The sequence below is a fragment of the Photobacterium leiognathi genome (assembly GCF_030685535.1).
GTDB classification, from domain to species: domain Bacteria; phylum Pseudomonadota; class Gammaproteobacteria; order Enterobacterales; family Vibrionaceae; genus Photobacterium; species Photobacterium leiognathi.
Genome location: NZ_CP131601.1, coordinates 1,153,429 through 1,211,099 on the forward strand (window position 1 = coordinate 1,153,429; position 57,671 = coordinate 1,211,099).

General features: G+C 40.8%; 42 protein-coding genes, 5 pseudogenes and 1 other annotated feature (2 of these 48 only partly in view). Of the genes and pseudogenes, 23 read left to right on the top strand and 24 right to left on the bottom strand.

Features of this window, described 5'->3' with window-relative positions; translation table 11 throughout:
* Positions 1-773, bottom strand: the beginning of a protein-coding gene (locus tag Q7674_RS12495; protein WP_045062970.1) for an anthranilate synthase component 1. The gene continues 823 nt to the left of window position 1, outside the view; the window shows 773 of its 1,596 coding nt (coding positions 1-773); it begins with the start codon at positions 771-773; its stop codon lies beyond the left edge, outside the window.
* Positions 770-1,783, bottom strand: coding sequence for a bifunctional 3-deoxy-7-phosphoheptulonate synthase/chorismate mutase (locus Q7674_RS12500; RefSeq protein ID WP_045062971.1), 1,014 nt, complete (start codon positions 1,781-1,783; stop codon positions 770-772). Before Q7674_RS12500 ends, Q7674_RS12495 begins: the two co-directional genes overlap by 4 nt.
* A 67-nt stretch (positions 1,784-1,850) precedes the next feature.
* Positions 1,851-1,946 (bottom strand) — a sequence feature (Trp leader region).
* Positions 1,947-2,124: 178 nt separating this feature from the next.
* Between Q7674_RS12500 and rnm the strand changes: the two genes are divergently transcribed.
* A complete protein-coding gene (rnm, locus tag Q7674_RS12505; RefSeq protein WP_305423890.1) occupies positions 2,125-3,015 on the top strand; it encodes an RNase RNM in 891 nt (296 codons plus the stop codon).
* Positions 3,015-3,635 carry an L-threonylcarbamoyladenylate synthase gene (locus Q7674_RS12510; RefSeq protein WP_045062973.1) on the top strand — a complete coding sequence of 207 codons (621 nt, stop codon included), beginning with the start codon at positions 3,015-3,017 and terminating at the stop codon, positions 3,633-3,635. The genes rnm and Q7674_RS12510 overlap by 1 nt, the downstream gene beginning before the upstream one ends.
* A 47-nt stretch (positions 3,636-3,682) precedes the next feature.
* On the opposite strand, the gene Q7674_RS12515 is transcribed toward Q7674_RS12510, so the two are convergent.
* Positions 3,683-4,693 (bottom strand): Solitary outer membrane autotransporter beta-barrel domain, encoded by a 1,011-nt coding sequence (locus Q7674_RS12515; RefSeq protein WP_162184322.1) that lies wholly within the window; start codon positions 4,691-4,693, stop codon positions 3,683-3,685.
* A 351-nt stretch (positions 4,694-5,044) separates the two neighbouring features.
* Here Q7674_RS12515 and rluB point away from each other — a divergent pair, with 351 nt between their 5' ends.
* Positions 5,045-6,139: a 23S rRNA pseudouridine(2605) synthase RluB gene (rluB, locus tag Q7674_RS12520; RefSeq protein ID WP_107229570.1), complete on the top strand. Its 1,095-nt coding sequence runs from the start codon at positions 5,045-5,047 to the stop codon at positions 6,137-6,139.
* Between the two features lie 248 nt (positions 6,140-6,387).
* On the top strand, positions 6,388-7,269 hold the full coding sequence (locus Q7674_RS12525; RefSeq protein ID WP_045062975.1) for a DMT family transporter: 882 nt from the start codon (positions 6,388-6,390) through the stop codon (positions 7,267-7,269).
* Between the two features lie 103 nt (positions 7,270-7,372).
* Here the strand turns inward: Q7674_RS12525 and Q7674_RS12530 are convergent, their stop codons facing one another.
* Positions 7,373-8,146 carry a YciK family oxidoreductase gene (locus Q7674_RS12530; protein ID WP_045062976.1) on the bottom strand — a complete coding sequence of 258 codons (774 nt, stop codon included), beginning with the start codon at positions 8,144-8,146 and terminating at the stop codon, positions 7,373-7,375.
* A gap of 266 nt (positions 8,147-8,412) precedes the next feature.
* Here Q7674_RS12530 and sohB point away from each other — a divergent pair, with 266 nt between their 5' ends.
* Entirely contained in the window at positions 8,413-9,474 is a 1,062-nt protein-coding gene (sohB, locus tag Q7674_RS12535; protein WP_045062977.1) for a protease SohB, read from the top strand.
* 59 nt (positions 9,475-9,533) lie between these two features.
* On the opposite strand, the gene Q7674_RS12540 is transcribed toward sohB, so the two are convergent.
* Positions 9,534-9,782: a YciN family protein gene (locus tag Q7674_RS12540; RefSeq protein WP_008986674.1), complete on the bottom strand. Its 249-nt coding sequence runs from the start codon at positions 9,780-9,782 to the stop codon at positions 9,534-9,536.
* 621 nt (positions 9,783-10,403) lie between these two features.
* Here Q7674_RS12540 and topA point away from each other — a divergent pair.
* Positions 10,404-13,055, top strand: a complete 2,652-nt coding sequence (gene topA / locus Q7674_RS12545) for a type I DNA topoisomerase (RefSeq protein ID WP_305423892.1) — start codon at positions 10,404-10,406, stop codon at positions 13,053-13,055.
* Positions 13,056-13,140: 85 nt separating this feature from the next.
* On the opposite strand, the gene miaE is transcribed toward topA, so the two are convergent.
* Both miaE and Q7674_RS12555 read right to left on the bottom strand, forming a co-directional pair.
* A complete protein-coding gene (gene miaE, locus Q7674_RS12550; RefSeq protein ID WP_045062978.1) occupies positions 13,141-13,932 on the bottom strand; it encodes a tRNA isopentenyl-2-thiomethyl-A-37 hydroxylase MiaE in 792 nt (263 codons plus the stop codon).
* A gap of 90 nt (positions 13,933-14,022) precedes the next feature.
* The gene (locus tag Q7674_RS12555; RefSeq protein WP_023932834.1) at positions 14,023-14,784 is read right to left on the bottom strand and encodes a hypothetical protein; all 762 of its coding nucleotides are present in this window, start codon (positions 14,782-14,784) and stop codon (positions 14,023-14,025) included.
* 411 nt (positions 14,785-15,195) lie between these two features.
* Between Q7674_RS12555 and cysB the strand changes: the two genes are divergently transcribed.
* Together cysB and Q7674_RS12565 are read left to right on the top strand one after the other, a co-directional pair.
* A complete protein-coding gene (gene cysB / locus Q7674_RS12560; RefSeq protein ID WP_008986690.1) occupies positions 15,196-16,170 on the top strand; it encodes an HTH-type transcriptional regulator CysB in 975 nt (324 codons plus the stop codon).
* A gap of 145 nt (positions 16,171-16,315) precedes the next feature.
* Positions 16,316-17,506 carry a methyltransferase gene (locus tag Q7674_RS12565; protein ID WP_045062979.1) on the top strand — a complete coding sequence of 397 codons (1,191 nt, stop codon included), beginning with the start codon at positions 16,316-16,318 and terminating at the stop codon, positions 17,504-17,506.
* A gap of 51 nt (positions 17,507-17,557) precedes the next feature.
* On the opposite strand, the gene Q7674_RS12570 is transcribed toward Q7674_RS12565, so the two are convergent.
* Both Q7674_RS12570 and tyrP read right to left on the bottom strand, forming a co-directional pair.
* Complete coding sequence (locus tag Q7674_RS12570; RefSeq protein ID WP_045062980.1) at positions 17,558-19,534, bottom strand: putative bifunctional diguanylate cyclase/phosphodiesterase; 1,977 nt, start codon at positions 19,532-19,534, stop codon at positions 17,558-17,560.
* 264 nt (positions 19,535-19,798) lie between these two features.
* Positions 19,799-21,013 (bottom strand): tyrosine transporter TyrP, encoded by a 1,215-nt coding sequence (gene tyrP / locus Q7674_RS12575; RefSeq protein ID WP_305423896.1) that lies wholly within the window; start codon positions 21,011-21,013, stop codon positions 19,799-19,801.
* A gap of 428 nt (positions 21,014-21,441) precedes the next feature.
* Between tyrP and Q7674_RS12580 the strand changes: the two genes are divergently transcribed.
* The 4 genes from Q7674_RS12580 to adiA all read left to right on the top strand — a co-directional run bounded on the left by Q7674_RS12580 (position 21,442) and on the right by adiA (position 27,709).
* Positions 21,442-22,686 carry a CinA family nicotinamide mononucleotide deamidase-related protein gene (locus Q7674_RS12580; protein ID WP_023932826.1) on the top strand — a complete coding sequence of 415 codons (1,245 nt, stop codon included), beginning with the start codon at positions 21,442-21,444 and terminating at the stop codon, positions 22,684-22,686.
* Positions 22,687-22,897: 211 nt separating this feature from the next.
* Positions 22,898-23,737 (top strand): META domain-containing protein, encoded by an 840-nt coding sequence (locus Q7674_RS12585; RefSeq protein WP_045062982.1) that lies wholly within the window; start codon positions 22,898-22,900, stop codon positions 23,735-23,737.
* A 293-nt stretch (positions 23,738-24,030) separates the two neighbouring features.
* Positions 24,031-25,347, top strand: coding sequence for a putrescine-ornithine antiporter (potE, locus tag Q7674_RS12590; RefSeq protein WP_023932822.1), 1,317 nt, complete (start codon positions 24,031-24,033; stop codon positions 25,345-25,347).
* Positions 25,348-25,414: 67 nt separating this feature from the next.
* Complete coding sequence (adiA, locus tag Q7674_RS12595) at positions 25,415-27,709, top strand: arginine decarboxylase (RefSeq protein ID WP_305423899.1); 2,295 nt, start codon at positions 25,415-25,417, stop codon at positions 27,707-27,709.
* A gap of 38 nt (positions 27,710-27,747) precedes the next feature.
* Here adiA and yfaE read toward each other — a convergent pair whose 3' ends face one another.
* The 5 genes from yfaE to Q7674_RS12620 all read right to left on the bottom strand — a co-directional run bounded on the left by yfaE (position 27,748) and on the right by Q7674_RS12620 (position 33,049).
* On the bottom strand, positions 27,748-28,044 hold the full coding sequence (yfaE, locus tag Q7674_RS12600) for a class I ribonucleotide reductase maintenance protein YfaE (protein WP_045062984.1): 297 nt from the start codon (positions 28,042-28,044) through the stop codon (positions 27,748-27,750).
* Positions 28,041-29,174: a class Ia ribonucleoside-diphosphate reductase subunit beta gene (gene nrdB / locus Q7674_RS12605; protein ID WP_023932816.1), complete on the bottom strand. Its 1,134-nt coding sequence runs from the start codon at positions 29,172-29,174 to the stop codon at positions 28,041-28,043. Before nrdB ends, yfaE begins: the two co-directional genes overlap by 4 nt.
* A 45-nt stretch (positions 29,175-29,219) precedes the next feature.
* Entirely contained in the window at positions 29,220-31,487 is a 2,268-nt protein-coding gene (gene nrdA, locus Q7674_RS12610) for a class 1a ribonucleoside-diphosphate reductase subunit alpha (RefSeq protein ID WP_023932814.1), read from the bottom strand.
* A gap of 551 nt (positions 31,488-32,038) precedes the next feature.
* A complete protein-coding gene (ubiG, locus tag Q7674_RS12615) occupies positions 32,039-32,749 on the bottom strand; it encodes a bifunctional 2-polyprenyl-6-hydroxyphenol methylase/3-demethylubiquinol 3-O-methyltransferase UbiG (protein ID WP_045062985.1) in 711 nt (236 codons plus the stop codon).
* Positions 32,750-32,905: 156 nt separating this feature from the next.
* Positions 32,906-33,049, bottom strand: a complete 144-nt coding sequence (locus Q7674_RS12620) for a hypothetical protein (RefSeq protein ID WP_008986702.1) — start codon at positions 33,047-33,049, stop codon at positions 32,906-32,908.
* 462 nt (positions 33,050-33,511) lie between these two features.
* Here Q7674_RS12620 and gyrA point away from each other — a divergent pair, with 462 nt between their 5' ends.
* From gyrA to Q7674_RS12635, 3 genes and pseudogenes are all read left to right on the top strand, one after another.
* A complete protein-coding gene (gene gyrA / locus Q7674_RS12625) occupies positions 33,512-36,109 on the top strand; it encodes a DNA topoisomerase (ATP-hydrolyzing) subunit A (protein ID WP_305423901.1) in 2,598 nt (865 codons plus the stop codon).
* Positions 36,110-36,652: 543 nt separating this feature from the next.
* Positions 36,653-37,736 (top strand): annotated as a pseudogene (gene serC, locus Q7674_RS12630) (3-phosphoserine/phosphohydroxythreonine transaminase).
* A 206-nt stretch (positions 37,737-37,942) separates the two neighbouring features.
* Entirely contained in the window at positions 37,943-39,949 is a 2,007-nt protein-coding gene (locus Q7674_RS12635) for an EAL domain-containing protein (RefSeq protein ID WP_425260241.1), read from the top strand.
* A 34-nt stretch (positions 39,950-39,983) separates the two neighbouring features.
* Here Q7674_RS12635 and Q7674_RS12640 read toward each other — a convergent pair.
* From Q7674_RS12640 to Q7674_RS12650, 3 genes and pseudogenes are all read right to left on the bottom strand, one after another.
* Positions 39,984-40,503 (bottom strand): annotated as a pseudogene (locus tag Q7674_RS12640) (lipocalin family protein).
* 10 nt (positions 40,504-40,513) lie between these two features.
* On the bottom strand, positions 40,514-41,764 hold the full coding sequence (locus Q7674_RS12645; RefSeq protein WP_045062990.1) for a sensor histidine kinase: 1,251 nt from the start codon (positions 41,762-41,764) through the stop codon (positions 40,514-40,516).
* Entirely contained in the window at positions 41,736-42,404 is a 669-nt protein-coding gene (locus Q7674_RS12650) for a response regulator transcription factor (RefSeq protein ID WP_305423902.1), read from the bottom strand. The genes Q7674_RS12645 and Q7674_RS12650 overlap by 29 nt, the downstream gene beginning before the upstream one ends.
* A gap of 91 nt (positions 42,405-42,495) precedes the next feature.
* Between Q7674_RS12650 and Q7674_RS12655 the strand changes: the two genes are divergently transcribed.
* The gene (locus tag Q7674_RS12655) at positions 42,496-43,656 is read left to right on the top strand and encodes a DUF5666 domain-containing protein (RefSeq protein WP_045062991.1); all 1,161 of its coding nucleotides are present in this window, start codon (positions 42,496-42,498) and stop codon (positions 43,654-43,656) included.
* A gap of 42 nt (positions 43,657-43,698) precedes the next feature.
* On the opposite strand, the gene Q7674_RS12660 is transcribed toward Q7674_RS12655, so the two are convergent.
* Positions 43,699-44,124, bottom strand: coding sequence for a nucleotide triphosphate diphosphatase NUDT15 (locus Q7674_RS12660; RefSeq protein WP_045062992.1), 426 nt, complete (start codon positions 44,122-44,124; stop codon positions 43,699-43,701).
* Between the two features lie 161 nt (positions 44,125-44,285).
* On the opposite strand from Q7674_RS12660, the gene aroA reads away from it, so the two are divergent.
* The 7 genes from aroA to pyrF all read left to right on the top strand — a co-directional run bounded on the left by aroA (position 44,286) and on the right by pyrF (position 51,066).
* The gene (aroA, locus tag Q7674_RS12665) at positions 44,286-45,566 is read left to right on the top strand and encodes a 3-phosphoshikimate 1-carboxyvinyltransferase (protein WP_045062993.1); all 1,281 of its coding nucleotides are present in this window, start codon (positions 44,286-44,288) and stop codon (positions 45,564-45,566) included.
* Positions 45,567-45,770: 204 nt separating this feature from the next.
* Complete coding sequence (gene cmk, locus Q7674_RS12670) at positions 45,771-46,448, top strand: (d)CMP kinase (protein ID WP_045062994.1); 678 nt, start codon at positions 45,771-45,773, stop codon at positions 46,446-46,448.
* 123 nt (positions 46,449-46,571) lie between these two features.
* Positions 46,572-48,242, top strand: a complete 1,671-nt coding sequence (rpsA, locus tag Q7674_RS12675) for a 30S ribosomal protein S1 (protein WP_008986713.1) — start codon at positions 46,572-46,574, stop codon at positions 48,240-48,242.
* A gap of 79 nt (positions 48,243-48,321) precedes the next feature.
* A complete protein-coding gene (gene ihfB / locus Q7674_RS12680; protein ID WP_008986714.1) occupies positions 48,322-48,612 on the top strand; it encodes an integration host factor subunit beta in 291 nt (96 codons plus the stop codon).
* Positions 48,613-48,740: 128 nt separating this feature from the next.
* Positions 48,741-49,025: a LapA family protein gene (locus tag Q7674_RS12685; protein WP_008986715.1), complete on the top strand. Its 285-nt coding sequence runs from the start codon at positions 48,741-48,743 to the stop codon at positions 49,023-49,025.
* A gap of 6 nt (positions 49,026-49,031) precedes the next feature.
* The gene (gene lapB / locus Q7674_RS12690) at positions 49,032-50,201 is read left to right on the top strand and encodes a lipopolysaccharide assembly protein LapB (RefSeq protein ID WP_305423905.1); all 1,170 of its coding nucleotides are present in this window, start codon (positions 49,032-49,034) and stop codon (positions 50,199-50,201) included.
* A gap of 154 nt (positions 50,202-50,355) precedes the next feature.
* Positions 50,356-51,066, top strand: coding sequence for an orotidine-5'-phosphate decarboxylase (gene pyrF, locus Q7674_RS12695; RefSeq protein WP_045062996.1), 711 nt, complete (start codon positions 50,356-50,358; stop codon positions 51,064-51,066).
* A 47-nt stretch (positions 51,067-51,113) separates the two neighbouring features.
* Here pyrF and Q7674_RS12700 read toward each other — a convergent pair.
* The 6 genes and pseudogenes from Q7674_RS12700 to sapA form a co-directional block, all read right to left on the bottom strand.
* Positions 51,114-52,450, bottom strand: a pseudogene (locus Q7674_RS12700) (IS4 family transposase).
* Between the two features lie 102 nt (positions 52,451-52,552).
* Positions 52,553-53,377 (bottom strand): peptide ABC transporter ATP-binding protein, encoded by an 825-nt coding sequence (locus Q7674_RS12705; RefSeq protein ID WP_045062997.1) that lies wholly within the window; start codon positions 53,375-53,377, stop codon positions 52,553-52,555.
* Positions 53,374-54,375, bottom strand: coding sequence for a peptide ABC transporter ATP-binding protein (locus Q7674_RS12710; RefSeq protein ID WP_305423908.1), 1,002 nt, complete (start codon positions 54,373-54,375; stop codon positions 53,374-53,376). The genes Q7674_RS12705 and Q7674_RS12710 overlap by 4 nt, the downstream gene beginning before the upstream one ends.
* Before the next feature lies 1 nt (position 54,376).
* Positions 54,377-55,265: pseudogene (gene sapC, locus Q7674_RS12715) on the bottom strand (putrescine export ABC transporter permease SapC).
* A pseudogene (locus Q7674_RS12720) lies at positions 55,252-56,215 on the bottom strand (ABC transporter permease). The pseudogenes sapC and Q7674_RS12720 overlap by 14 nt, the downstream one beginning before the upstream one ends.
* 3 nt (positions 56,216-56,218) lie before the next feature.
* Positions 56,219-57,671 carry the 3' portion of an ABC transporter substrate-binding protein SapA gene (gene sapA / locus Q7674_RS12725; RefSeq protein WP_305423910.1) on the bottom strand. 167 nt of this gene lie beyond the right edge of the window, so the window shows 1,453 of its 1,620 coding nt (coding positions 168-1,620); its start codon lies beyond the right edge, outside the window; its stop codon occupies positions 56,219-56,221.

Sequence of the window (57,671 nt, forward strand, 5' to 3'; positions counted from 1 at the left end):
TCGTCATTGATAGAAGCGACAGGTTCACATTGAGCAAGTACTTGTGCTGGTGGCACTGGCTGTGGATTTAAACAGATCTCTTTAATCGCTTGCAGGCGACGACTTAAATCGTGATAGCTATTGGTGTAATGCTCGCCACCAAACAAGGTCGCTTGTAGTGTGCCTTTGCGGCGTTGGTGATCGACAATCAACAAAGTTTCAGCAATATAGAAGATATAGTCAGGACAGTTATTGTCTTGTTTCACTTCCGGTAACGGTTCAAAGTCTGCCACTAAGTCGTATGCAAAAAGCCCACCTAAGAATAAGGCTTCTTTCGGGTGATGCTTGGTATCAAATGCGTTTTGGATCAAACGCAACGCATCAAATGATGATGTTTGTCGTAAGCGGCTATCTTCATCAATATCATGGGCATTAGATGGAAATACCAGCGTTAAGGTCTTTTCATCCAAGATTGCTTTAATATCGCTCAGTAGTTGGTTTTGTAAATGGGTAATAACATTCACACCATTACCGGTTAAGGCTTCTAGCGTCACTTCCTTACCACGGCAAACAATACGCACTGCCGCATCGACGAGCATTAAGCTTTTTAGATCTTGCTTAGAATCAACTTCTGCTGATTCTAATAAAAGGTTGTGCGGGCGATCGCCACAAACTGAAAAGTACAGTTCAGTGGGATCGGCAACATAAGGTACATCAAGGCTGAGAAGATCGATCTCATTAGCAGCTAATGTGTTTTGCCCTAGTGGATGATTTCCTATTGAGTGAGTATTCACAGCGTTCTCCCTGCCGCTTCCACAAACGGTTTTAATTCCTGCATTAATTGTTCAAACATTGGTGCAGTGAGTGCTTGATGACCATCAGATAAGGCTTCACATGGATTTAAATGTGATTCGACAATGATGCCATCCGCCCCAACTGCGGCAGCCGCTCGTGAAAGTGGGATCACTAACTCACGAATTCCCGTTCCATGGCTTGGGTCGACCAGCACTGGTAAGTGGGTATGTTGCTTAAGGTAAGCGACTGCATTGAGATCCAATGTATTTCTTGTTGCTGTCTCAAAGGTGCGAATGCCACGCTCACAAAGAATGATATTCGGGTTACCCGCGTCGTAAATGTACTCCGCAGCGAGTAGCAATTCCTCGATAGTGGCTGAAAGTCCGCGTTTGAGCAAGATCGGTTTTTTACTTTCACCGACAATTTTTAACAATCCATAGTTTTGCATATTTCGCGCACCAATTTGAAAACAATCAACATATTGAGTCATTTTTTCAACTTGGCTCACATCCATTACTTCAGAAACGGTTGGAATATCGAGCATGTCATTGGCTTGTTTTAACAATTTTAACCCTTCGACACCGAGACCTTGGAAATCATAAGGGCTGGTACGTGGTTTATAAGCGCCGCCACGCAGTGCCATAGCACCATGGGATTTGACCATTTCAGCAACAGAGAGAAGTTGTTGCTCTGATTCGACAGAGCAGGGGCCTGCAATAACGGCAAAACGATCACCACCAACAGCTGCTGAGCCAAAACGTACAACAGTATTGTGGGCTTGTACTTCTCGGCTAACCAATTTGTATTTAGTCAGAATGGGTTTGACTGATTCAACTAGAGGATCGGCATGAATATTTAGGCTTTGTAGTACACGTTCATCACCTAATGCACCAAGTACGATACGTTCGCTACCTGGCATATAAAGCGGTTTAAGACCAAGGCTCGCAATTTTCGTTAGGAGAATATTGGCATAAGCTTCTGTTGCTTGTGGTTTTAAGACAATAATCATAGGGCATCCTTGTTTAAATTCGCTTTGGTGACTGAATGTGTGTGATGTACCGCTAAAGTGTTGAGTTATAAAAAAGCCCGCGAAGGCTGCGGGCTTGTTGTTCTTTTGCTCTAAATACAGCAATTCACACAGCCCGTTAATGGGAGTGCCACCACCAATTATTGAAGAAAACGCATTGTTGCTGGTGAATTTGCTGTACCATGTAAGAGTCCTATTAGGCATTAGTTACATTTTTGCTATCAGGTTAATTAACCCAATCAGCAGAACAATCAAGTATTTGGTTACTTGGTATTTATGTACTAGTAAACTAGTTCACGATTATAAAGTCAAGAATAAAACTTATGTTGTTTGATTTACACAGCCATACTACAGCGTCAGACGGTCGCTTAACGCCGCAAGAGTTGGTTCGACGTGCCGTAGATATGCGGGTCGATATCCTTGCTATTACTGATCACGATACAGTTGCTGGCTTACATGAAGCCCATAGCGTGATTGAGCAAGAAGACTTGCCGATCACATTAATCAACGGTATTGAGATATCTACCGTATGGCAAAACTTTGATATTCATATAGTTGGGCTTAATATAGATCCAAATAATCCCGCATTACTTTCATTTATAGGGGAACAGGCGGAACGTCGTCTTGCTCGTGCAAAAGAAATCGGTGCGCGATTAGAAAAAAATAGAATGCCAGGCGCTTATGAAGGGGCAGCAGCATTAGCTAGTGATGCATCGGTTACTCGTGCTCATTTTGCACGATGGATTGTCGATCAAGGCTATGCTAAGACAATGCAGGCTGTTTTTAAGAAATTCTTAACCCGTGGTAACCCTGGTTACGTGCCGCCTAATTGGGGCACGATTGCCGAGGCGATTGAGATTATCCATCAAGCAGGTGGTAAAGCCGTTATTGCGCATCCTGGTCGTTACAACATGACGGCAAAATGGCTAAAACGCTTGATCCAACACTTTATTGAAGTGGGTGGTGATGGAATGGAAGTTGCCCAGCCTCAACAAGCGCAACAAGAACGACGTACCTTAGGGGATTACGCCATACAATATAATTTACTTGCTTCACAAGGTTCTGATTTCCACTATCAATCACCGTGGACGGAATTAGGACGTAACTTGTGGCTACCAAAAGATGTGCCAGCAATTTGGCATGACTGGGAAGTGGAGAAAAAGCGAGTAGAGGTAGAGATTCAAGTTGAAGCTGCTGCCTCAAAGGAGGAATAATGAGTCAATTTTTTTACGTGCATCCCGAAACCCCACAAGCACGCTTAATTAAGCAAGCGGTAGAAATTATTAAAAATGGCGGTGTGGTGGTGTACCCAACAGATTCTGGTTATGCACTAGGGTGTCAGCTTGAAAATAAAGCGGCACTAGAGCGTATTTGCCAAATTCGTCGCTTAAACGAAAAGCATAATTTCACGTTGTTGTGTCGTGACTTATCAGAGCTATCTTTGTACACCCGTGTTGATAACGTTGCGTTCCGTTTACTACGTAATAATACGCCGGGTGCTTATACTTTTATTTTTAAAGGTACTAAAGAAGTTCCACGTCGTTTAATGAACGCTAAGCGTAAAACAATCGGTATTCGTGTGCCTGATAATGTGATTGCTTTAGCGTTACTTGAAGCGTTAGGTGAGCCGTTAATGTCAACGTCTTTGATTCTGCCGGGTAATGATACGACGGAATCTGATCCAGATGAAATCCGCGACAAACTAGAACATGCCGTTGATTTGATCATGCATGGTGGTTACTTAGGTGAGCAACCAACCACAGTGATTGATTTCAGTGATGGTGAAATTGATGTTGTTCGTGTTGGCGCTGGTGATGTGACACCGTTTGAGTAAATATTGATAATACAAAAAAGCGTGTCTTAGATAAACTAAGGTACGCTTTAATAATTAAAATACAGAACGAAACTAGCTCCACGATAGTGACTGTGGCTATTAATATTTAAACCCAAACCAAGATTATCAATCCAGTCTGTTTTAAATGGCTTATCTACTAGCCATCCAACTGCCCACTCATAATAATGAGATGTATCCATTGCGATTTGTGCTCTACTACCTAAATCAATGCGATTTAATTGAGTAAAAAACTTGTGTTTTTTAGTTAGGAAATTGCGTGATGGTATCCAATATAACTCTATACCATTTGTGAAATACCAACCTTCAGGATTACCGGCGTCGCCGAAATTGGCATCTCCCCAACTATGACCCAAAAAATATTGCCATTGTGTAATTAGGTTATAGCCACCCCATTGATAAGGCTGTCTAAACGTGATTGAGAGTTCTGGTTCAGCCAGTAAAGACCAGAACGAGGTAGATGGAAAAGTATCACCAAAAACAAAATCAAAAAAAGCTCGAACTTCAGGGTCATTAATCGTAACGTTACTTTCATAGTAGAGGAGATGAAAATGGACACCTCCACTAAATAGCCAATTATCCTTTAACTCTCGTTTGTAGCGATACCCTACCATTGCTTTGTAATGAGACTCTTGCGAATTAATAAAAGCATTAGGATCGCTTTCTTCATTATCTTCTTTAATGATTAATGCACTTAGACCAGATAGCAATTGATGCTGCGTTGTGTCAGTTTTTTTGAGTGTATAATTAAAAGGAATAGAAAGAGATCGAAGGGTTTCTCTTTGTTTGAGTGAGTTGATGTCACCTAATATGTTGTTGTCAGTACCAAATATGGAGTTGGGATTAAATTGAAATAAACCAACAGTGAAAATATCACTATTGGCTAACACCATTGCTCTTGCTACTTTTTTTTCATAAAACTGTTCTAATGAGGGGTAGCTCTGTGCTTTGACTAAGACAGAATAAAAAGAAATACTAATAATTAGAATTAAAATAAGTCTACGTATTAAATAATATAATATGTATTGAATATTTAACATGACGTTTCTCATCACCTTTCTTAAGAAAAATATAGGGAAAATCTGATTGTGCAATATGTTAAATTTGCGATAACAATGGATAAAGCTTGTTAATAGAAGAAGTGGGTAGTGATGCCAATATTGTTGATAGAGTCTATATTTTTTCATAGCTAATTAAGCCTTGCTTTGGCATAATGCGCGCCCATATTCTGATTTATGTTGAGTGTTAAAACCTCACACAGAATCCAAATTATTGCTATTCGCATAAATCATTTTGGTGTTCTAATTTACTGATTATAAAAGTGAATTAAAGTCCGAGATGTTTTGATGAGTATTTCGACGCCTGTGAAGGCGACAAAGGTTTGTCTAAAAATGAGTGAAAAATTACAGAAGGTATTGGCACGAGCTGGTCAAGGTTCACGTCGTGAAATCGAACTAATGATCCAAAACGGCCGCGTAAGTGTTGATGGTGTTGTAGCAAAACTTGGCGATCGTCTTGAAGATATGACTGCAAACGTACGTGTGGATGGTCACCGTATTGAGCTTATCTCTTCAGATGAAGAAATCTGCCGTATTTTGGCGTACAACAAGCCAGAAGGTGAGTTATGTACTCGTCACGATCCTGAAGGTCGCCGTACTGTATTTGATCGTCTTCCTCGCTTAAATACTGGTCGCTGGGTATCGGTAGGTCGTCTTGATGCGAACACATCAGGTCTACTGTTATTCACTACTGATGGTGAGCTTGCAAACCGTCTAATGCACCCAAGCCGTACGGTTGAGCGTGAATACATGGTGCGTGTATTCGGTGACGTGACTGAGCAAATGGTGAAGAACCTTGTAAAAGGTGTTGAACTAGAAGATGGTTTAGCACGTTTTGAAGATGTGGTTTACGCTGGTGGTGAAGGTATGAACCATACTTTCTACGTTGTGATCACTGAAGGTCGTAACCGTGAGGTACGTCGTTTATGGGATTCACAAGGCGTAACCGTAAGCCGTCTTAAGCGTGTTCGTTACGGTGATGTTTACCTAACGAAAGACATGCCTCGTGGTGGTTGGAGCGAGCTAGAGCTAAAAGAAGTAAACGAACTTCGCGCAACAGTAGAGCTACCACCTGAGACTGAAACGGCACTGACTGTTGAAGGTCAAAAGCGTAAGAAAGGTATTCGCCAAATTCGTCGTGCTGTTCGTCGTCACGAAGAGCGTATTGAAACAGGTAATGGTAACGCCCGTGGTCGTCGTGGTCGTAACAACGATCGTCGTAACCCAGGTGCTAGCCGTAACGCAGAAGTTGAGTCACAGCAAAACGAACGTCGTGGTAGCGGTCGTTCACAACCTGCAAAGGGTCGTGACAACCGAAATGACAGTGGTAAGCCACAGTCATCAGGTAAGCGTAAGCCTTCAGGCAATGCAGCTAACCGCCGTAATCCGTTAGCGAACAAGCCTGCAAAACAACGTACTCGTAAGTAATCTTAGATTTAATACGAGACTGATTAATAAAAAACCGACCTCGCGTCGGTTTTTTTGTATCCTGAAAATGACGTGGTATAACCAAGTGATACTTTTCAAAAGTACTAAATAATTGCTGTGATGCATTTTATATCTAGTAAGCTTCAAGGTGTATAGATCTAAGCCAATAGGCTGAGGTCTAACTATGATGTTGCAGGTATATAGTGAAGGGATTCGGAACGAATAACGAATAATATGTGAGTGTAACAATGTTAGAGGCATTAAAAGGGCAACAACGGGGCCGATTGATCACCCTGTTGGGTGTGATTGTCTTAAGTTTTGATACGTTACTCGTCCGTTTAATAGACAGTAGTGAGTGGACATTGATCTTCTGGCGAGGATTTTTGCCTGCAGTTATGTTGTTTACGGTGCAGTGGTTCACTGATAGAAAAGTGATCACTCAGCATTTGCTGCGTCCATCGTTGTTAACCTTGATCACTGCAGGTTTGTTTAGTGCATCGACTATCTGCTTTGTGCTCTCACTGGATAATACTCAAGTCGCGAGTACCTTGGTGATCACTAATACAGCGCCATTATTTACCGCTGTTATTGGCTTCTTTTTCTTAAAAGAAAAGCTAGATAAGGCAACGGTACTGGCAATTATTATTGCTGTTGGTGGGATTGGTCTTGTCTTTGGTTATCACCCAACGGTAGATGAGCTTCGTGGCGACTCTCTAGCGCTTGTCTCAGCGATTGCTATTGCGGTGTACCTTGTTGCGTTGCGTAAAACTCAAGGGCAGCTAGGCTCTGTTTACATCATCCTTGCAGGGGTATTTACCTCGATTATTTCACTGTCTGTCGGTGCGAAACCTTTCGCACTCGATATGCGTCAAGCGATAGAGATGTTTTTATTGGGCGGCGTTGTGATCCCATTGTCTTTCTATTTGATTGCTTATGGGCCTCGCTATTTACCCGCAGCGGAAACAAGCTTGATCTTATTGCTTGAAGTGTTATTTGGTCCATTATTAGTGTGGCTGATTGTTGGTGAAACACCGACTTCTAATGTGTTATTAGGCTCTGCTGTTGTAGTGCTAACCTTGTCAGGATTATTTGCTTGGCAATGGAGAAAACAACTCAAAAGTAGCCAATAGAAAATAAGATATTTAGATATAGAAAAGCCGACGTTTGTGTCGGCTTTTTCGTTTAAATAACAATGAATAAGTTCGTTTAAATAACAATGAATAAGCTTAGTTGTTACTCTTCTTCTTCGTTGCTAAACGCTGGTTTTAGCTTTGGTTGCGCGTCAATACATTTACCTGAAACGTGTTGGCTTTCTGGCCCCATTAAGTAAAGGTATAACGGCATAATATCTTTGGGTGTTTTTAGTTGTGTAACATCTTCTGCTGGAAACGCTTGCGCGCGCATACCTGTACGTGTGCCGCCAGGATTAATGGCGTTCACTTTCACATTGGTATTGCTGAGCTCGTCGGCTAACACTTGCATCATGCCTTCAGTCGCAAATTTAGAAATTGCGTAGCTGCCCCAGAATGCACGACCACTGTGACCAACGGTGGATGATGTAAATACAATACGACCATCAGGGGCTTTCTTAATCAACGGAATAATCGCTTGTGTGAGCAAGAACTGCGCTTTCACGTTTACTTGCATCACATCATCAAATGTTGATTCTTCAATTTGCTCTAATGGGCTTAAAACGCCAAGGAGGCCAGCATTGTGTAGCACGCCATCTAAACGTCCAAATTGTTGTTCGATGGTATCGACCATATCCAAGTAATGTTGCTTGGTTGCGCCCATTAAATCTAATGGAATGATAGCGGGCTGGATGTAGCCTAAGGCTTCAATTTCATCATAAACAGCTTCTAATTTTGCGACTGTTCTTCCCAATAAAATGACAGTTGCACCATGAGCTGCGTATTGAATAGCGGCTTCGCGTCCAATGCCGTCACCTGCACCAGTAACTAAAATAACGCGATCTTTGAGAGAGTCTGCAGCGATCTGGTATTCCACATTAGCTTCCTTCTTATGTTGTTTTTATTGTTATTCGGTTGAAATTTAGTCTAAAACTGCACCAAGTATTGAGCTTGGTAAAAATATAGATTACTACTAACGAAACATATCAGAATTTACTAGCTGAGAGAATTTCCTTTCATCTTAAGTCGTGATCTATGGTCGGATTCATTTTCTTTTTCTGAAAGAGAAGATAGCGATGAAAGTGATATCCCAGTTACAATACGTTATGGCGCTTTTGTATTGCCAACAAAGAGGATTGGATATTGGAATTTTTATTTGATTATGGATTATTTTTCGCCAAAATCGCGACAGTTGTGGTTGCCATTGTTGGTGTCTTGGTATTAGTAAAAGCATTGAATGGTCGCCATGGTTCACAAAAGGGTGAACTAGAAGTGACTGACTTAACAGAGCAGTACAAAGACACAGTAAACCAGTTGGAGTCGCACTTATTTGATAAAGCACTGCTTAAAGCGCGCGACAAAGCAGAGAAGAAATCAGAGAAAGAAAAAGATAAAGCACGCCAACAAGAAGTGAAGCAAGCGGCTAAAAATGGCAGTTTAGATACCTCACGTGAACCACGTTTATTTGTGGTTGATTTCCACGGTAGTTTAGATGCGCGCGAAGTCTCTTCATTACGTGAAGAAATCACTGCAATTCTTGCTGTTGCTATTGAAGGTGATGAAGTGTTACTTCGCTTAGAAACTGGCGGCGGTATGGTTCACGGTTACGGCCTTGCCTCTTCTCAGCTTGATCGCTTAAAAGCTGCGGGTATTAAGCTAACTGTTTCTGTTGATAAAGTTGCAGCAAGTGGCGGCTATATGATGGCTTGTGTGGCTGATAAGATTGTATCTGCACCATTTGCTATTGTGGGCTCAATTGGTGTTATTGCTCAGCTTCCTAACTTTAATAAGTTATTGAAAAAGAACGATATCGATTACGAGCAAATCACAGCAGGTGAGTTTAAGCGCACACTAACCATGTTTGGTGAAAACACTGATAAAGCACGTGAGAAATTCCAAACAGAAATTGAAGAAACACACGGCTTATTTAAAAACTTTATTGCAGTTCACCGTCCAGGCTTAGATCTTGAAAAAGTAGCGACAGGTGAGCACTGGTTTGGTCAACAGGCACTTGATCTTGGTTTAGTAGACCAAATTTCAACCAGTGACGATTTAATCACTGAAGCATGTAAAGATCGTGAAGTGCTGAAAGTGAAATACGTTCGTCGCAAGAAGCTAGCAGAAAAACTTGCTGGTGCGTCAGGTGATGCGGCAGATAATCTACTGATGAAGTGGGTTGCACGTGGCCAACGCCCATTCATGTAATATGCTTTGAATGATAAATAAAAACCCGCAGCGTGCGGGTTTTTTTATGTCGAGCTCAATTAGTCAGCTAAAGTGAACTCAGGAGAAAGCTTATGCGCTAGCAATTTGAACATATTAAAGACTGCTGTTGTGTTGGCTGTTGGCAGTCCTTCGTCATCAAGAAAGTATTCACCCTTAAAGATTAAAACGCCATCACGCTCTTCTACAGATGTTGCGCGCATACCATCAATATAAGACTCTTGATCTTGAATGATTTGGTTTGCAATCATTAGTAAATCAGTTGATGAAATTGGGTTTTTATTACTCATATTAAAGTCTCAAACAATTGAATAGCGTGTGTAGTCTATTTAAGTTAATTGAATAAAACAAATAGTCGTAGATAAAGAATGTTTAATTATTAATCAGTGATAACCGCATTTCAGTTTTAAATTCCTTATTACTGTGAGCAAAAGCGTAAAAAGATTTTTTTTGCTAGTCAGTGATGTTCGATAAATGGTAATGATCTGCGCGAATTTCTATCTCATTTTATTGTTTTCGATTTTGAACCATAAATGCAGACAGAGAGAGTGCTAGTATGTGCTTTTAAATCAGTCTGTTATTTGATAGTCGTTAAGATAAATTTTGTGCTATACATTTTGTTAACAATTGAAGAAGGTGCAACCAAATAGACGGATTTCGTTAAAAAGCAGTTGACCTTCTTGTATTCTAGCCCAATATGTAAATAGAATTTTACGTAGCGACAATGCAATTTGTCATTGCAAAAATGTTTGATTACGAAAAAGATCACAAGCAATCATATTAATTCACTGTTCCTATTTTTATGATTAGTGACTTAATGAGATTGGTCGAATGTTGCTGGTTACAATGTAAAGCAGTGGCAGTTTTTTATTTTTATATTCTAGCGAGCACGAGGACGTAATAGAGTCATTATGGGTAAATCTCTCGTTATCGTGGAGTCCCCAGCCAAGGCTAAAACGATTAATAAGTACTTGGGTAAGGATTTCATTGTTAAGTCAAGTGTTGGTCACGTCCGTGATTTGCCAACAGGTTCGCGTTCAGGCACTACTGGCAAGAAGGCCGCGGCAACATCGACCAAAGGGTTGAGTGCCGAAGAGAAAGCACGCATTAAACATGAGAAAGACCGTAAAGCACTGATCGGAAAAATGGGTGTTGACCCATACAACGATTGGAATGCGCATTACGAAGTGCTTCCAGGTAAAGAAAAAGTCGTAAGTGAATTACAAAAACTAGCAGCAGACGCTGACTATGTTTATCTCGCAACCGATTTGGACCGCGAAGGGGAAGCTATTGCGTGGCACCTTCGTGAGATCATCGGTGGCGATGATGCACGCTATAAGCGCGTTGTATTCAACGAAATTACAAAGAATGCGATTCAACAGGCGTTTGAAGAGCCAGGTGAACTGAATATTGATGGTGTAAACGCTCAGCAAGCACGTCGTTTCCTAGACCGTGTTGTGGGCTTTATGGTTTCACCATTGCTATGGAAAAAAGTTGCACGTGGTTTATCTGCAGGTCGTGTTCAGTCTGTTGCGGTGAAATTGATCGTAGAGCGTGAGCGCGAAATCAACGCGTTTGATCCTGAAGAGTTTTGGGACATTCATGCTGATACCTTAACAGTAGGCAAAGATGCACTACGTTTAATGGTGGCACAGCAAGCAGGCAAAGCTTTCCGCCCTGTTAACGAAGCGGACACCATGGCTGCAAAAGCGCTACTTGAAAAAGCAGCGTATGAAGTGATTGAGCGTGAAGATCGTCCAACCAGTAGCAAGCCATCAGCACCATACATTACATCAACACTGCAACAGGCGGCGAGTACGCGCCTAGGTTACGGTGTTAAACGTACAATGGGCTTAGCGCAACGTCTATACGAAGCAGGTTACATTACCTACATGCGTACAGACTCAACCAACCTTTCAAAAGAAGCGGTTGAATCAGCACGTGATTTTATTTCTAGTGAGTATGGCAATGAATACTTACCTGAAAAAGCGAACGTATACGGCAGCAAACAAAATGCCCAAGAAGCGCACGAAGCGATTCGTCCTTCTAACGTAGAAGTAAAAGCTGAAAACCTTGAAGGTATGGAAGCAGACGCAGTTAAGCTATATGACTTAATTTGGCGTCAATTCGTATCTTGTCAGATGGTGCCTGCGAAATACGATTCAAGCACGATCACTGTAAAAGCGGGTGATTTTAGCCTAAAAGCGAAAGGTCGTACGCTACGTTTTGCAGGTTGGACACTAGTACAGCGTCCATCTGGTAAAAATGAAGACACAACGCTGCCTATGGTTAACGTAGGCGACGTATTGAAGCTAGAACAGCTAGAGCCTAAGCAACACTTCACTAAGCCGCCAGCACGCTTTACAGAAGCTGCATTGGTTAAAGAGTTAGAGAAGCGTGGCATTGGTCGTCCATCAACGTATGCATCGATCATCTCTACCATCCAAGATCGTGGTTATGTGCGTGTTGATCAGCGTCGTTTCTATGCAGAGAAGATGGGTGAAATTGTTTCTGATCGCCTAGATGGTAGTTTCCCTGATCTGATGGACTTCGATTTTACAGCCCGTATGGAAGGTAACCTCGATAAAATTGCAGAAGGTGAGAAAAACTGGAAGAAAGTGCTTGATGAGTTCTTCTCTGATTTCACCACTGAGCTTGAAAAAGCAGAGTTGGATGAATCAGAAGGCGGCATGAAGCCTAACAATATCGTATTAACTGATATTGAATGTCCAACGTGTTCTCGCCCAATGGGGATTCGTACGGCATCAACCGATGTATTCCTAGGTTGTTCGGGTTATGCATTACCGCCTAAAGAGCGTTGTAAAACAACGATCAACTTAGGTAGCGAAGAAGGCATTGTTAACGTACTTGAAGAAGACGTTGAAACTGCAGCACTGCGCGCTAAGAAACGCTGTCCGATTTGTAGTACAGCAATGGATGCTTACCTGATCGACAAAGATCGTAAACTGCACGTTTGTGGTAATAACCCAAGTTGTGAAGGTTACATTGTCGAGAAAGGCGAATTTAAGCTGAAAGGCTACGAAGGTCCTATTATCGAATGTGACAAGTGTGGTTCTGATATGGAACTGAAAAACGGTCGCTTCGGTAAGTACATGGGCTGTACTAATGAAAGCTGTAAGAATACACGTAAGATCCTGAAAAACGGTGAAGTTGCGCCACCTAAAGAAGATCCAGTACATCTACCTGAGCTACCATGTAGCCAAGATCCAGATGCTTACTTTGTGCTTCGTGATGGTGCATCAGGTCTATTTATGGCAGCAAGTACTTTCCCTAAATCGCGTGAAACACGTGCACCATTAGTGGAAGAGTTAGTACGTTTTAAAGATCGTCTATCGCCTAAGTTTACTTACCTAACAGAAGCGCCAGTGGCAGATCCTGATGGTCTACCAACTGTGGTTCGTTTTGCTCGTAAGAGTAAAGAAAACTACGTGCGTTCTGAGATTGATGGTAAGCCTTCAGGTTGGACTGCACTTTACGTCGATGGTAAGTGGGAAATCACTGACAAGCGTAAAAAGCCAAAGAAAGAAAAAGCTGAGAAGTAATTTCTTCGTTAACTTTCAGAGTTAAATAAAAACCGCCATGAGCTAGCTGATGGCGGTTTTTTGTATTTTGGTAATAGGCTAAGAATTAGCAAGCTATATATTCTGGTGTCCCACTATGGAAGCGGAAAGTGCTATCAGGAGCTGAAATTAGCTCTGCTTCTTTAGCGCCAATAGCTTGAATACGATCACGGATATCTTTGCCTGCGATCTTTTCAGCTAACGTCAAATAATCTTGATAGTGGCGAGCTTCTGAGCGCAATAGCGAGATATAAAACTTCTTCAATTCTGGATCTAAATAAGGCGCAAGCTTAGCAAAACGCTCACAAGAACGCGCTTCAATATAAGCACCAACGATAAGCTTATCGATTAAAGTGGCAGGTTCATGAGTACGTACTGCTTTCATTAAACCTTTAGCGTAACGCCCAGCATGAAGATTAGAGTAGGGAATATCACGTTTTTCCATGATCTCTAATACTTGCTCGAAATGGTGAAACTCTTCTTTAATTAAGCGCACCATCTTTTCAATCAACTCTTCGCCATAAGGAAAATCAGCACGTGCCACTAACGGTGCGGATAAACCATTTTTCTTGTTATGAAATAGTGCAGTAGAGCGGTTAGCACCACCGTAAACAAAATCTTCATAAGGCTTTGCCCATGCAAGTAGCGCTTCACCGCTGGCTTTGTCAACGGCGTATTTGCGAACCATGAACATGGCGGTTTGGCTGGCTTTTAGCTCACAATTACAGTGATCGACCAACAGTGCTGTTAGGTTTTCTGGCTTACGGGCTTCTTCAATCCAGCTATCTGGTGTTTCACATTGAAGAAATTGTTTAATGGGCGTCAGTAGCTCATTAATCATCTGTTGCGTGTTATCCATAAGACGTATCATTTATTGTTATTGAAGGCATAAAAAAGGCCGCTACTGCGACCTTTGTAGTTGAGCTATTTTAAGCCAAAGTGAAGAAAATCACCATTTACGCTTTGGCTGGAATAAGACATCGAGATCATCTTGATCTTTATCGAGCTGTTGTTGACGCTCTTGCTCGTAATTCATTGATTGTTTGTTATCAATTTCATCGAGCATTAACTGAAGCTTTTCACGAGCTTGGTTGGCGTAGTTATCATTTTTAGCCGATAGTACATCAATGCCTTTTTTCAGCAATTGTTTAGCGGTACCAATTTGCCCTTTGATACGTGCTTCATTGGCGCGTTTCACTACGTTTTCAATATTGATACGTAGTTGAATAGATTCTAAACGGGCATTTTCATTAACGAAGGCTTGTGTGCCCATACGCCCTTTGCTGTGTTCATTTTTGATCACAGTTTTTAGGCGTTTAACTAACTGCAGCATGCCAATCGCTTGTTTGTCTGTACTTGGGACTTTAAACGGGGTGATATCGGCATTGTTATAGCTGCTCTCTAAATGGGCAATTTGCTCCGTCACATTTTTAATACGTTGAGTGAGCGAACGATCATTGGGAGAGGCTTCAGACATTTGCTGCAAAGCATCAACAATACGTTGGTTTAAGCATACCAATAATTCTTTGCTGTAAGGCAGGTGATGCGCGTTACCGATCAACTCTTCTGTTGCATCGATAATTGCAATATGTTTTGCCAGTTCTTGCTGCTTAATCGCCTCTATACGTTGGCGATATTGAATGATGACGTTGTAACCAATGATAAGCGCAAGTAACAGACCAATTAAGCCTATAACTAAAGGAATACTCATAAGATATATCTATCTTCCATGCATTAATCTCGAATCTAGCAGGATACACTATCTCGAAAAAACAGCCTAGTGAGATACTTGTTAAATAGGAGCTTTATTCAAATCGCAGTGTAATTTGTGCAGTGCAGCAAAAATTTATCCACAAACAACGTCAAAGTGCTCTGTATAGCCTATGCAAAAATGTGCTTACTTTGTACTCAAAATAATAAATTAGGTGCATTCTTATAATTAGCATTACTGCAAAAATATTGATTTCTGTAGCTAAAAAACAAACAAATGCTATGAAAATAGCTGATTTCAATATATAAAATGTTAATTACATGGTTGCACGATTATACCTATCTCATTGAATACCATAAGGGCTTAATGGATGTGGTGTGAAAGGTAACGGATTATTGAGTAGGCGGTGCCATGAAATTACAACAACTTCGCTATATCGTTGAGGTGGTGAATCATAACCTTAACGTATCATCAACGGCTGAGAGCTTATACACCTCTCAACCGGGTATCAGTAAACAAGTTCGATTACTTGAAGATGAATTAGGTATTCAGATCTTTGAACGCAGCGGTAAGCACTTAACCAAAGTAACACCTGCGGGGGAAGATATTGTACGTATTTCCCGTGATATTTTATCGCGAGTGGAAAGCATTAAAGCCGTTGCTGGCGAGCATACCCACCCAGAGATGGGGACATTAAATATTGCAACGACACACACTCAAGCTCGTTATGCCTTGCCTTCGGTTATTCAAGGTTTTACTGCTCGTTATCCAAAAGTGTCGTTGCACATGCATCAAGGAACGCCAGCACAAATTGCTGATGCTGTAGGTAAAGGGCGTTCAGATTTCGCTATCGCAACAGAAGCACTGCATTTATATCAAGATATGATCATGTTGCCTTGTTATCACTGGAATCGTTCGATTGTAGTGCGTAGTGATCACCCATTAGCGACTAAAAATAATATTACGATCCACGATTTAGCTGCCTATTCTCTTGTGACTTACGTATTTGGTTTTACAGGTCGTTCTGAATTAGACAGTGCATTTAATCGCTCAGGCTTAACGCCGAAGATTGTCTTTACTGCCACCGATGCTGATGTGATCAAAACTTATGTGCGTTTAGGTATTGGCGTGGGTGTGATTGCGAGTATGGCAATGGATCCTGAAACAGATAAGGATTTAGTGGCGATTGATGCGAGCCATATTTTTGCCGCAAGCACGACTAAGATTGGTTTTAAAAAAGGTGCTTTCTTACGTACGTACATGTATGACTTTATGGAACGCTTTGCACCACACTTAACTCGTAATGTGGTCGATCAAGCCATTGCATTGAAGAACAATGGTGAAATTGAGGCAATGTTCGCTGAGATTGAGTTACCCGTTCGATAAGTTAAATGATTTATAGTTCAAAACCGCCGTTATTGGCGGTTTTGTTGTTTCTGGCATGTAGAAATGGCGGCTTGGTAGTTTATCGACAGAGTGATTTAGGTATACACTATCGCCCCTTGTTTTTAGCACCACTAAGTTATTATTTATGTCCTGTTATGCAAATACTTTTCAACAATTAGATACGTTATTAACGGCAAATCGTCAGTATTGGCAGTTTGTTCCTTTTGCTGATAAAGGTTTTGCATGGGAGGAACAACATCCAGAGTTTTGCGATTGGTTAGCATCGATTGACGATCAAACCTTGGTGCATTTAAACCAAGATCAACAAGCACTAATAGATGCTTTTACGCCGTGGATCCCAGATGTGGCTTTACTTGCAAAGTTAGCAGAAACATCACGTTTAACGGGGAGTGAATATGTATATCCAAGAAATTTTGATGCTGGTATTCCGGGGCGTAAGTGGCAACAAATTACTGCATTTAACCAAGTGTTGCCTCGTTTAGGTGTGCCTTGGCTAGAGTGGTGTGCAGGTAAAGGCTTTCTTGGGCGTGTATTGTCTGTCACGCATCAACAGCCGGTAACAAGCTTAGAATGGCAGCAACAACTGTGTGTTGATGGTGAAGCAGCGGCTAAGCAATTAGGGTTGGATATTCACTTTGTTCAAGGTGATGCGTTTGATGTTAGTAGTCAGCAATATATTCAACCTAAGCAACACGCGGTTGCGCTGCATGCTTGCGGTGATTTGCATGTGTCGTTGATCAAACAAGTGGTGGCGAAAAAAGGGCAAGCGGTGAGTGTATCGCCATGCTGTTATCATCTGATCAGAGATAAGCAGTATCAGCCATTATCAAGTGGCGCTAAGGCAAGTAAGTTACAGTTATCAAAACATGATTTACGTTTGCCATTACAAGAGACCGTGACAGCTGGCAATCGGGTAAAACAGCTACGCTTTGTTGAAGTGAGTTTTCGCTTAGGGTTTGATTTATTACAGCGAGAAGTGAATCAAACGAATGATTATTTGCCAATTCCTAACGTTCAAAAAGCCTTGTTAGGTGAGGGCTTTGAAGCATTTTGTTTATGGGCTGCTGAGCAAAAAGGCATGACATTACCTGATGATATTAACTTCGATTATTGGCAACAGTTAGGCGAAAAACGCTTTGCGATCACCGAACGTATGGAGCTGGTTCGTCAATTATTTCGTCGCCCATTAGAGTTGTGGTTAGTGTTAGACAGAGTGTGTTTTTTAGAAGAGTCGAATTATAAAGTGACATTGGGGACATTTTGTGAAAAGCAAATGACGCCAAGAAACTTATTGATCCATGCTGAGCGTATGTAGCATGAAAGAAAATATCACCGCGAGATGATACTCGCGGTGATAGGGGACATATTAGTTTGTTTCAGATTCTATAGAATCGCTGTGTTTTAACAACGAAGATAGAATACCATTTTCTAAATCCTGCACTGATAGTGGCTTATTGAAGTAATAGCCTTGGCAATAATTAAAGTTACAGCTTTGGATGTAATCTAATTGTTGTTTGGTTTCTATGCCTTCAGCAACCACCTTCAGGTTTAACTTATTACAAATAGCTTTAGTGGCTTCAACAATAGCTTTTCCACTGTCTTGTTCGTTCTGAACAAAGCTTTGATCTAATTTTACTGTACTGATTGGCAAGTTCTGCAACTGAGACAGTGAAGAATAGCCAGTACCAAAATCATCCAAATAAAGTTCAAAACCAAGAGCAGCAATAGCATCTAAACAAGGTTTTGCCTCGCTAAATTCTTGCAGCATCGCTGACTCGGTAATTTCTAATGCTATTTGAGAAGGATCGATATTGTATTCTTCAATAATGAGCACTAGTTCCTCAACCAGTGAAAGCTTAAGTTGGGCACGAGATAGGTTAATACTCATGATTAACTTGGTATCGTACTTCTGATTCCATTCTGCTAATTGTTCACAAGCCTTACGTAAAACCCAAGAGCCAATAGGTACAATCTGTCCTGTTTCTTCTGCGAGAGGAATAAATTCGGCAGGAGAGACGTGACCTAATGAATCATCGTACCAACGGATCAGCGCTTCAAAGCCCTTTAACATCATGGTGCTAAGATCGATAATGGGTTGGTAGTAAAGTTGGAAGTCTTTGATTTCAAGAGCTTGTGATAGGTGGTGGCGCAGTGCATTTTTGCGGTAAAGCGTTTCAGCGAGATGTGGTTGAAAATGGTAACTACAGTTTCGACCATGTTTCTTCGCACAATGCATAGCCATGTCTGCTTGTGTGATCAGGGTTTCAAATGTATCAGCATCCTTTGGATATTGCGCAGTACCAATACTACAACCAATGGAAATTTCACCGATATTCTTTATATAGAATGGGCGATTTAACGTAGTGATAATTTCACGAGTGAGGAGTTCTAAATTGGGAGTATTGCGCTCTTCAATTTGAATAATAAACTCATCACCACCGAAACGTGCCACTAAGCCACGGCATTTGACGGTGTCGAGTAATCGAATGGCTACGGCGCGTAATAACTTATCACCTACAGCATGACCATAAGTATCGTTGACGAGCTTGAAGCTATCCAAATCTAAAAACAGCAAGTTGTAAGGTAGTGAAAAATGGTGGCTTGCTTTTAATGCGGAAGAGATCCCGCGTCTGTTCATTAACCCTGTTAAAAAGTCGTGCTCAGCGTTGTAGCGTTCGCGTTGTAAATTCTCTTTCTCTTTAGTGATATTAACGATTTGAAGTAGTAACTGAGATTTATCAGCTAGCCATTTAGCTTCAATATTAAACCAAATATGACCTTGCCCAGTCCAGCAGAGGCGGCTGTGCTTTAGATCTTGGTTTATTCTCGCATTGTGGATCCACTGTTTTGCAATGTCGCTATCGCCAACAAAAGATGCGAGATTGTGTAGATCATTACCATAGTTTTTCGTGAAAACATTATTCGCACTGACAAGATCACCATGTTCATCAAACAGAAGTGCAAGGTTTGCACAGTCTGAAAATGCCAGTTCACAACGTAGGCTTGATTCATCGCCTATCACTTCAACCAGCATGGCGATACGGCCATCAGGGAGCGTGATTCCAGAAAAATTACAGAGAAGGTTTTTGCCAACTTTTCTTGGGTCTAAATGCCACCAAGTTTTTATTGTTTTGTTTTGTTTAAATGTTTCGCGGTACTCTTCTAATGTCGCTTCTACAGCAGCAGACATATCTTTACTAAGATCGCGTGAAAGAAGCTCCTCATGAGAAGTTGATTCCCATAGTGGAAGCGCTTTGTCATTAGCCCAAATGATTTGTTTGTGGTCAAAATCAAAGATCCAAATAGGACTTTGAAGATGATTGAAAGGCGAGTAAATATCCATCACCAATATCTTTTTAATTATTATGTGATGCAGATATTAACTGAGATATAAAGTTCAGAATATGATTTTTTTTCTGATTACGTGATGTTAGTTCACAATATAGGGAACGATAAGCATATATTTGTATAATGATTTATCAATAATTTAATATGAGGATAAACTATTGTAATAAATGGTTTTTTATATTTTTAAATATATTTATAAATTACAGCTTAATAAGGAAGTAAAATAATTTACTTCCTTATTGATAAATGCTTACACGTATTAACCTACCGCTGGAATAATACCTACCATTTGCATGGTTTGTGCTGAAATAATTAATACTCCGGCTAACGTAACAATTGCTAAGGCAAGGTTTCCACCTCGTACCATGTATAAAGGCATGAGGTTTTCTGATTTATGCTTTTTACGCTGTGAACGAACCATCGCAACAGGTAAGAATATAGCTAAAATAACAAGCGCAATTGCTGCGTAGCCTAAAGCCATGATGAACCCTTGTGGGTAGAAAATGGCGAAAGCAAGAGGTGGTAAGAAGGTGATCATACCTGTTTGTACTCGACCACTCACATCACTTGAGCGTTTTAAGCTATCTGACATAAAATCAAATAAACCTAAACTTACACCAAGGAAAGACGTTGCTAGTGCTAAGTCTGCGAAAATAGACACTGACTTGCTGACCATAGGGTTGTGTAATAACTCACTTAAGCTAGCAATGAAACTTCCCAATGTTGTGCTTGCCATTAATTCAGGCTGGCTCATTACACCTTGGCTTGCTAGTTGCCATAATAAGTAAATAAATAGCGGCAATGCAGAGCCTAAGATCATCACTTTTTTTAATGTTTTAACATCAATACCGACGTAGCGTACGATTGATGGAATACTGCCGTGGAAGCCGAAAGAGGTAAATACCACAGGTAATGCAGAAAGGATTAGCCCTTTTTGTACTGGCATTTCAACAAGGTGTTGACCCTCTACATGGGGAACAAGCAAACCTAACATCACAGCTAATGCCACAATTTTTGCTGTAAAGAGGATACGGTTAACCATATCAACCGTATGTGTGCCTACTGAAACAACTGCTGCGATAAGTATGGTAAAGAGTAATGCCCCAAGTTGAGGTGGAATAGAAATGTTTAACCAATCACTTAATTTCTCACTTAACTGACCACCACCACAAGCAATGTAGGCTGCACATAGCGAGTAGAGCAAAAACATCATGGCAAAATTTGCAAGAATTTGCCCTCTGCGACCAAGAAGTTGTTGAGCCAAAGTATTCAGTGTCGCATCTGTGTCTGCATGCTGGTGGATTTCAATCATTAATAGTGCGGTGTAGGTCATGAGTGCCCACATACCGAACATTGCAATTAACGCCGTTGTAAATCCTAAGCCAGCCGAAGCCAAAGGTAATGCCAACATGCCAGCACCTATCGTGGTTCCTGCAATAATAAGCATGCTGCCAAGTGTTTTATTTAAAGCCATTTTTGTTGCTCCCAGAGGTAATGAATTAGATCGGGAGGTGGTTTGATCACCTGTCGTTGCTCCCTATGAAAATAGAGGCCACAGAGGCGTATCGAGATGAGTGTTCAGTTAAGTTTACATCCTGATAATAGCCACTGTGGCTATCGATAGGTATTGGCGTGAGGGATAAATTTCATCAAATGTACTCAGTATATTGTTTATTAATCTATGTGCTGTTTTTGTTAGCGTTATACGCTAGAAATGTACATTAACGATAGATAACTTATCTGTCAACATTAGTTTAACTGGTGTAAATTTTTGTTTACGATTTGGTTGTTTGAACTAAAATATTGCTTTATTTCTATAGGGGAAAAGAAAGCTGTATCTGGTAAGTCGTTGAGCATAGACTAATCAAATAAATCATAAAGCCACAGATTCAGAGGGAAATGATGATTGAAATAACAATGATCAGTACAGGTGAAGAAGTATTATTAGGTGATATTACTGATACAAATGCAGCATGGTTATCCCGATATCTGTTTGAACAGGGCTTAACAATGACACGCCGTGTAACGGTAGGGGATCATTGTGAGCGACTGGCAAAAGAGATTGAGTCGTGCAGTTTAAATAGCGACATTGTTATTGTGAATGGTGGGCTCGGGCCGACAAGTGACGATCTCACCGCAGTCGCTGCTGCGATGGCTGCAAATGTAGGATTAGAGCAATCTGATCATTGGGTGGCAGAAATGAAAGCCAAATATGAAAAGCTTAATCGGGAAATGCCTGCCGCTAATTTAAAACAAGCGATGCTGCCTGAAGGGGCGGAGCTCATTGATAATCCTGTTGGAACCGCTTGTGGTTTTGCCATTAAATTAAATCGATCATGGATTTTCTTTACGCCTGGTGTTCCGAGTGAATTTAAAATCATGGTGAAAGATCAAATCTTACCTCGCCTGCAAGCAAAATATCCTGCCAATCAATCTTTACATTGTTTTCGTCTATTCACTTATGGTTTATCAGAATCAAGTATCAGTGATGCTTTTCAACATCTGACGTTGCCACAAGGTTATGAGATAGGTTATCGCTCATCATTGCCTTTTATCGAAGTTAAGTTATTTGCACCTGAGCAGGGTAATACCGCTTTGACACTGTTAGCTGAAATGGAAACCTTGCTCGGTGACAACATTGTTGGCAAGCAAGTAGGGTTAATTGACAACCTTGCTTCAATGCTTATTCAACACAATAAAAAGTTAGCGATAGTAGAGCAATCAACGGGTGGTTTTGTTGTTAACTGGTTAAATCAACAACCAGCACTGAGTGAATATGTGGTATCTGCATCCGTTCAAAATACAGTTGTCGATACGAAGACTGATATGGACGCTTTAGTCAAAGCAGCAAGTGATCAATTACAGCGTTTAAGTCTAATACCAAATAGTCAGATAGGGCTGTTTTCTGGCGCATTGCATGATGGTGCTGTCACGGTTGGGTTGATCACAGATGAGGAAAAATGGATCCAGCATGTACAGTTTAAACGAGTCTATAGCCATGATGATCAACGTTGGGTGATTGCGACTGTTTTATTAGATATGCTTCGCCGATACCTGCAAGGTGTTGCGATATTTGGTCATTATGAATCACTGAATAGATTATTCGAAAATCATAGTCTAAAACTTATGAACTTACAGAAACGATAAAAGTAAAATATAGCTTTAATGAGTATTAACAGAGCGTAACATTTCTATAATCTATAATGATTGCGTCTTATTTTGAATGCTGTATTATTGCCTGCGGTTCACAGATAAGTAATTCTAAATCAATATGCTATCTCAATGATGGCAACCTTAACTAAGTAATGATAGACGTTACTGTGGTTATGATTTGAAATGTATAAAAGGATAATAAAAAATGACTTTTAAATTAAAAAAGCTAGCGTTAGCAACTTCAGTTGTACTTTCTGCATTTATGCTACAAGCATGTAATGACGCTGACACTGCTGCAAATCAAAACCAACAACAGACAGCACCTGTTGCCAAAGCTGAGAAAGTAGAGATGAAATCATTAGAGACGAAGGTGATTTACTTAGATCGCCGTATGCTACCACCAGGTGCAGTATTAAATGTAACGTTAGAAGATGTTTCTTTAGCTGATGCACCATCAACAACGATCACGAGTGAGTCGATGGATGTAGCGGGCGCACCACCATACCCAGTAACACTAGATTATGATGCAGCGAAAATTCAAGATAAGCATCGTTACAGCCTACGTGCAACCATTAAGGTTGGTGATGAGTTAGTGATGACATCAACAACAAGCATTGATCCATTTGCTACTGATGCAAAACAACCTATTGAGATCAAATTAGATCGTGTTGCTCATCAAGCGCCAGAAGAAACTGCAGCGACAGGTCTTGCTGGTCAACCATGGGAATTAGTTACACTGGCAGGTGAAACTGTTAAGCCTGGTGCTGATGGCAACATGGCATTTATCCAATTTGATATGGATAAGAAGTCTGCATATGGTTTCTCTGGTTGTAATAACTTCCAAGGTACATTCGAAACATCGAATGGCACATTGACAATGGGACCTGCGGCATCAACACGTAAAATGTGTATGGATGGTATGGAGCTTGAAAAAGCATTCCTGGCGTCAGTACCAACCTATGCTAGCTATGTTATTGTTGATAACGTCTTAACGGTAAAAGATAAGCAAGGAAAAGAGGTTGCTACCTTTAAAACTGGCAACTAATAAAGAAAATATTAAAAACTCGTTTCTAATCGTCTGATAAAGCGCATAAGTTGTAATTTAAAATTGCAGCTTATGCGTTTTTTTGTGTCTCTTGATTGTGTACGGTAATTTATTCTAAATAAGACTGTTACAAAATCCTCATATTTTTTTTAGGTAATCTCAAAATATACATCTATTCTATTATTATATTTATTTGTACTGCCTGAGTTTTATTTATTAGTAAAGAAAGATGTATATAAATAATTAAATATTAATTTTTAATGTAATTAATAACTTAGAAGGTTGCTTATTATATGAGTTCTGCCAGCAATAAAATGGGGTTAATGGGATTAACAACCATTGTTACCGTTAATATGATGGGGTCAGGGATAATATTATTACCGTCGAGTCTTGCTGCAACAGGGGGTATTGCTTTACTTGCTTGGGTAATTACAGCACTAGGAGCATTAGCCATTGCGTATGCATTTGCTAAATGCGGTATGTACTGTACTGATGATGGGGGGATGTCTGCCTATTCAGAAAAAGCACATGGTAAATCCAGTTTCTTTATTGCTTCTTATACCTACTATGTGTGTTTAGTTATCAGTGCGGTTGCAATTGCCGTATCTTGTGTTGGTTATCTAGAATATTTTATTCCTTGGTTGAAAGAAACCCCAATTCATACTTTCGTTGGCGTTATTTCCATTCTTATTATCACCATGTTTGCCAATGTTAGAGGGGCTAAAATTACTGGTCGAATTTCAACCGTAACCGTGTGGGGCATTATTATTCCTGTATTGGGTTTATCCATAATTGGCTGGTTCTGGTTTGATCCTAAAATCTTTGCCGAGGCTTGGAACCCGCATAACGTCTCGATTGGTAGTGCAATTTATGCGGGGATGGCACTCACTTTATGGGCCTTCCTTGGTATCGAATCTGCTGGTGCTAACTCGGGTACTGTTGAAAATCCAGAGCGTAATGTACCACTTGCTTGTATGTTGGCTACAGTCTTTTCCGCTGCAACCTATATTGCCTCAACGACAGTTATTCAAGGTATTATTCCAAACGATATTCTTGCTAAATCTGATTCTCCTTTTGGTCTGGTATTTGCTCAAATGTTTACGCCTTTCGTGGGAGAAATTATTACCGCAATGGCAATCATGGCATGTGTTGGCTCTTTATTAGGATGGCAGTTTACAAATGCTCAGGTGTCGAAAGTTGCTGCAGATATGCGTTTATTCCCCAAAATCTTTTCAGATGTAAATAAGCACGATGCACCGTTTAAAGGCATGATGATTATGCTAGCTTTAGAATTATTGTTAGCTGTGATGACGATTTCTCCAACGTTATTAAAACAATTTAACGTCTTGGTTAATTTAGCCGTATTTATCAACATGGTGCCTTATATTCTATCACTTACTGCTCTTGGCATAATTATGAAGCAGGCTAATGTGGGTCAGAAAGAATATAACACGGGCATATTAGTTGGCTCCGTCGCTGTTATTTACAGTATTTATGGCGCTTATTCTACGGGTGAAGAAGCCGTCTTCTACGGCACTGTTATTACCTTATTTGGTTATTTCTTCTATGGCTTTATTGCTAGTCGAGATGCAACACCTAATAAAACGTAATTCTTATTTTTAATCGTCAATAGTCATTGTTTATCGTTATAAACCTTAAATATAACAGGATATTTATATGCTTAATTACGGGAAACATAAGAGAGTTTTAGTATTTGATAACTCTCAGCAAACTGGGGTGATTGCGAATGCGATTGATCGTTTAATTGAAGAATTTAAAAAAGAATCGATCAATGTGCTAACAGCATCATCTTATGATGATTGTTACTCTATTTTAAATGTAAACCTTGCTATCGACTGTTTAATGTTGACATCAAGTATGACGGGACAGCAACAAGAAGAGAACGATATGTTCTTCTCTTTGATTGATAAATTAAATCAACGCCAAGAAGGGGTGCCAGTTTTCCTATTGGCAGAGAGAAAGAAAGTAACTCTCTGTGTTAATCGCGAATTAATGTCGCAGGTTGATGAGTTTGCGTGGATTTTAGAAGACACCTCAGACTTTATTGCCGGACGTGCGATAGCAGCGATGGATCGCTACCGTGAGCAATTATTACCACCACTCGCTTCTGCGATGATGAAATACGACGATATCCATGAGTATTCATGGGCTGCGCCTGGTCATCAAGGTGGTGTAGGGTTTAGGAAAACACCTGCGGGGCAACGTTTCTATAATTATTACGGTGAAGGGCTATTTCGCTCAGATATGGGTATTGAACGTGGATCATTAGGTTCATTGCTCGATCACACTGGCGCTTTTGGTGAAAGTGAAGATTATGCCGCAAAAGTGTTTGGTGCTGATAAGTCTTACTCATTGGTGACAGGGACATCCGGTGCAAACCGTACCATTATGCAAATTTGTATGAGAGAGAATACTCTCGCAATTTGTGACCGAAATTGTCATAAGTCTATTGAGCAGGGGTTAATGTTAACTGGGGCATTACCTGTTTATATGGTACCGACACGTAACCGTTACGGTATTATCGGACCAATTTACCCTGATCAAATGTCACCAGAAGGGTTAAAAAAAGCTGCTGAAAGTAGCGAACTCACAAATGCAAAAGCCGGTACTCAAGCAACGTATGCCGTAGTCACTAACTGTACCTACGATGGTTTATGTTATAACGCTAAACGTGCACAAGACATCTTAGCGGAAAGTAGTAATCGTATTCACTTTGATGAAGCTTGGTATGGTTATGCGCGTTTTAATCCGATTTACACCGATCACTTTGCGATGCGTGGTGAACCTGTTGAAGATCCGGATGCACCGACAGTGTTTGCGACACACTCCACTCACAAATTACTGAATGCGCTCTCTCAAGCCTCTTGGATCCATATTCGCTACGGTAAAGACCATATTAACTTTGAGCGCTTTAACCAGTCTTACATGATGCATGCAACCACTTCTCCTCTGTATGCGATCAGTGCATCGAATGATATTGCAGTATCGCAAATGGATGGTGGACGTGGTCACTCATTAACACAAGAAGTGATCAAAGAAGCGGTGGACTATCGTCAGGCAATGGGGCGCTTGTACCGTGAGTTTGCTGCTGATGGCGACTGGTTCTTTAAACCTTGGAACGCAGAAACCATTACTGATCCTGAAACCGGTAAAGTCTATGACTTTGAAGATGCACCTGCTGAGCTAGTTGCAACCAACCAAGATTTCTGGGTGATGAAACCGGGCGATAAATGGCATGGCTTTGATGATATCCCAGCTGACTGGTGTATGCTCGATCCAATTAAAGTGAGTATCCTCGCACCAGGTATGGGGGATGATGGTAAGTTGCTAGATAGCGGTGTACAAGCAGCGCTTGTAACACAATATTTAACACGTTTTGGTATAGTCCCAACACGTACTACAGATTTCCAAGTGATGTTCTTATTCTCAATGGGGATCACCAAAGGTAAGTGGGCAACCTTGGTTAATACCTTACTCAGCTTTAAAACACACTATGATAATAATACACCGTTGAAAAATGCATTACCTGATTTAGTGGCAGCGCATCCTGAAGTGTATGGTCATTTAGGTCTTAAAGATCTGGGTGATAAGATGTTTGGCTATTTGAAACAACATACACCATCAGAAATGCTCAATGCGGCTTATTCAACGCTACCTAAAGCAGATATTACACCTCGTGCGGCTTTTGAAGCGATCGTTGATGATAATGTTGAAATGGTGCCATCCCATAAACTGCAAGGCCGTGTCGCAGCGAATGCGGTTATTCCATATCCACCGGGTATTCCAATGTTAATGTCAGGGGAAAACTTTGGTGATGATAGTAGCCCGCAAATTGGTTACTTACATAGTTTAGAAGTGTGGGATAAAGAATTCCCTGGCTTTGAACATGAAACCGAAGGGACAGAAGTTGAAGATGGTGTTTACCACGTGATGTGTGTGAAGAAGTCTTAGGCAAGAAATAAGATAGGTAAAGAAAAGGCAGCTCAGTATTATTGAGCTGCCTTTTTTATTGGCTCGCTTACAGTGGGTAGTTGGTAGTCGAATTCGATTTCAACATTACTTTTAGGTACTGAGCGACAGGTAAGAATTTCATTCGGCGCAATAAAAGCAAGGGCATCTTGTTGGTCAACAGCACCTTGTTTTAACTTACAGCGACAAGCACCGCACATACCATTACGGCATTGATACTCAGGTTGAATACCTGCTTGTTCAAGCTGCTTGAGCAGAGGCTCATGGTTATTACCATGAACCTCCACGCCATTAACCTTGATGGTTAATTGACTCATAGTTCGAAGTCACCAAGATCGTCAGCACTTACATCGTTGTCAATTTGACCAACAAGGTATGAACTGATTTCTGCTTCTTGAGGAGCAACTTGTACGTTATCAGAAGATAACCAAGAGTTGATCCATGGGATTGGGTTTTGCGTTGCACCTTCGTAAGCAGGGCGTAGACCCACAGCAGACATACGTAGGTTAGTGATGTATTCAACATATTGACACAAGATCTGCTTATTCAAGCCAATCATAGAGCCATCTTTAAATAGGTAATCTGCCCAATCTTTTTCTTGCTCAGCGGCAGATTTAAAGATATCGAAACATTCTTGCTCGCATTCCACTGCAATTTCTGCCATTTCAGGATCGTCTTGACCCGTACGTAGCAAGTTCAGAATATGCTGAGTACCTGTTAAGTGCAGTGCTTCATCACGTGCGATCAGCTTAATGATTTTCGCATTACCTTCCATAAGCTCACGCTCAGCGAAAGCAAATGAACAAGCAAAGCTCACGTAGAAACGGATTGCTTCTAGCGCGTTAACTGACATTAAACAAAGGTATAGCTTTTTCTTTAATTCACGAAGGCTAACAGTAAATGGAACACCATTTGCTGAGTGATTACCTTCACCGAAACGGTGGTAATCATTCGTTGCTGCAATTAGCGCATCGTAGTACTTAGAAATATCACCAGCACGTTTAATGATATGTTCATTCTCGACGATATCGTCAAAAACAACCGAAGGGTTATTAACGATATTGCGGATAATATGCGTATAAGAACGTGAGTGGATGGTTTCAGAGAACGACCATGTTTCAATCCAAGTTTCTAACTCAGGGATAGAAACGATAGGCAGAAGCGCAACGTTAGGGCTACGACCTTGAATAGAATCCAATAGCGTTTGGTATTTCAGGTTACTGATGAAAATATGCTTTTCATGATCTGGCAAATTGTTGTAGTTGATACGGTCGCCAGACACATCAACTTCTTCTGGACGCCAGAAGAAAGAAAGTTGTTTTTCGATGAGTTTTTCGAAAATCTCAAATTTTTGTTGGTCGTAGCGAGCAACATTCACCGATTGACCAAAGAACATTGGCTCTTTTAATTGATCGTTGCGGGTTTGACAAAAAGTACTGTAAGCCATGATTTCCTCAAATCAAAGGGGAGCCATGAGGCTCCCATTTAATAATTAAATTTTACAACTAGTGCAATCGTCTGCAGCCATATCACCTTGACTATCTGAGGCACCGTCACGAGTGTTATGGTAGTAAAGTGTTTTCACACCTAGTTTGTAAGCATTTAGTAGATCTTTAAGTAGTAGCTTCATAGGAACTTTACCACCAGGTTGCTTACTCGGATCATAATTCGTATTCGCCGAGATAGCTTGGTCGATAAATTTCTGCATGATACCCACAAGTTGTAGGTAACCGTCGTTACTACCGATATTCCATAGTAGCTCGTAGTTCTCTTTATACTTAGCGTACTCAGGAACAACTTGCTTGAGGATACCATCTTTTGATGCTTTAACAGAAACGAAACCACGCGGTGGCTCAATACCATTTGTCGCATTTGAAATTTGCGATGATGTCTCTGATGGCATTAACGCAGAAAGCGTTGAGTTACGTAGACCATGGGTTTTGATCTCTTCACGTAACGTTTCCCAATCGTAGCGTAGTTCTGCTGAGCAAATCTTATCGATATCTTGCTTATAAGTATCGATAGGTAGTACACCTTGTGCGTAAGTTGTTTCGTTAAATGCAGGGCAAGCGCCTTGCTCTTTCGCCAAGTTTACAGATGCCTTTAATAAGTAGTATTGAATGGCTTCAAATGCTTCGTGTGTTAGGTTGTTTGCGCTACCGTCTGAGTAACGAACACCGTGTTTTGCTAAGTAGTAAGCAAAGTTGATCACACCAACACCTAGTGTACGACGGTTCATGGTAGAACGACGTGCAGCTGGTAGTGGGTAGTCTTGGTAATCTAGTAGTGCATCTAGGGCACGAACCGTTAGCTCAGCTAGCTCTTCTAAATCATCAAGGCTATCGATAGCACCTAGGTTAAATGCAGATAGCGTACATAGTGCAATTTCACCGTTTTCGTCTTCAACGTTGTTCAGTGGCTTAGTCGGCAGTGCGATCTCAAGACACAGGTTAGATTGACGAATAGGTGCAACAGCCGGATCAAATGGACTGTGTGTATTACAGTGGTCAACGTTTTGGATGTAAATACGGCCTGTAGACGCACGTTCTTGCATTAGCAATGAGAACAGATCAATTGCCTTGATTGTTTCACGCTTGATGCTGCTGTCTTGCTCATATTTTAGGTATAAACGCTCGAACTCTTCTTGATCTGCAAAGAATGCATCGTACATTCCTGGAACATCAGAAGGAGAGAACAGAGAAATGTTTTCGCCTTTGATTAAACGTGTGTACATCAGTTTGTTGATTTGAACACCGTAGTCCATGTGACGAACACGGTTTTCTTCAACACCACGGTTATTCTTAAGTACAAGTAGTGATTCTACTTCACGGTGCCAAATAGGGTAGAACAGTGTTGCTGCACCACCGCGTACTCCACCTTGAGAACAACATTTTACTGCTGTTTGGAAGTACTTGTAAAAAGGAATACAACCCGTGTGGAATGCTTCACCACCACGGATTTCAGAGCCTAGTGCACGAATACGACCCGCGTTGATACCAATACCAGCACGTTGAGATACGTAACGCACAATTGAACTTGCTGTTGCGTTGATTGAATCAAGGCTATCGTCACATTCGATCAGTACACATGAGCTGAACTGACGTGTTGGCGTACGAACACCAGACATAATTGGTGTTGGTAGCGAGATCTTAAATAGTGACGCTGCATCGTAGAAACGTTTGATGTAATCAAGACGTGTTTCTTTTGGATATTTATTAAATAGTGCAGCTGCGATCAGGATGTATAAGAACTGTGCACTTTCAAAAATTTCACCTGATACACGGTTTTGAACAAGGTATTTACCTTCAAGTTGTTTAACCGCTGCGTATGAGAAGTTCATATCGCGCCAGTGATCGATAAAGGTATCCATCACTGCAAATTCTTCTTCAGTGTAATCTTCTAATAAGTGCTCGTCGTATTTACCTTTAGCGACAAGGTTTTTAACGTGCTCATATAGCTTTGGTGGCTCAAACTGACCATACGCTTTTTTACGTAGGTGGAAAATCGCCAAGCGTGCTGCAAGGTATTGGTAATCAGGGGTTTCTTCAGAGATTAAATCTGCCGCAGCTTTGATGATTGTTTCATGGATATCATCAGTACGGATACCATCGTAAAACTGGATGTGAGACTTTAATTCTACTTGAGACACAGAAACGTTTTCTAAACCTTCTGCTGCCCATTCAATCACGCGGTGGATTTTATCTAAATCGATATTTTCAGTACGACCGTCGCGCTTGGTAACTGTTAGTTGTTGAGTCATTTTTAGTTAGTTTCCCAGTTTTCCTTGCATATGAGCTTTTTTTGCAACTTTTATAAATAGATTAGCAAAGAATGTGATCTTTGATAAAAATTCTTGTAAGACAAAAACACTATATGTTGGGGTGTGCTGTCAAAGTGATTACAAGATAGTGGTGATTTCGTTTTTTTGCAAGATGACATTTTTTGACCAGCTGTGGATAAGATGGGGATTTTTATAAAAAAGTCAGTGCCTACTTACGTAACTCGCTAATGCCATCAATTAGATAGCAAATTGCAATATTGTATGGTGAGATTTTAGTGATAAAAAAAATATTTTTTTGTTGAAATTTGGTGGTTTTAGGAGTTCAAAAATTGTTGTGATTAATGTCAATTAATCTTAAGTAACCCTTGATCTTACAGGTATTTTTTGAGTCATTATGTGCATAACATATTGGGGGGGATGTTATTGGTATGTTTCGATGGAAGATGAAAATTTATGTGCTACAAAAGCTGCATTATTCGGCTTCAATACCTTGTTATCTATATTGAAGCCTAAATGATGACTAATATTGGTTAATCTTGCTTTTGGGTATGAACAATGTAGTTCACGTCAACATTTGTTCCTAGGCTATAAGTGTTAGTTAGAGGATTGTAGTGTAAACCTATAATATGACGATCTTCTAATGCGGTTTTATCAATCATCGCCATTAGTTCTGATGGGCGAATAAATTTATTGTGATCATGCGTACCTTTAGGCACTAAACGCATAACATGCTCCGCACCTACGATCGCAAATAAGTAAGACTTAATATTACGGTTTAAAGTTGAGAAGAAAACATGCCCGCCGGGTTTTACCATCTTCGCACAAGCAGCAATGATTGACGCAGGATCAGGGACATGCTCTAGCATTTCCATACAAGTGATCACATCGTAATATGCTTGATGTTCTTCAGCATGCTCTTCTGCTGTTGATTGAATGTAATCAAGCTTGGTTCCTGTTTCTAAAGCATGTAAACGAGCAACAGTTAGGGGCTCTTTACCCATATCAAGACCAGTGACTTCTGCACCTTCAATTGCCATGCTTTCAGCCAGAATACCGCCACCACAGCCAACATCGAGAACTTTCTTGCCAAATAGACCATTAGCATGATCGATAACATAGTTAAGACGAAGCGGGTTGATTTGGTGAAGCGGTTTGAATTCACCTTCAAGATCCCACCAACGTGAGGCCATATCTTCGAATTTACTGATCTCAGCAGGATCTACATTTAGTGGTTTGCTCATTACATTGATGCCATTTTCCTTAATTGATACTGCACATTATGCGAAATATTCGAAACGTTGCAAAGCAGTAATAAGCAAAGGGGAGAGGATTACTAAGTGAGAAAAATAGCCAAGGGATTAACATCGCTTGGCTACTAGTTAGCGTGAGACATAGGCTTACTCATTAAAGTGAGTCAGTGTAGCAGGCAGCAGTTCGGGACTAATAGTGCCACCAAATAAAGTGAGTGTCGCAAGAATTGCCATTAAAATGTATTTACCAATAATGATTGAAAGCCCTATCGTGTTAATTGCAGTACCCATGATCGTATCCTCATTTGTCCTGATGAAGATGCACAATACGTGTAGGCTGAGTATCATGCGTCTGAGTTGCATGTGCTGGTGAAGCTTACAAGCATATTTTGATAGGGAATACTATTGTAAAAATTGCGACAACTCTCAATTTGTGGATTCATTAACCAATTGCAATGCGTACAATTAATAATTAAGTTATTGGTCTAATTTTTACAAACCGTTACATATTCGGTAAGTTAGAATAGTTACATTATGGTTTGAGTTATTTTTCTAATAATGCGTAATTTATAAACAGATGCATATATTCTATTCACAGTTGTGACATCGTTTATTTCTGTTTTCTTTCATTTCCGCTAAATTACTCACAACATAAGTCGTGAAAGGTGTGCCTATTAAGGCTGTAATATGCTATATTCTTACGCCTTGCACGTATAAAAATACGACAGAAATTACCTGAGGGATATTGGCTCCATGAGCGATCTTGCAAAAGAGATCACGCCCATAAATATTGAAGAGGAGCTGAAAAGCTCTTATCTCGACTATGCGATGTCAGTAATCGTAGGTCGTGCTCTTCCTGATGTGCGTGATGGCCTTAAGCCAGTACACCGCCGCGTTTTATTCGCGATGAATGTACTAGGCAATGACTGGAATAAAGCATATAAAAAATCTGCCCGTGTGGTAGGTGATGTGATCGGTAAATATCACCCACACGGTGATAGCGCTGTGTACGACACAATCGTACGTATGGCTCAACCATTCTCGTTGCGCTACATGCTCGTAGATGGTCAAGGTAACTTTGGTTCAATCGATGGCGACTCTGCAGCTGCGATGCGTTATACCGAAGTTCGTATGGCTAAAATCGCGCATGAGTTACTTGCTGATTTAGACAAAGAAACTGTGGATTATGTACCTAACTACGATGGTACAGAGCAAATTCCAGCAGTATTACCAACTAAGATCCCTAACTTACTAGTGAATGGTTCTTCTGGTATTGCTGTAGGTATGGCGACAAATATTCCACCTCATAACTTAGGCGAAGTGATCGACGGCTGTTTGGCTTACATCAACGATGAAGACATCACCATCGATCAGCTAATGGAATACATTCCTGGTCCTGACTTCCCGACAGCTGCAATGATCAGCGGTCGTAAAGGGATTGTTGACGCTTATAAAACTGGCCGCGGTAAAGTTTACATGCGCGCTAAAGCGGAAATTGAAGCGGATAAGAATGGTAAAGAAACCATTGTTGTTCACGAAATCCCGTACCAAGTTAACAAGGCTCGCTTGATCGAGAAGATTGCTGAGCTCGTTAAAGATAAGAAAGTTGAAGGCATCAGTGCACTACGCGACGAATCTGATAAAGATGGTATGCGTATTGTTATCGAATGTAAGCGTGACGCTGTGGGTGAAGTGGTGCTAAACAACCTTTACGCACAAACTCAGCTACAAACTACATTCGGTATCAACATGGTTGCACTAGATAATGGTCAACCAAAGATCTTTAACCTTAAAGAGATGCTTAAGTGCTTCGTTAACCACCGTCGTGAAGTGGTGACTCGTCGTACAATTTACGAATTACGTAAAGCGCGTGATCGTGCTCATATCCTTGAAGGTCTTGCATTAGCATTGGCTAACATTGATGAAATCATTGAGCTGATCCGCCGTGCACCAACACCTGCAGAAGCGAAAGCTGGCTTAATTGCACGTGGTTGGGATCTAGGTAACGTAGCTGCAATGCTTGAGCGTGCAGGTACAGATGCTGCACGTCCTGAATGGTTAGAAGCACAGTTCGGTATTCGTGATAACCAGTACTACCTAACAGAGCAACAAGCACAAGCAATTCTTGATCTACGTCTGCACAAGCTAACTGGTCTTGAGCATGAAAAGATCCTTGAAGAATACAAAGCACTACTTGATGAAATCGCAGAACTAATGCACATCCTTTCAAGCTCTGAGCGCTTGATGGAAGTGATCCGCGAAGAACTAGAGTTAGTGAAAGAGCAGTTCAGCGACGTACGTCGTACTGAGATCACTGCAGCTAGCCACGACATCGATATGGAAGATCTGATCACCCAAGAAGATGTTGTTGTAACACTATCTCACGAAGGTTACGTTAAGTACCAAATTCTAAGCGACTACGAAGCACAGCGTCGTGGTGGTAAAGGTAAAGCAGCAACGCGCATGAAGGAAGAAGACTTCATTGAGCGTCTACTGGTTGCTAATACTCACGATACGATCCTATGTTTCTCTAGCCGTGGCCGTATGTACTGGTTGAAGGTATACCAATTACCATTAGCTAGCCGTACTGCACGTGGCAAGCCAATCGTAAATATTCTTCCGCTTGAAGAAAATGAACGTATTACTGCGATCCTTCCTGTACGTGAATACGAAGCTGATAAGTTTGTATTTATGGCAACTGCTGACGGTACAGTGAAGAAGACACCGCTAACTGACTTTAGCCGTCCACGTAGTGCAGGTATCATTGCTGTTAACCTTCGTGATGAAGATACCCTAATTGGTGTTGATATCACTGATGGTCAGAATGACATCATGCTGTTCTCGAAGGCGGGTAAAGTTGTTCGCTTCTCTGAAGAGCAAGTACGTGGCATGGGCCGCACTGCGGCAGGTGTTCGTGGTATCAAGCTGGCTGAAAGCGATAAAGTGGTTTCACTGATTGTTCCTCACAACGAGGGTGATGTACTGACTGTAACTGAAAATGGTTATGGTAAACGTACAGAGCTTGCTGAATACCCAGCGAAGAGCCGTGCAACACAAGGTGTTGTATCAATCAAGGTATCTGAACGTAACGGTAGCGTTGTTGGTGCTGTCCAAGCAGAAGACGGCGATGAGTTTATGATGATCACGAACGGCGGTACGCTTGTACGTACTCGTGTTGCTGAAGTGAGCCGCGTTGGTCGTAATACGCAAGGTGTAACACTTATTCGTACTGCTGAAGACGAGCAAGTTGTTGGCCTACAGCGCATTGATGAGCCTGAAGAAGAGTTGATTGAAGATGCTGAATTAGTAGAAGGTGATGCTGTTGAAAATACAGAACAACCGTACTGTTGATACAGGTTCAGATGAGTCAGCAGAGCAAGAGTAATTCTTAAGCTCAATGCATTAATAGATAAACAGCTACAGTTTCAACTGTAGCTGTTTTTTTATGTGCCTTTTTTATGTGCCTTTTTTATGTGCCTTTTTTATGTTGTGACATTATTGATAAGGTTTGCTTTGTATTTGGCTGGCGTCGAAGTGCTGTTAGATAATATTTTAATTTGGCTTTATCAGTAGTTAGAAATAATGTGGCTCTTGAGCTTATCCCTTGCCTTATTCCATAACCATTCATAAATATCGAATATAACGCTAAAAAGGGGTATAGACCGATTGTCATTTTTCCACCATGCTCGAAGTAACAGACTAGCAATTTATAATAAAAACTTTTAAGTTGATTAATAAAGGTGTAAAAACAACGCATTGCTACCCGTTTTCGGTAGTGAGATTTATCTAACGTTGTTTTGTAATGCTAAAGACGTTATGTATTTGGCGTTGTTAGCTTTATGAAGCAAATAGGCTTTTTATTCTATTTCCCCAAGCAGGAGCAAGTACACTATCATGGATAAGGTTTATAACTTTTGTGCCGGACCAGCAATGATCCCCGCTGATGTTCTCGCCAAAGCTCAAAGAGAGCTTATTAATTGGAATGGTCTAGGTACTTCTGTTATGGAAGTCAGCCACCGTAGCAAAGAGTTTCTTGCTGTGGCTGCGCAATCTGAGCAAGATTTACGAGATTTATTAGATATCCCAGCAAACTACCATGTTCTGTTTTGTCATGGTGGTGCACGTGGACAGTTTGCCGCTGTGCCATTGAACTTATTAGGTGATGCTGAAACTGCTGATTATATGGATGGCGGCTTTTGGGCTCACAGTGCGATTGAAGAAGCTAAGAAATATTGTCAGCCAAATATTGTTGATATTACTTGTGATAAAGACGGTAAAAAAGCAATTCTACCTGTTGAGCAATGGCCTCTATCTGATAATGCTGCGTTTGTTCATTTCTGTCCGAATGAAACGATTGATGGTATTGAAATTCGTGATTTACCACAAACAGATAAGCCAATTGTGGCTGATATGTCTTCGACTATCTTATCTCGCAAAATTGATGTATCTAAATATGGTGTTATTTACGCCTAGCGCGCAGAAAAATATTGGTCCTGCTGGCTTAACTATTGTGATTGTACGTGATGATCTACTAGGCAAAGCAAAGGCAATTTTGCCAAGTATTTTAGATTACACGGTTTTAGTTGATAAAGAGTCAATGTTTAATACGCCACCAACGTTTGCTTGGTATTTAGCTGGCGAAGTCTTCAAGTGGTTGAAAACTGTCGGTGGTGTGGAAGCGATGGAGCAGCGTAATTTAGCGAAAGCTAAGTTACTTTATGACTTTATCGATCACTCTGACTTTTATGTGAACGAAGTCCATGCTGATAACCGTTCTATCATGAACGTTCCATTCCAGTTGAAGAATCCTGAGCTAGATGCTTTATTCTTAGAACAAGCTGATGTAGCAGGATTGAAAGCATTGAAAGGTCACCGTGTTGTTGGTGGTATGCGTGCATCTATTTACAATGCGATGCCACTTGAAGGTGTACAAGCATTAGTTGATTTTATGGTAAAATTTGAAAAAGAAAACGCTTAAAATTAACAAATAAAATGAAAGCTGTAGGTGATTGATATTTAATATATTACCTGCAGCTTTTTTATTTAGTAAACTAATTGAATTGCATATTACTGTATATAAATAGGTTGAAACGTTCGTTAACAGTTTTATTCTTGATAGATATATTATCATACCTATAATCGGCAAACTTCGAGTATTGTAGGGCTCTATCTTTAATGATTAAAATGACGACAATTAAGTCATATTACAATGATTATATTAAAGATATTTCTATTGTCTTTTTATTATTATTGCCATTAACAATATGTAACGCAATTACAGTTTTTGTCGGTCATGCTCTGAGTATGGCTGAGTTTTCTGATGCCGCAAATAAGTTCTTTTATTTTTCTGACTTATTGATTGCTATTTATCCAATCACGCTGTGTATTATTACGAGTTATTATATTTCAACTAAACATGGTATGAATGCCATGGTTGTTGTGCCGTATTCATTACTCTTATTAACAGCGGTTTCAATTCCAAATGGTTTAGTCGCGGCTAATACAGGCTTGCCTAATAACCCGTTAATTGCATTGCTAGCGGCGATTATATCCGCGTTGTGCTGTGTTTCTTTTCGTTTAGATCCACTCGATCCGTCACGTATCGATTTTGTAAAACGATTGTATAAGCAAGCGGCACATTTCTTTAGCTTTTTACTATTAACATTAATGCTGGCAAAAATAACTGAAATTGTTATTCAGTTAAGTCAAGGTGCAAGTAAATTTATTGCATTAAATCCTCTGACATTTTTTGGCGGATTAGCTTACCAGTTTATTCTAGGTTTATTAGGTGCGGTTGGGATCAATGGTCATAACTTCCTATTTCGTGCTAAACAGCAGCTATTTGAAGATACTCAACTGCATTTAGCTGCGTGGCAAGCAGGGGATGCACCTTTACCAATTTTAGGGCAAGGCTTTTATGATGCTTTCATGTCGATGGGGGGATCAGGTAATACAATCAGCCTATTGCTTTGTATCTTATTGTTCTCGAAAGATCGTCGTCATATTGCGTTAGCTATTTCAGCTATTCCGTTAGTGATTTTTAATATTAATGAACTATTACTATTTGGATTACCAATCATCTTTAACCCATTGCTGATTGTGCCGTTTGTTTTTGTACCTTTAGTTAGCTTTGTTGTTGTGTATAGTGCCATGTCATTAGGTTTGGTGAACCATGTTGGTACTATTGTTGATTGGATGACTCCACCTTTTATTAGTGGTTATATTGCCACACAAAATAGTTTTGGAGGCGTGATATTACAGTTTGTAGTGATCACATTAGGTACGCTGATTTATCGTCCGTTTTATTTAAATTATGTTGGTCGTAGTCGTCAAAGTAATATGACGATGACACGTCAATCTGAAATTGAAAGTTCTACACTAAAAGCATTTTTAGGTGATGTGAATAAGGCGATGGGTAGTTATGTCAGTAAGCATGATATTAGTCGTCGTGTGAATAATATGCTGAATAACGGTGAGTTTGTGATGCACTATCAGCCTCAAGTGAATATGAAAAATCCTTCACACTTATCTTTTGAGTCGTTAGTACGTTATAAAGATAAAACAGGTAAGTTAATTCTACCTGTGTTTATTGATGACTTTTATCAACTTGGTGCTATAAAGCAGTTAGATCAAATGGTGATTGATCTGGTATTAACGGATATGAAAAAGTTACCGCTTGAGCATGGTTGTAAAGTATCGGTGAATATTTCTGCTGAAAGTATTGCCGATCCTGCGATTATTCATTTCGTTGTAGAGCGATTACGTTTTTACGAGATTGAGCCATCTAGTTTAGAAATTGAAATTACAGAAGAAGCGATTATTACCAATGACAAACAGATCGCAAAAAATATTGAAGCGTTACAAGCGTTAGGTATTACTGTTGCTATTGATGACTTTGGTTCAGGTTATGCGTCATTCCCGCATTTGCTGAAGTTTAATTTCGATAAAGTGAAACTTGATCGTTCGTTATTATTGAACACACAAAATGAGCGAGAGAAAAATCTCTATCAGTTATTAGCCAAGATCAGCGAAGTAACAGGTTGTGTGTTAGTGGCGGAAGGTGTGGAAACTGAAATTGAAGAGCAGTTTGTTGCTAGTTGCGGTATTGATATTATCCAAGGTTATTATTTTTCAAGACCAATGCCACTAGATGATGCTCAACAATGGGCAAGCAATAAAATTCATGCTTAAAGAAAAAGCCACAGTATCATCTGTGGCTTTCTTTTTATTGAGTTGGGAATATCAATTTACTGGTATCAAAACCAGCTTGTTGAGCAATGGTTAGGTATTTTTGTAGTTGCTCATTAGTGAGTTGCTTTTGTCGTGATAGTAACCAGAGATATTCATAGTTATAGCTACTAATTAGTGCGGTTGAGTAGTCAGGCTCTAAATAGAAAATGATGTAACTACCGTAGAAAGGACCAAAAAACGAGACTTTTAGGTAACCTACATCTTGCGTTTTAACGAACTTGGCTTTTCCTACAGCTTCTTTCCATTGTTGTTTTTGAGTGTTAAAGCCCTTGTTTATAACCTTCACACTCCCATCAGCATTCATGCTGTAAGTGGCACTAACCTTATCTAAATTACGCTCAAAGCTATGATCCAATCGTGCAATCTCATACCAAGTACCAAGGTATTTATTGAGATCAAAAGGGGATACCACGTGTAATTGTTTCTGGTTTTCCTGTGGTGCACCCATTAAGTACAGTCATGAGTACAGTGAGGAATATGAGTCGTATAGCCATTAATCTTTCCTTAATTTGTTGGCGATGAAAATTCGACTTTCACATTAAAATTTACGTAATCGTTACTGATGTTAAACGGCCAGTGCATTCTTTCGCAAATACGCTGAACAATCACCAAACCACAGCCATATCCTTGATTATAAGTCTCATTACCGTCATGGCGATTGACGATTTTAAGTGTGTCTTCATTTAGCTCGATCATGATATCACCCACACTATAACTAAATGCATTCTTTATTAAGTTATTAATAATGATGGTGATAAAGCTGAGCGGTGCAGTAACAGTACCAGGGTTGCTAATACTCAATTGGTAATGCGTATCTTGCTTTGCAAACAGCGGTGCCATAATTTGCAGTTGCTTTTCTAATTCATCGGCAAGATGACAAGTGACTAAATGGTGAGGTTCGATCTCATGTTTACCTAAAAGTAAAAAAGTCTCCGTTAAGATCTTCATTTCATCACTGGCTTGATGTAAGCGTTTAATCGCTTTTTTTGCAACATTAGGCTGGTTAGGTACTTTATCTAATAAGTCAGCGGAGCCTTGAATGATCATAATAGGCGTACGAAGCTCGTGAGAGGCAAAGCGACTGAACTCTTTTTCTCGCTGAAAGTAATTGGCAATTTCACGCTTACTATCAAGTAATGCTTGTTCTATTTCACGGGTTTCTTTGTATTGTGTATCAATACTAAATTCATTGTGGCTTGGCTGCATTTGCCCGATTTTATTTTCGATTTGGGCAAACGGGTGTGATAGTGAACGAATAAAGTAAAAACTGTATGCCCCCATGATCAATGAAAGCAAAACACCAAAAATAAAGGTGAAGTAATGCAAGCTATCTTCATAATCATCTAGATAGTCATCAGCATCGTCTTGATACACAACGTACATCAATCCTTTGCCAGAAGGGTGCTTAAAAACAATGAAATGTTTATCTTCAGTACCCCGTAAATGCTCATAAAATCCGGGTTTGTTATAAGGAGCTAACCACTCAGGTAAAGACTTTAAGCTCCAATAACTTTTAAACTCACTATTGTTAGGAAGCGGAGCTTGTTCACCCATTTTGTCATAGTCAATCACATATTGAGTGGATTCTTTATCTAACCAGTGATGTAGGCTTATCACCTCTAGTTGATTTTCAGCGATATAAATGACGATCCAAAATAGCACAAACATACTGAATGCCATGAAACTGACACTCAATCCGACTTTGCGGTAGATACTTGGATAGTGCTTAAGCTTTGATGCGATAACCTTGTCCATGAATAGTCTCTAGTCGTGATTCAGAAAAGCCTTTATCAATCGCATTGCGTAAGCCGTAAATATGGCTTCGTAATGCATCACTACATGGTGATTCATCACCCCAGATGGTTTCCATGATTTGCTGGCGGGTGACAATGTTAGGCGCTTGACGGATCAGTAGCTTAAGAATTTTGAGTTGAATACGACTTAACTTAATAACCTGATCGTCTCTACGTACTTCATCAGTTTGGTTATTAATTTGAATGTCTGCAAAACTTAAAATACCGATGTCTTTACGTTGTCCTCGATTTGCTAGCGCTTGAATACGTAGACATAGCTCTTCCATGGCAAAAGGTTTGAGTAGGTAATCATCACCACCGACTTTAAATGCGGCAATTTTGTCATCTAACGTATCTTTTGCGGATAGAAATAGAATAGGCGTACCGCATAGAAGATCTGCACGTATTTTTTCAACCGCGGAAATACCGTCAATTTTAGGCATCATGATATCCATGATGATCACATCATAATGATTATCTTCGATAAGTTTTAGCGCGCCTTCGCCATGATAAGCGCAATCAACAATATTGTTTTCAAGCTCTAAATAGTCAGAGATGGTTTCAACAATTTGGTAGTTATCATCAACTATAAGAATTTTCACGATTGACCTTATGTTTTTCACGAATACTTCACGAACATAATATTATTCTATTTCTCAATAAAACAATATTCATAATTGTAAAGGTTAGTTGATGAAAAAGTTAGTATTAGCAGCGTTGGTAGGTTTTGTTCTGACAGGTTGTGGTGGCGGCGGTGGTAGTGATGAGAGTAAACCAACACCTCCACCTGTTGTCGATGTAAAACCAGTAGCAGCACAAGGCGCAATTAATAAGGTTAATTACGCTAATAAGACAGTAGAAGTGAACGGACACACTTATCAGGTTGAGCGTGTTCAATATGGTAGTAACAATAAATTACCTATTAACGAAAAGCTATCCATCAACGATCTTGAGCCAAATATGATGGTTCAGGTGTCAACGCAAGCGAAAAGCGGTGCTGTGGTTTATATTGAACCAACAATGGTTGGTATGATTTCATCGATTAGCCCTGATCGTAAAACCTTTGTTGTAAATGGTGTGACGTTAACTTTTGATATGAATGCTGAGTTTAAACCTTTGGACTGGGTGATGGTGTCTTCACTACCACAAGCAACAGCTGATGGTCTTGGTTATAAAGTTTTATCAGTAGTTAAAATCGAGCAAGATGATGTTGATGGTCAATATGAAATTGAAGGTCGACTAAGCAATCTAGATCAAAACACGCAAACCTTTAAGTTAGGTGCTAACACAAATATATACTTTGGTGATGCGATTATTGAAGACAATGCGACGTTAACAAATGGTCAGTGGGTCGAAGTGAAAGGTCAAATGATCAATGAAGAGTTTCATGCAACTGAAGTGGAAGTTGAAACTTATGATGACTCAGACAATGATCATGAGATTGAAGGTATTGTGACTTGGGTAAACAGTGACAAATCTCAGTTTGAGTTAAATGCCCGTGGACGTTTTGTTGTAAATTCACAAACTCGCTTTGAAGATGGTAGCAAAGTTAATTTAGTTGCTGGTGAACTTGTTGAAGTGACTGCAGTTAACGGAATTGCGAAAGAAATTGAATTTGAGCGCGATTTTGGTGGCGAAACGGGTGGCTGGCATGAGTTTGAGCATGAAGGTCATGTGTATTCAGTTGGTTATGACCACTTCATGATTGCAGGTGAAACATTCTATGTTGATGCTTATACTGAGTTTGAAGACAACTTAAAACTAGAAACTTTAAATGGTGTATACATCGATGTTGAAGGCGTGATCATTGATGGTAAGAAAGTCGCACGTGAAATTGAGCGTGAAGATGACTAATTAGACTATACATAATAAAAGCACCCACGTGGTGCTTTTATTTTATTCATTGATACAGAAACGATTTTCTAAATAGCACTGAATGGCTTGTTCACTGGCATCAAATTGAGGGCTAGGAACATTGTGTGGCTCTACCCATTGCCAACCTTCACATTTATCTGGTTCTCTTAATTGCAATTCACCGTGGTAAGACGTCGCAAGTAGCGTCACGCTGATATAATGCTTACCACACTCATTATAAGTATCAAGGTTGTTAGTTACGGCAATAACAGTTGGATTGTCGATGATTAAACCTGTTTCTTCTTCCACTTCACGTATAGCACATTGGCTGAAAGTCTCACCTATCTCCATATGACCGCCAGGGATGGAATAATAAGGAGCATGACTGTTTTTTCGTTTGCCAATCAGAATTTGGTTCTGCTCATTAACAACAATAATGCCAATACCGACCATTGGTGTCGTTGTCATCTTTACTAATCCTTGTCTTACATTGCATCTTATTGATCTTACCAAATAATAATTAAAAGGTCGTTATTGTTATAGCTAGGAATAAACTGGTACTAGCTAACTGATGCAATATTGGTTAATCTGCAAAAAGGTTAAAAGAATTAGGATTGGATGAATAATCAATGGAAAGTATAACGTTACAGCCGATCGCTAAGATTAATGGCGAAGTGAATTTACCGGGCTCAAAGAGCGTTTCAAATCGTGCCCTTTTATTGGCTGCGTTAGCAAAGGGGACAACACGTTTAACCAACTTATTAGATAGTGATGATATTCGCCACATGCTTAACGGATTAAAGCTGCTGGGCGTTAATTATCAATTATCAGATGATAAAACCGTATGTGAAGTTCAAGGTTTAGGTCATGCATTTTCACCAAAGCAAGCTCTTGAATTGTATTTAGGTAATGCGGGAACAGCAATGCGTCCATTGGCTGCTGCTTTATGTTTAGGTGGCGGTGAGTTCATATTAACTGGTGAGCCTCGTATGAAAGAGCGCCCAATTGGTCACCTTGTTGATGCGTTGCGCAGTGCTGGTGCGGATATTGAATATTTAGAAAATGAAAATTACCCACCACTAAAAATTAAAGGTACTGGTCTTAAAGGTGGAGAAGTTGAGATCGATGGTTCAATTTCAAGTCAGTTCTTAACCGCATTTTTGATGGCTGCGCCGCTTGCTAAAGCTGATACCGTGATCCGTATTAAAGGTGATCTGGTTTCTAAACCTTATATTGATATTACTCTTCATATCATGGCGCAATTTGGTGTCGAAGTTGAAAACCGTGATTATCAAGAGTTTGTTGTCAAAGGCAATCAGAGCTATGTTTCTCCTAGTGACTTTCTGGTCGAGGGTGATGCGTCGTCTGCATCATACTTCTTAGCCGCTGCTGCGATTAAAGGTGGTGAAGTGAAAGTAACAGGGATTGGCAAAAAGAGTATCCAAGGTGATGTTCAATTTGCTGATGCTTTAGCAGCAATGGGTGCTGAGATTGAGTGGGGCGATGATTATGTGATTTCACGTTGTGGTGAGTTAACCGCTGTCGATATGGATTTCAATCATATTCCTGATGCCGCAATGACGATTGCAACAACAGCGCTGTTTGCTAAGGGAACAACGTCGATTCGTAACGTGTATAACTGGCGTGTGAAAGAAACAGATCGTTTATCTGCAATGGCAACTGAGCTTCGCAAAGTAGGTGCGGAAGTGGAAGAGGGGGAGGATTATATCACCATCGTTCCACCATCAAATCTACAACATGCAGCCATTGATACCTACGACGACCACCGTATGGCAATGTGTTTCTCGCTGGTGGCATTAAGTGATACACCTGTGACGATTAACGATCCAAAATGTACATCGAAAACATTCCCTGATTATTTCGATAAGTTAAGTGCCTTAAGTCGTTAAAATCGTCTGATAACTGAGATTACAGATTTAAAAGCTCAATGTTCTTGCATTGGGCTTTTTTATTGGCGTAAAAAGGAACATAACCTAAAGACATTACACTATAAATTGTGATTTTTTTTCCGTATAATGTGCCACCGTTTGAAAGCGTAGAGATATTTTGATTGCTGCTTTCATCTATTACGGAAACCACATCGGAGAAAACCTATGTCTACTCATGCTCCAGTCATCACTGTTGATGGTCCAAGCGGTGCAGGTAAAGGTACGCTATGTATGCTGTTAGCAGAAAAACTGGGCTGGAATTTATTAGATTCTGGTGCAATTTACCGTGTTCTAGCGCTAGCTGCTATTCATCATGGTGTTGATATCGAATCAGAAGACGCTTTAGTCCCACTGGCTGCACACTTAGACGTACAGTTTGTTGCAGAAGGTGAGTTGGTTAAGGTTATTCTTGAAGGTGAAGATGTTTCTGACACGCTTCGTACTGAAGAAGTAGGTAATACTGCATCAAAAGTTGCTGCATTACCTCGAGTACGTGAAGCATTGCTGCGTCGTCAACGCGCATTTAGCGAAGCGCCGGGTCTTGTGGCAGACGGTCGCGACATGGGAACAGTTGTATTCCCTGGTGCGGAAGTGAAAATCTTCCTTGACGCAAGCGCAGAAGAACGTGCAACTCGACGTATGAATCAGTTGCAAAAAAAAGGCTTAGATGTTAACTTTGGCAGCCTTTTAAGCGAAATCCAGGAGCGAGACTACCGCGATCGCAATCGTGCTGTAGCGCCTTTACGTCCTGCTGATGACGCATTAGTACTCGATTCAACGGAATTATCGATTGAACAAGTACTTGAGAAAGTCTTAGCACATATTGATGCTAAGCTAAAATAACGAATCCATGTTTAGTTGTGAAAACAGCTAAATGGCGTCAGTGTCATGGAAGATAACTGACTTTATTATCAACCCCATGCGGTAGGATACCCATGGTTGTTTATCATATTGAAGATTAATTAAATGACTGAATCTTTTGCTCAACTCTTTGAAGAGTCGCTAAACCAAGTTGAAACTCGCCCAGGTGCAATCGTTAAAGGTACTGTAGTAGCTATCGAAAACGGTTACGTACTAGTTGACGCTGGTCTTAAATCTGAGTCTTCTATCCCTGCTGAAGAATTCAAGAACGCTGCTGGCGAGCTAGAAATCGAAGTTGGTGCTCAGATCGACGTAGCTCTTGACGCGATTGAAGACGGTTTCGGCGAAACTAAACTTTCTCGTGAGAAAGCTAAGCGCCACGAAGCTTGGATCCAGCTTGAAAAAGCTTACGAAGAAGCTGAAACAGTTGTTGGTATCATCAACGGTAAAGTTAAGGGCGGCTTCACAGTTGAACTTAACGGTATCCGTGCGTTCCTACCTGGTTCACTAGTAGACGTACGTCCAGTTCGTGACACTGCTCACCTAGAAAACAAAGAACTTGAGTTCAAAGTAATCAAGCTAGACCAGAAGCGTAACAACGTTGTTGTTTCTCGTCGCGCAGTTATCGAATCTGAGAACAGCGTTGAGCGTGATGAACTACTTGCTTCTCTACAAGAAGGCATGGAAGTTAAAGGTATCGTTAAGAACCTTACTGACTACGGTGCATTCGTTGATCTTGGCGGTGTTGATGGTCTTCTACACATCACTGACATGGCTTGGAAGCGTGTTAAGCACCCTTCTGAAATCGTTAACGTTGGTGACGAGATCCTTGTTAAAGTTCTTAAGTTCGACCGTGACCGTACTCGCGTATCACTAGGTCTTAAGCAACTTGGCGAAGATCCATGGGTTGCTATCGCTAAGCGTTACCCAGAAAGCACTAAGCTTACTGGTCGTGTAACTAACCTAACTGACTACGGCTGTTTCGTTGAAATCGAAGAAGGCGTTGAAGGTCTAGTACACGTTTCTGAAATGGACTGGACTAACAAGAACATCCATCCATCTAAAGTTGTTAACGTGGGTGACGAAGTTGAAGTTATGGTTCTTGATATCGACGAAGAACGTCGTCGTATCTCTCTAGGTCTTAAGCAGTGTAAAGCTAACCCATGGCAATCATTTGCAGAAATGCAAGCTAAGGGCGACAAAGTTACTGGTAAGATCAAGTCTATCACTGACTTCGGTATCTTCATCGGTCTTGAAGGCGGCATCGACGGTCTAGTTCACCTATCTGACATTTCTTGGAATGTTTCAGGTGAAGAAGCAGTTCGTGACTTCAAGAAAGGCGACGAAATCTCTGCAGTAGTTCTTGCAGTTGACGCTGAGCGTGAGCGTATCTCTCTAGGCGTTAAGCAAATCGAAGAAGACCCATTCAACTCTTTCGTAGCTGACACTAAGAAAGGCGCTCTAGTAACTGGTACAGTTACTGCTGTTGACGCTAAAGGTGCAACTATCGAACTAGCTGAAGGCGTTGAAGGTTACCTACGTGCTTCTGAAGCATCAGTTGACCGCGTTGAAGACGCAACTCTAATTCTTTCTGTTGGCGATTCTGTTGAAGCTAAATTCACAGGCGTTGATCGTAAGAACCGCGTAATCAACCTATCTGTACGCGCTAAAGACGTTGCTGAAGAGCAAGAAGCAATGGCTACTCTGAACAAGCAAGACGATGCTGCGTTCGGTAATGCTATGGCTGACGCTTTCAAAGCTGCTAAAGGCGAATAATTGAGCATAGAGGGAAATGGCTTAGCTTTTTCCCTCTAAACGGCTATACTATTGAGAAACTTACTAAAACGGAGTGTTTATGACAAAGTCTGAATTAATTGAAAGACTATGTAGTCAACAAACACATCTTTCTGCTAAACAAGTAGAAGATGCAATCAAGGACATCCTTGAAAATATGGCGAACACGCTTGCTGAAGGCGATCGCATTGAGATCCGTGGCTTTGGTAGCTTCTCATTGCATTACCGTGCTCCTCGCGTAGGTCGTAACCCTAAAACTGGTGATAAAGTTGAGCTCGACGGCAAGTACGTTCCTCACTTCAAGCCAGGTAAAGAATTACGTGACCGTGTTAATGCATCAATTGCTGCATAACCGCGAATAGAACAAAAAAACGGCATACTCTCAGTATGCCGTTTTTTTATGTCTTTTGATTATGGTCTGATGAGTAAAATTACTGCATAATCAAAGGATCATAACTTGATTGAGTGAGAGGATTCACGATGAAGATTTTGGGTATAATTGTTTTAGTTGCTGCTTTCCTAATTACACTGGCTCTCGGTGCGCAAAACCAAATTTTAGTAAACTTTGACTACCTAGTAGCGCAAGGTGAATTCCAATTATCAACACTTCTAGGTATCGCATTCGGCTCTGGCTTTATTATTGGCTGGTTGATTTGTGGTACGTTGTATCTAAAAGCTCGCTTTGCTAAAAATCGTTTAGCTAAAAAAGTAACGAAGCAACAACAAGAGTTAGATACTCTGCGTGCACAGCCTGTAAAGGAATAATCATTAATGCTTGAACTGTTGTTCCTACTTTTGCCCATTGCTGCGGCCTATGGCTGGTATATGGGTAACAGGAGCGCTAGCAACAATCGGCAAGAGCAGTCTCATCATTTATCACGCCAGTATGTAACAGGTTTAAACTTGTTATTGTCTGATCAATCAGACAAAGCGGTAGATTTATTCATTGAGCTGCTCCAAGTTGATAGTGAGACAATTGATACACACCTTGCTTTAGGTAATTTGTTCCGAAGCCGAGGGGAGGTCGATCGCGCGATTCGTATCCACCAAAACTTGATTGCTCGCCCGAATTTGACGATTGAACAACGTAATTTAGCACTACAGCAGTTAGCAAAAGATTATATGGTGGCAGGGTTCTTAGATCGCGCAGAGCGTATCTTTCAGCAACTACTAGAAGAACCTGAATACAAAAAGCCAGCCTTGCAACAACTGTTGTCTATTTATCAACAAACCCGTGAGTGGGAAGAAGCGATAGACGTCGCTAGTCAGCTTGTTAAATTAGGTAAAACTAAGCTAAAGCACGACATTGCTCATTATTGGTGTGAGCTCGCCATGATTGAAATGGGGGCTCAGAATCAAGATAAAGCACTACAATGCCTTAAGAAGGCGCTATCGACAGATAAACAATGTGTTCGAGCATCGATCACGATGGTCAAAATTTTAATCAAAGATAAAGAGTTCAAGCAAGCAGCGAAAACGCTTGAACGAGTTCTTGAGCAAGATGCTGAATTCATTGGTGAGGCTTTACCGTTATTATTAGAATGTTATGAAGCATTACATAATGAATCCGGATGGCTGAAATATCTGCAGCAATGTGTTGAAGCTAAAGCGGGTGCTTCAGCAGAACTCATGTTAGCAGACGAAATTGCTAAAAATGAAGGTGCCGTTTCAGCACAGTCATTCATGACACGACAATTGCAAAAGAATCCAACAATGAAAGGGTTCTATCAGCTAATGGAATATCATTTAGATGAAGCTGAAGAAGGTCGTGCAAAAGAAAGTTTGACCAGCCTGCGCCATCTTGTTGGTGAACAATTAAAAATTAAACCACGTTATCGTTGTCGACAGTGTGGTTTTGCTACTCACTCTCTTTATTGGCAATGCCCATCTTGTAAGAGTTGGGGGCAAGTTAAACCGATCCGCGGATTGGATGGCGAATAATACTTATTTTGAATAAAAGACCAGACTTTTATTTCTGGTTTTTTTATACCTAATTAAACGTGAATTTTATTCGTAAACGTTTTCGTTTGATGTAAAATCTTGCGCGCGGTTGGATTGCCGCAGAAGGAAACAACTTGATATCACAGGAGACTCAATGCTAGACGCTAAAGTAATAGACCCTAAAGTAATCGTAGCCCTTGATTATGATAATCAGAATGAGGCACTCGCTTTCGTCGATCGTATTGAGCCGGGAAGTTGCCGATTAAAAGTTGGCAAAGAAATGTTCACTTATTTTGGCCCTGATTTCGTGCGTCAACTGCATGATCGGGGTCATTCTGTATTTTTAGACTTAAAATTTCACGATATTCCAAACACTTGTTCGAAAGCAGTAAAAGCGGCTGCCGATCTTGGTGTATGGATGGTCAATGTGCATGCAAGTGGTGGTGAGCGCATGATGACGGCATCTCGTGAAATTCTAGAACCTTATGGTAAAGACCGTCCATTACTGATTGGTGTAACTGTGCTTACTAGCATGGAAGCATCTGATCTCGCTGGTATTGGTATTAAGCAAGAGCCACAACAGCAAGTATTGAATCTTGCATCACTAGCTAAAAATAGCGGTTTAGACGGTGTGGTTTGTTCTGCACAAGAAGCATCCATTTTAAAAGGTAATCTAGGTAAAAACTTTAAACTAGTAACACCAGGTATTCGTCCTGTGGGTAGTGAAGCTGGCGATCAGCGTCGTGTAATGACGCCGATAGAAGCAATCGCTGCTGGTTCAGATTACTTAGTGATTGGTCGACCAATTACACAGGCTGCTGATCCTGCTTTAGTGCTTGCAGAAATCAATAAATCATTAGCTTAAGCCTTTTAAAACAAATAGTAAAAAGCCCGCAATGTGCGCAATGTAGTTCACTTAAGCGGAACCGCTTTGCGATTAATTGGGTAACGAGTCTTTGATATTTTTACCGCCCTAGGCCGATTAGGCTTAGGGCGTTTGTCTATAAAGAGGACTGATAAGTCTCCCCTCAGACTCTTTAAACGCTTAGGTGTATTACCTGCCGATATCGCCTTACTCATCACCTTCAGTTGGCTCGCTATAAACTGACAAGCGTATTTAAAGCTAATCTCATTCGGCATTCTTCCATGCTCAACGGCTGCCTGACTTGCTTCACGTCTTACCAAGTTATATCCAAGCAACAGCCCCCAGAGCTCTTGATAAACAAGGTTTACTGTTTTGCTCCGTAATACTAAGGCATTATGTTGCATTGAGCTTTTGATATCACGATAACCCAACTCGATTTCCCAGCGTTCGTGGTAAAGTTCGGCTACTGCTTTCGTGTCATAGTCTGCTCTAGGAAGGGATGTAAAAACGGTTTTTTGCTTACCTTGGACTTCATAGGTTACCGCTCTGACTTGCCATCTCTCAGGCAAGCGAGGGTTCTTTTTGCGTGCTTGCGCAGAGACTTTCATTTCGATGAGCATATCATTGCTTTCTTCTTCATCTAGAAGTGTGTACTTCAGCCCCTTCCTTGCTGGTATCAACCAATGCCTATTCGTACCACTATTTTGAAGAGAGAGAAGTAAATCTGCTCCGTAAAACCCTTTATCTAGTAACGTCACCGAGTTATCTGACAAAGAGTTGATGAAGGGTATTGCCAGTGGGATTTCACCTCGTCGATAAGGGCTTATGGCTGCGTCAACGATGATATGAGAACGGACATTCATCATAGTCACAACTCTTAGCATTGGATGTGGTGTCTGCCTGCTACTCGAGGTATTACCCGAGCCAAAGTGCTCTCTAAGTTCGGGAGTATCTGCTGTTCAAAAAGGGCACCATCTACAGCGAAAACTTGTAATCCTTGCCACGTATCATCACGGTATCGTTCAAGGCCCCACGTTCGTCCGCATTGTTTGAACAGCCATTCTGGTGCAGCAATGCCTAAACGTTGCCTTGCTTGGGTTAATGCGCTTTTTGCCAACAACTCTTCATCAGCTAAGCCATCTGCACAGACATTCATTCTTCGTGCAACTTCAGCAATAGGTTCGTTACGGAAGAAAGCCATACCGACAATTAACCACAAGACCATATCACTTGGTAATCTACGACGGCGTATAGTCGCTTTATCGGAAAGAGTAGACGCCTTAGCAACCCATTCATCTGGGATATTTTCAGAGAAAGTGGTGAGTTGGGCTACATCAACAGGTTTTTCTTCGAGGAAATCGGCAAAACAGTTTTGAATAGACATAAAAAATCGGAAACCTAGAAACAGGCTTCCGATTGTCTCTCATCAGAAGGATCCGTCAACCGATCCTTATCTGATCTACATTGCGCAATATGCGGGCTTTTTTTAGCTGCTAATTTTTGGTGTCGTGCTGATGATTTTGGTGGTCTTCTCATTTGATAGTGAGCTAAAGTGGCTGTCTAATAACTTCTGTGTCAAAGGATGTTTTGGATCGTTAAAGACGCTAGCCGTTCGACCTTTCTCAACCACTTCGCCATCTTGCATCACCATCACTTTATCGCTGAAGTGTTTTACTACACCCATGTGTTGAGATACGTAAATATAAGACAAGCCCATTTCTTCTTGTAGTTCGAGCAGAAGGTTAATCATCTGCGAGCGCATCGACATATCAAGTCCATTGAGCGCTTCATCTGCCACAATAATACAAGGCTGAAGAATAAGAGCACGTGCTAATGATACACGCTGCTTTTGCCCTGTAGCTAGCATTTGAGGGTAGAAGTAGGCATGTTCTGGTAATAAGCCAACACGTTTTAAAGTATCCATGATTCGTTTTTCACGAGCCTGTGGCGTCATGTTGGTATTACGTTTAAGCGGACCTTCGAGGATTCGACCGATTTGAATGCGTGGATTCAATGAGGTGTTAGGATCTTGGAAGATCATGCGGATCAGCTTACAACGCGTTTGATAGTCTCCATTGGATAATGGATCGCCGTTTACACGGATCACACCACTGGTTGGCTCAACAACGCCTGATAGCATTTTGGCTAAGGTTGATTTCCCTGAACCGTTTTCACCGAGCAAGGCAATGGTTTCACCAGCTTCAAGGCTAAAAGACACTGGTTTAACTGCCTCAATCGTACGACGACGGAAGAGACTTGAACGATAGTGGTAATCTTTTTTAAGTTTTTCGACTTCCAATAACGAACTCATTTGCAGTCTTCCTCCATGTTTAGCGGGAAGTGGCAGCTAAACTTATGGTTTTTAATCTTACGACGTTTCGGTACTTCAACACATTTACGCTGTGCGTGAGGGCAACGAGGGCCTAAGCGACAGCCAATCGGCAAGTGTTGAAGAGGGGGGATTGACCTCGGCAGTGTTTGTAGTTTGGTTTTATGACTAATATTATCCAAGCTAAAATCTGGCATCGCACGCATTAACGCTTCGGTATAAGGGTGATGCGGTGATTCTAATAATTGCTTAGAGGTACCTGATTCTACCGATTGACCACAGTACATTACGGTAATGCGATCTGCCCATTGAGTTACCGTTGTTAAATCATGGCTAACCAACAAAATGGTTGTATTACCAAGCTGGTTCATGCGACTTAACAGACGGAAAATCTGTGCTTGTGTAATAGGGTCTAAATCGTTGGTTGGTTCATCTGCAATCAATAAACGAGGACGGTTCGCAATCGCCATCGCAATCATTACTTTTTGACATTCACCATCGGTTAATTCGTAGGGGTAGCTACGCATTACACGCTTATGCTCTTTTATGCCTACCTTATGAAGTAGAGCAATGGCTTGTTTTTGACGCCAATGAAAGCGTTGCCAAAAATGCCCTGTAAATGAAGACGACGGGATCGCTTCTTCTAACTGTTCACCGATTGGCTCAGATGGATCGAGACAGGTTGATGGCTCTTGGAAAATCATCGCCATTTCTCGACCAACGATTTTTCTACGCTCACGGTGAGAGAGGGTGAGTAAATCGACGTCACCTAGGCGCATACGATCAGCACTGACACGCCAGTTGTCTTTACAAACACCAGCAATGGCTTTCGCGACAAGGCTTTTACCTGAACCAGATTCGCCCACTAAACCGCGAATTTCGCTTTCGTTGATGGTTAAACTCATTCTATCGACAGCTTTTACCATGCCTTGCGGAGTATCAATTTCGATAGTGAGGTTGCGTATATCGAGTAATGGCATGTTAATCAATCCCCGCATTTAGTGCTTGTCGTAGGCCATCGCCAACAAGGTTTACCACTAAGACACTGAACATAATTGCAAGCCCTGGCAGTGTTACTGTCCAAGGTGCTAAGTAAATTAATTCGATAGAATCGCCTAACATTGCGCCCCATTCTGGTAGAGGTGTTTGTGCACCTAAACCAAGGAAACCTAATGCAGCAATATCTAAGATCGCAATAGAAATGGCACGGGTCATTTCAGTTATGATGGTGGTTAAAATGTTCGGCAGAATCGAGTTCCACAATAAGTAGAAGTTATTTGCACCGTCTAGTCGTGCGGCAATGACGTAATCTTTTACTACTTCCGCATGCACGGCGGTATAAACCGCACGAATAAAACGTGGGATCAATGCTAACCAAATCGCCAGTAAGATATGAGTTTCGCCTGGCCCCATATAAGCCACCACAATAATAGCCAGTAGCAGAGAAGGGATAGACAGAACGGTATCTAAAATATGGTTTAAGAAGCTTGATTTAAGCCCTTGACTCATACCTGCTAAAATTCCGATCAATAAGCCGATAATGCTAGAAGCAAAAGCAACCAATAAGGCATAACCGAAAGTTAACTGAGAACCGATTAACAGGCGCGATAAAATATCACGGCCTAAATCATCAGTACCAAAGAAAAAGTTAACGTGTCCTGAGTTATCCCATGATGGCGGCATCAGTAATTCGCCGACTTGTTGAATCGCAGAATAAGGAGCTAACCATTGTGCTCCGATAGTCACAATTAATAAAAATAATAAGCACCATAACCCGAACATGCTACAGAGAGTTGGCTCTGAAGTTTTGCCATGCACGTTCCCATTGAGTTGGGATAGTTTCTTCTTGGTAGACACTATTTGATGGCATACCATTCCTTCCTTACTAATGGGTTAACCATAGCACCTGCTAAATCTGATAAGATATTTGCTAATAAGATAAAGCCACCTACAGTGATCACACCAGCTTGAATGGCGACATAGTTATTATCGGCAATAGCATTAAGTAACCAGCGACCAATTCCCGGCCAGTTAAAGATTGATTCTGTTAACATTGCGAATGTCATCATTGCCGCAAACTGCATTCCTAATTTCGGGATGATAGGTGGCAATGCATTTTTCATAGCATGGCGACGTACAATTTCAAATGTAGATAAACCTTTAGTTTGCGCTACTTTAATATAGTTTTTCGTCATAACATCAGAAACAGAGGCGCGGGTTAAGCGGATCACTTCCGTTGTTGGTGCCATGGCTAATACGATCGTTGGCAGTATCAGGTGGTGCAACGCACTGATAAAAGCTTCCATACGATACGGTTTATCAGAGAGTAAAATATCAACTAGAGCAAAGCCTGTTATATGGTTGAATTGGTATAAAGAGTTATAACGGCCAGATACCAAGCAACCATCCAAGATTCAAGGAAAACAATAGAATCAATAACATGGCTAACCAAAATAAAGGAATAGAATAGCCAAGTAAGGTCACTGATGAAATGATTGTATCAATCGGCTGACCTCGACGAACCCCGGCAATGGTACCCAGTGGAATGCCTACTAACAGCGATAAGACAAAGGCAAAAAAGCAGAGCTCAAGTGTCGCAGGAAAAACGGTTAAGATCTCACTGCTAATTGGCGTACCATTAGCACTCATGCCAAGATTACCCGAAAGTAGATTCTCTAAATAAAGGATCCAGCCGCCAAGAAAGCCCTGTTGAGCCCATTGAAGTTGGGTATCTAAACGCAAAATACTAAAGCTGATTAGGGTTAGTATTAATAGCGTGATAACAAATAAATTTAAGCGACGTATCGTATAAATAAACATGCTTTACTCAATTCGATAAACACTGGAAAAAGAACGTGTGCCAAACGGATCCATTTGTAATCCACCAAGGGATTTATTATGGGCTTGGAAATGCACGCCGTGGGCAAGCGGGATCACTGGAACTTGCTGATCAATAATGTCTTGCGCTTGTTGATAGTATGCTTGACGTTGATCTTGTTTATTAGTGCGAAGTGCAATTTCAAGTAAATTATCGAAGCTTAAATCACACCAATTGGCGACATTTAATCCAGCTTTTTTCGCATTACATGATAACAATGGACGTAAGAAGTTATCTGGATCGCCATTATCAGCAATCCAACCTGCTAGTACCATGTCATATTTGGTGGTATCAGTTAGACCAACACGACCAATGGTTTCTTGATGATGTAATGCCACATTAACGCCAACCGCTTTTAAATTAGCTTGAATTAATTCAGCGGTTTTACGTGGACTCGGATTATAAGGCCTTGGCTCTAATGGAACCCACATAGTTAGCACTTGCTTGTAATCATAGCCTGCCGCATCAAGTAATTGCTTGGCTTTTGCTGGATTATAAGAAAGTGCTTTACTGTCATGGTTATATGCCCAAGACATTGGTGGTAATAGGCTTTTCGCTTCCGTTGCTGTACCGTAATAAACTGAGTTAAGTAGCGTTTTACGATTAATCGCGTAGTTAATTGCTTCACGTACTTCGAGCTTATTGAGTGGCGAACGCTCAGTATTTAACGCCAAGAACGATACATTCATTCCTGTTTGTGCTAGCAATTTGTAGTTATCGTTATTTGAAATAACTGGCAATTGACTGGCAACAGGTGAAGAGAGCACATCACATTCAGTGCTTAATAATTTCGCTAAATTACCCATACCACGTGCCGAAATATCAAATACTACTTGCTCCATTGGTGCAGCGCCTTGCCAATAGTCATTATTGCGTTTTAGGCGGATCAGATCATTGGGAATAAATTGTTCGACATAAAATGGCCCAGTACCAATAGGTTTAGAGTCAATCAGATCGACACGACCGGATTTTAGTAGTTGCTCACCATATTGCTTTGAATAAATCACCGCATAGCTTGTCGCCAAGTTAGATAAGAAAGAGTTATCAGGGCGCTTTAGGGCAAATTGAACTGTGTGATCATCTTTTGCTGTAATGGATTCAATAATGTCGGCAAAGCCTAAACTTTCAAACCAAGGGTAACGACCACCTGAAATATTGTGAAAAGGGTGGTCAGGATCAATGATACGTTCAAAGCTAAATACCACATCATCCGCATTCATTGGACGTGTTGGTGTAAACCAAGTCGTATGTTGGAACGGAACGTTATCACGCAGTTTGAATGTATACACTAAGCCATCATCACTGATAGTCCAGCTTTTCGCGAGATCAGGTAATGGTTTATGGCTGATAGGGTCGAGTAACAGCAGGCGATCGAAAATTTGTGCCGAGAGTGTTTCT

What these genes read in the sequence shown, in the direction of transcription:
- Q7674_RS12500 (WP_045062971.1), bottom strand. Translation starts at nt 1,783, where the DNA reads ATGATTATTGTCTTAAAACCACAAGCAACAGAAGCTTATGCCAATATT.
- rnm (WP_305423890.1), top strand. Translation starts at nt 2,125, where the DNA reads ATGTTGTTTGATTTACACAGCCATACTACAGCGTCAGACGGTCGCTTA.
- Q7674_RS12510 (WP_045062973.1), top strand. Translation starts at nt 3,015, where the DNA reads ATGAGTCAATTTTTTTACGTGCATCCCGAAACCCCACAAGCACGCTTA.
- Q7674_RS12515 (WP_162184322.1), bottom strand. Translation starts at nt 4,693, where the DNA reads ATGTTAAATATTCAATACATATTATATTATTTAATACGTAGACTTATT.
- rluB (WP_107229570.1), top strand. Translation starts at nt 5,045, where the DNA reads ATGAGTGAAAAATTACAGAAGGTATTGGCACGAGCTGGTCAAGGTTCA.
- Q7674_RS12525 (WP_045062975.1), top strand. Translation starts at nt 6,388, where the DNA reads ATGTTAGAGGCATTAAAAGGGCAACAACGGGGCCGATTGATCACCCTG.
- Q7674_RS12540 (WP_008986674.1), bottom strand. Translation starts at nt 9,782, where the DNA reads ATGAGTAATAAAAACCCAATTTCATCAACTGATTTACTAATGATTGCA.
- topA (WP_305423892.1), top strand. Translation starts at nt 10,404, where the DNA reads ATGGGTAAATCTCTCGTTATCGTGGAGTCCCCAGCCAAGGCTAAAACG.
- miaE (WP_045062978.1), bottom strand. Translation starts at nt 13,932, where the DNA reads ATGGATAACACGCAACAGATGATTAATGAGCTACTGACGCCCATTAAA.
- Q7674_RS12555 (WP_023932834.1), bottom strand. Translation starts at nt 14,784, where the DNA reads ATGAGTATTCCTTTAGTTATAGGCTTAATTGGTCTGTTACTTGCGCTT.
- cysB (WP_008986690.1), top strand. Translation starts at nt 15,196, where the DNA reads ATGAAATTACAACAACTTCGCTATATCGTTGAGGTGGTGAATCATAAC.
- Q7674_RS12565 (WP_045062979.1), top strand. Translation starts at nt 16,316, where the DNA reads ATGTCCTGTTATGCAAATACTTTTCAACAATTAGATACGTTATTAACG.
- Q7674_RS12570 (WP_045062980.1), bottom strand. Translation starts at nt 19,534, where the DNA reads ATGGATATTTACTCGCCTTTCAATCATCTTCAAAGTCCTATTTGGATC.
- tyrP (WP_305423896.1), bottom strand. Translation starts at nt 21,013, where the DNA reads ATGGCTTTAAATAAAACACTTGGCAGCATGCTTATTATTGCAGGAACC.
- Q7674_RS12580 (WP_023932826.1), top strand. Translation starts at nt 21,442, where the DNA reads ATGATTGAAATAACAATGATCAGTACAGGTGAAGAAGTATTATTAGGT.
- Q7674_RS12585 (WP_045062982.1), top strand. Translation starts at nt 22,898, where the DNA reads ATGACTTTTAAATTAAAAAAGCTAGCGTTAGCAACTTCAGTTGTACTT.
- potE (WP_023932822.1), top strand. Translation starts at nt 24,031, where the DNA reads ATGAGTTCTGCCAGCAATAAAATGGGGTTAATGGGATTAACAACCATT.
- adiA (WP_305423899.1), top strand. Translation starts at nt 25,415, where the DNA reads ATGCTTAATTACGGGAAACATAAGAGAGTTTTAGTATTTGATAACTCT.
- yfaE (WP_045062984.1), bottom strand. Translation starts at nt 28,044, where the DNA reads ATGAGTCAATTAACCATCAAGGTTAATGGCGTGGAGGTTCATGGTAAT.
- nrdB (WP_023932816.1), bottom strand. Translation starts at nt 29,174, where the DNA reads ATGGCTTACAGTACTTTTTGTCAAACCCGCAACGATCAATTAAAAGAG.
- nrdA (WP_023932814.1), bottom strand. Translation starts at nt 31,487, where the DNA reads ATGACTCAACAACTAACAGTTACCAAGCGCGACGGTCGTACTGAAAAT.
- ubiG (WP_045062985.1), bottom strand. Translation starts at nt 32,749, where the DNA reads ATGAGCAAACCACTAAATGTAGATCCTGCTGAGATCAGTAAATTCGAA.
- Q7674_RS12620 (WP_008986702.1), bottom strand. Translation starts at nt 33,049, where the DNA reads ATGGGTACTGCAATTAACACGATAGGGCTTTCAATCATTATTGGTAAA.
- gyrA (WP_305423901.1), top strand. Translation starts at nt 33,512, where the DNA reads ATGAGCGATCTTGCAAAAGAGATCACGCCCATAAATATTGAAGAGGAG.
- Q7674_RS12635 (WP_425260241.1), top strand. Translation starts at nt 37,943, where the DNA reads ATGACGACAATTAAGTCATATTACAATGATTATATTAAAGATATTTCT.
- Q7674_RS12645 (WP_045062990.1), bottom strand. Translation starts at nt 41,764, where the DNA reads ATGGACAAGGTTATCGCATCAAAGCTTAAGCACTATCCAAGTATCTAC.
- Q7674_RS12655 (WP_045062991.1), top strand. Translation starts at nt 42,496, where the DNA reads ATGAAAAAGTTAGTATTAGCAGCGTTGGTAGGTTTTGTTCTGACAGGT.
- Q7674_RS12660 (WP_045062992.1), bottom strand. Translation starts at nt 44,124, where the DNA reads ATGACAACGACACCAATGGTCGGTATTGGCATTATTGTTGTTAATGAG.
- aroA (WP_045062993.1), top strand. Translation starts at nt 44,286, where the DNA reads ATGGAAAGTATAACGTTACAGCCGATCGCTAAGATTAATGGCGAAGTG.
- cmk (WP_045062994.1), top strand. Translation starts at nt 45,771, where the DNA reads ATGTCTACTCATGCTCCAGTCATCACTGTTGATGGTCCAAGCGGTGCA.
- rpsA (WP_008986713.1), top strand. Translation starts at nt 46,572, where the DNA reads ATGACTGAATCTTTTGCTCAACTCTTTGAAGAGTCGCTAAACCAAGTT.
- ihfB (WP_008986714.1), top strand. Translation starts at nt 48,322, where the DNA reads ATGACAAAGTCTGAATTAATTGAAAGACTATGTAGTCAACAAACACAT.
- Q7674_RS12685 (WP_008986715.1), top strand. Translation starts at nt 48,741, where the DNA reads ATGAAGATTTTGGGTATAATTGTTTTAGTTGCTGCTTTCCTAATTACA.
- lapB (WP_305423905.1), top strand. Translation starts at nt 49,032, where the DNA reads ATGCTTGAACTGTTGTTCCTACTTTTGCCCATTGCTGCGGCCTATGGC.
- pyrF (WP_045062996.1), top strand. Translation starts at nt 50,356, where the DNA reads ATGCTAGACGCTAAAGTAATAGACCCTAAAGTAATCGTAGCCCTTGAT.
- Q7674_RS12705 (WP_045062997.1), bottom strand. Translation starts at nt 53,377, where the DNA reads ATGAGTTCGTTATTGGAAGTCGAAAAACTTAAAAAAGATTACCACTAT.
- Q7674_RS12710 (WP_305423908.1), bottom strand. Translation starts at nt 54,375, where the DNA reads ATGCCATTACTCGATATACGCAACCTCACTATCGAAATTGATACTCCG.